Origin of the sequence: Pseudovibrio sp. WM33, from assembly GCF_001623165.1 — a bacterium.
Lineage (GTDB): Bacteria > Pseudomonadota > Alphaproteobacteria > Rhizobiales > Stappiaceae > Pseudovibrio.
This window is the reverse complement of sequence record NZ_LMCK01000006.1, coordinates 1-57,671: the sequence shown is the minus strand read 5'-3', so window position 1 is coordinate 57,671 and position 57,671 is coordinate 1. Positions and strand designations below refer to the sequence as shown.

The following is a 57,671-nucleotide window of genomic DNA, read 5'->3' as shown; positions in this document are numbered from 1 at the left end:
CCGGGCTTTGCAACGAAAAACTACCAGAACTCACTGCGGTCAGTGACGTGCAAAGCGTCCGCTGTCACGGGTTTGGGGCACAGGCAGATCTTGTCCCACTACATGCGTCGACCTCCCAAGTTGATGACTGCTTGCACGCCCCAAACCCGGTAGACCGAACAGCCGCACCAATTCTTGAACTGCAGAACGTGAGTAAACACTTCCCGATCCGCTCAGGTTTCTTCAATCGCCAGACCGGAACAGTGCGCTCGCTGAATGATGTGTCGCTCAATATCTGGCGTGGTGAAACCCTTGGTCTTGTTGGAGAATCTGGTTCCGGCAAGTCCACATTGGGTCAGACGATTATTGGGTTGCACAAGGCGACCACGGGCAAGGTATTGTTCCGCCCAAATGAGGAAGAGGTTGAGCTGACTGGTAAAACCGACAGTCAGCTGCGACCTTATTGGGCGGATATTCGGATGGTGTTTCAGGATCCGAACTCCTCACTCAATCCTCGCATGGCGGTTTATGATATCATCGCAGAAGTGCTGCGAGTTGGGCAGGATCTGAAGAGCCGGAAGGACATTGAGGGGCGTGTTCTTGAGGTGCTCGATAAAATCGGCTTCTCAAAAGAGTTTCTCAAACGCTACCCGCATGCTTTCAGTGGTGGTCAGCGTCAACGTATTGGAATTGCACGTGCTTTGGCTCCTTACCCGAAGGTGATTATTGCTGATGAAGCGGTTTCTGCACTGGATGTTTCCGTACAAGCGCAGATCCTCAACCTGCTGAAAGACCTTCAGGAAGAGCTGAACCTCACCTACCTGTTCATCAGTCATGATCTCAGCGTTGTCGCCCATATCAGTGACCGTGTTGCTGTGATGTATGCAGGGCGGATTGTGGAGCTGGCAGATACGGAGACGATCTTCAACGCGTCAAGGCATCCTTATACCGAAGCGTTGATGAGTGCGATTCTGGAACCCGTGCCGAATGCCCACGCGGATGACACGCACATCCGTCTGGAAGGCAATGTACCGGACCCGGCCAACTTGCCAAAGGGATGCCCGTTTGCGCCGAGATGTCGTTATGCCACAAGTATTTGCGAGAGTTCTGATCCATCACTTGGTGAGATCAGCACGGACCATCTGCTTGCTTGCCATCATCCCGATGTGGTGCAAAATACGCCAGTAGACCAGCTTGAAGCAATGGCGGGGTAGCACTGATGGCAAGTATCCGGGATGTAGCAGAAAAAGCTGGAGTTTCAACGGCAACCGTCTCTCGTGTGTTGAACAAGGATGAGCGGGTGAAGGATGAAACCCGCGCAAAGATTCAGGCTGTCATTGATGAGTTGGGGTATCGCCCCAACCGTCTGGCAACCTCTTTGCGCCGGCAGGATTCCAATCTGGTCGCGCTGTTTCTGGAGAACCAGAAATCCCCGTTCGCAACTATGCTTTATGCCTCCATTGAGAAGACGCTGCATGATGAAGGCTTCAAGGTCCTCTCCTGCTGCACACGGGGAGAAGCGGAGCGCGAGCGCAAGTACACCCAGACCATGATTGAGATGCAGGTGGCAGGTGCAATCGTTCGTCCGTCCAACTCGGCAGCGGAGACACTGAAGAACGTTAAGCGCTTGCAAGCCAATGATATTCCGACGGTCTACGTGGATATTCTGCCGGGGCGTCGCTCTGAATCCTTTGTGGTTTGCGACAACACTGAGGGTGGCCGGATTGGTATGCGCTATCTCGTTGCTCTGGGGCATAAACATATCGGCGTGCTCGCGACCAAAGCTGATCATGATCCACGCCGTGAGAGCGTTGGTAACTTACGTATGCGCGGCATACTGGAAGTTGCCTGCGAGTATCTGATTGAGAAATCTGTCTACCTGCCTGAGCCCAACGAGCGTAAGCGTTATGATCTGGGGTATGCAACCGCCAATGAATTGCTGGATCAAAATCCTGAGATTACAGCGCTTTTTGCGATTACGGATACTGCAGCCATTGGTGCAATGCATGCGTGCTTTGACCGTGGTTTGCGTGTGCCAGAGGACATTTCCATTCTCGGGTACGATGGCATCCCGATTAGCAGCATCACCTCACCGCAGCTTTCCACTATCCAGCAGCCGATTGCTGAAATGGGCGCGTCTGCTGCCCGTTATATCATTGAAAAGATACGCAATCCTTCCAGTAAGCGTCTGCATGAGACCAAACCGGTTGAGTTGAAACAGCGGCGTTCCGTTTCTCATCCCCGTAAGGGTTCTCTTCCTCTTTCTAAAGGTGCTGCGTAAGGCGCCAACTTTCTTGCTGGACAAGAAGAACTGGGAGTTTCAATTGAACATTTCCGCAGCCCCTCTGTCTTTTTCTGAGGCAACATCGGCAGATATTGCAGAGCTGGTGAAGCAGCATGCGCCTGTTATCCGGTTTGACGACAAAGAACCTTTCCTCCCGTCTGCACTGGGGTATACGCTCTATGATCAGGACGGCATATCCGTCTCAAGTGCACATAAATAAAGCTAAACGGTGCTGCGCTTGCAATCGAGTATGCCATCTGGTGGGACTGGGATATCCAACACCTGTATGAGCTGGAGCACATTTGGGTTTACCTTAGTGAAGCCGGTGAGGTGATGCGTGTTGAAGGCAGTGCGCATGGCTGTGCGGGAGAATTGAGCACCTGGGACCATCAGGTGCCGCTGCAAGAAGGGCGGGTAACTCTTTATTCTGAAACGGGAAAACACGCTTTTACCGCGAGTTCTGAAGCGCTGCGGGCGAACTTTGCGGTGACTTGCATCTGCTGTGGTGAGCGGGCGGGATCAAGTACCATTCTTGTGCAGGATATGTTTGCTGCAGAGCTGGCTGACCTGAAGCCTTATGATCATCATGTCGCTCGTAAGTATATGGAATCTAAGGCGTTCAAACCGTCTTATCATTTCGATCAAATCTTCGATCTGCGCTCTGTTGAGATGATGCCCTGGGAAGAGTTGAAGGCTTCTGTTCCGTCTCGGGTTTGCTCTGTTCTGGCTCAGCTGCGAAAAGAGGCGAAAGGTGTGAAGGCTGTGTTCCTCGACAGCGGGGATACTTTGATCGACGAGGGCTCCCAAATTTTCGTTGAGGGGGAATTAGTGCTCTCTGCGGAACCGATCCCGGGCGGGGATAAGCTGGTGGACTGGCTCAAGGAGCGCGGCTACATGGTTGCGCTGGTTGCAGACGGTCTGGTGGAGAGCTTTGAGAATGTCCATAAGGCTATGGATTTCTGGCATAAATTCGATGCGCGGTCGATCTCAGAAGCCGTTGGTTGCCACAAGCCGGATCCGCGGATGTTCCTTGAAGCAGTCAAGCTTTTGGGGCTGGAAGAAGCGGACCACGCTGGCTGCGTCATGGTAGGGAATAACCTTGAGCGTGATGTGGCCGGCGCCAACCGCCTGGGGATGACATCTGTCTGGATCAACTGGACGCTGCGCTATCCGACAGAACCAGCAAATGCGGATGAAGAGCCGGATTACACAATTGGCCTTCCGCATCAGCTTCTGGATGTGCTCGAAGAGATTAATTCCAAGGCATAAGCTATTGAGATAGCAGATGAAATTTTGAAAAGGATTAAGCCGTGGGATTACTCTCCTGCGGTTTTTTCATAACGATTGAGGGAAAAGAAAGCTAAAGCATTGTTTCCATTGCAACTTTTGCAGCTTTTTTGCCACTCAGATATGCACCGTGAACGGTACCATGATACTTAAAATCAGTATGTTCTCCGGCAAATGTCAGGCAGTGACCGATAGGTTCGGATAAAATATTGAAATCATACGGATCACTACCAACTTTTGCGTAAGAAAAAGAGCCCTTCGTGTAAGGGTCTTGCGACCATCGGGTTGCAATGTAGTGACGAGGATCAGGTGTATCCGAGCCAAACATTGTGCGCACGGCTTTCATAGCATCTTCAAGCATATAGTCGTGATCCATGGTCTCGATCATGCGGGAGTAATTGCCAAAGCTCAGCGCGGTGAGTACGTTTGCGTTGATAAAGGGCTTATGATTGAGGAAATAATTCCAGCGGCCCTGAGTTTGCGTCATTAAGCCAAAATACTGTGTTTTTTCAGGCCAGTGGAGTTCATCGAACTTCATCGCTATTTTTGTGACGTCGCCCATACCAACGCGTTCAATTGCGTTCCTATGTATTTTGGGCAAGGGGGGGATGAACTCGATGTCCTTCGCCTTGAGCACGCCGAGTGGTACTGTGACAATCACAAAATCACTTTCAAAGATCTCTTTGTCTGTCTGTACGAACACGCCAACTCGGTCATGATAAGCGATGCGTTGGACCGGTTTGCGGTTGAGGATTGGGATACCGTGGGTGAGAGGTTCCAGAAGCCGATCGTACCCGTCTACCAAAACCACATCTTCACCTTCGAACATGTCATTTTGGCTGAAATACATGGCGGAAAGTTCGGTCACCGGACTGCCTGTATCAAATTCAGTATAAGCGGATGTCATCCACCTGAATATTGGGTTTCGAGTCATTCTGGGCGCCATATGCTCCAGGACCTCCGAAAGAGCCATATCTTTGTTCATGCCAGAGCCGATCAGGCCCAGCATCTGTTCATGTTCTTGACCCATTTTAGAGATTTTCTGATTGGAAACTTGTTTGCCCATATGGTTGTAAACGGTGAAATTGGAATCTTTCGTGACGAAGGTTTTTTGGCCAGACTGTTCAGCCAGTTTCATGATGGGGTTGTTTTTGGGGCCATGTATCCAGCCCGCACCTTCTTCAATTGGGACATCCAGTGCGCGGTTGGTGCGAATGCGCCCGCCAATCTTGTTGCTTGCCTCTAGCACCAGCACACTATAGCCCGTGTCCATCAAATCGCGGGCGGCGGCGAGGCCTGCAATACCAGCTCCGATAATGATCACACGTTTGCCTCTGGCCGACACATTGGGCCGGCTCTGGTTCAGATCAAACAGACCGGCAAAGACGACGGAAGAGGCTGAAGTTTTAAGGAAATTCCTGCGGTTTAGGCTGCTGTTGCGGGGGCGAAAGACCATTGGAAACACTTTGGTTTGAAAGAGGTGCGCCTGCAACCTTGAGGTGTTTTATCGCAACCCACAAGGGAAACTCAGGGACAGCCCTAACAAACCGAGAAAGCGTTTTGGGACATTCAAGCAGCTAAAAACACACTGCGTTCATACGAATACGCGCAGCATGCATAATTATCCGATGCTGCACTTATTCCGCCCAAAAGACCATGAACGATCTTCGGATTTAGTCCCTAGTTATGCCCGGTTAAGTCGCAGCATTCCTGCCAGAGTTCTGCATTGTTCCGGACCTTCAAAATCCATGAAAGCGGGATGCCTTTGTCGGTATTCAAACCATGTATTGCGCCAAGAACTGCACCGATCAAAATGGAACGGCCAGCGCTGTCTCCACCTGCCAAAATGTTGGCTTCAATCGCTTCGCGATAAGAACCTGTGTTCTTGAGGATGTGGAAGCTCAGCGGCACGCCCATGCCAAGGTGACAAGCACGGCCCGTGCTCTCACCGTATGCAACGGGGTCAGTTTCTGATGCGGAAAGAGCAGCCAAAAGCTTTTCCTGAATATCAGGATGGGCGGCATCAGCTGCAGCAGACAGGGCGCTTTGCAAGTCATCACCGTTCACAACACGGTCCAGAAGATCGGCAAACATAAAGCCGTAAGCGACGGATTCTTCATTGTCATTTGTGGAGCGGATAATCGCTTCCACCTGATCCTGCATCTGTTCGCTCTGCTCATAGGCGAACAGTACTGCCGGAATTTTGGAGAGTGCAGGGAGCTGATCATCATCTACGCCAGAAGGGGTGAGCTTCTCATTAGCAATGTTTTCCAGCGTACCCCGTGTTGGGCGGTCAATATAACCGCTATAGGTGCCACCAGCGCCAAAGTGAGCCGTAAAAGCCTGCTGAAACTCTTCCATCTTCAGGTGTTTGTCGTGAGCCAGCAAGTGCTTCAATGCCAGATGAAGGTTTTCACCGTATTGGGTGAACTGGCCGTCCTGCCGATTGGCATGAGCGAAATAAGCTGGCACGCCCTCAAAGTAAGATGGGGTCAGCGGCACGAAAGCAGCAGAGTCATCATGTTCCTGCGTGACATGATGGATGCGATCAACATCATAGAGCCAGTGCAGCCCCAGCGAGGCGGCGTCCGCAACAAATGCACCAAGAAGGCTATGGGCCTTAAACGCTTGCTGACTCATACAATTCTCCATTCATAATCGAATACTTGCTGTTGGCCTTATCTAAAGCGAAGCCTCTCCGAATGTCATCCCAAAGATGTCTTTCTGGAGTCATCTTTTAGTGAACCTATGTGGTTTGCGATGCACACATACTGGACCATTCTCATCTAGCAAAAAACACGCAAGTCCTGCTCTGGGCCCTTCAGAGGTATGTGCTATGCAGCCTTACGAGACACTCACCTTTTGTCCGATAGCAATTGAACCAGATTGGACAACTTTGGCATAAACGCCAAACTTAACGTCGAAATCGCGTGCAATTGGTCGCAAGATGTCTGGCTCGAACTCGAGGTCATCTTGTGCGATGGTTACCATTCTGCAACGTTCTGTTTTATGTGTCACTTCCAGCTGCACACCACCTATTGTCAGTATCCTGCCAATTAAATCGTCATCGGTTACATCCTGCGGTACATCCAAGGTGATGTTCGGCCGGAAACGGCGCTCATCAATTTGTGAACTTGGAACAAGGCTTTGCAATTTTGCCACTTCTGATGAAAGCAACAGATGCACCGAACCATCGTCAAAATGTGGGATGTTTCTCTCTGGAACGACTGTCACTGGCTGTCCAAGAAACTCAGTGAGTCTGTGATTGATTTTTTCTGAGCTAATATCAATGGCACACCCATCCGGAAAACCAATTGACACAACGCCCTCCTTCGACACAGCACGTAATGACAACAGATTATCAATACGTCTGAACCGCCGCGTGTTCTTGCCACTACCGAATTTTCCTTGGTCATCAGAAATAGCGAATTGCCTATCACCAACCACACCTCTTTCATCAAGGTCGAGTTTACTAAGCGTTTCTCCAAGCAGAGATTTGATTGGGTAGTGCCATAGCGACTGAATTTTCAAATCTGGTCCTTTGTTCGGGTGTTTCGTGGCTAGTATAACGAGGTGGGCAGAGGCACCAGCTGTTGGCTAGGTGGCGGAGGCCAGTGCGCTTTGGCTGGAGAAGTGGAGGAAGGTCATCTCTGTTCCTTGATAGTCACCGGAACGAGTCTCATAGGCGGCGTTGGTCAGATCAGAGATTGTCTTTGTCCAGAATGCCAGTGCTCCAGTATTTTTGGGCAGCACGCGCACTTGCCAGTCTCCCGGATGCAGCTTCAGGCAGGCTTTCAGGGCCGCTTGTCCCAAGCCTTGCCGTGTGAACTTTCCAAGCACGAAGAACTGGCCCATGTCGATCAGCGCTGTGTCATAAGGATACTGCCGCACCAGCGCAAAACCTGCGATCTCACCAGCCTGCATTATGAAATAGGGATGGTGGTCAGCCTCGCGGAAGTAAGCAAGCACGATGTTCTCATCAAACTCAAACCCGCCCGATGCAGAAACCGGCCAGTGCATGTATTTGGACATGTCGTAGAGGTAGAGCTGAAACATATTTTTCAGCACAGGCACATCCGCCAATACCATCGGCTTCAACTCAACAGACATAACCACCCTCACATGTCGGAGCTACTCAGCAGAGCAATGCATTAGCACTGAATGAAGACTGGCGTCGAGCGGTTGTGATGTTGGAATGCCCGCCTAAGTGCGGAGTGGTGTGACTTTGCAGACGATGGGGCGGGTGGGTTCTAGGAAGAGGACACCTTCTGGCTCTACTTTGTCGGCGTTGAGAATGTCTATGTCGAACCGGGTAACGAGGTTTGCCAGAATAAGCGTGCCTTGAAGAATGGCGGAGCTTGCGCCGGTGCACATGCGCAGGCCGCGTCCAAAGGGCAGGAAGCTTTTCATGATGATGTGCTGATCTTTGCGCATATAGCGTTCAGGATCAAAACGGTCCGGATTGAACCAGTATTGCTGATGTCGATGCACAATCCATGGGGACACGGTAATCTGCGCACCTTCCTGCAAGTCCAGTTTTCCCAGTTTGATTGGTCTGCTGGCGCGACGGGTCAGGTGCGGAATAGGCGGGTAGAGCCGCAGGATTTCGCGGAAGACATTGCGGGTGTATCTGAGGCGTGAAAGCTGTTCGAACTGAATATCGTCCTGCCCACCAACTTTGCTGACCTCTTCACGGATCTTTTGCTTGGCCTCAGGGCATTGGGAGAGAACAAAGAACGCCCACATCAAAGCTGCGGCAGCCAGCTCCTGACTGTTCAGGATTGTGGTGACGTGGTCCACGATTTGCTTGCGAGTGAAGGGGATATTGGTTTCTGGAGAGCGGGCAATGAGAAACTTATGTAAGAAGCTGTGATGGGAAAAGCTGTTGTGCTGGATGTTGCCATCAATGAGCATACTGACCAGATATCGCAGTTGCTGGGCCGCATACATCGCTGTTTGGGGCAGCTTGGGCAGCTGCCAGGCAACACCTTGTTCTGCCGTCTCTCGGATCACCTGCGAGATGCGCTTCTCAAAGTCACGGGCATGGGAGTTGATCTCGTTGAACACATCTGTCGGCAGCTCGTTGGAAAACAGCATTCTGTAAGCGATGTCTGCATTCAGGCGTCTGAGCAGCAAAGACAGGTCAATCGCCCGGTTTTCATTTTGAATTTCTTCGCAATAATCCTCAAACCGGTTGATTGAGTTCTGGATGTGCTCAAAATTCACCTGCTGGGTGCGCATGGTGCCGATGGGCCGGATCATATCGCGCTGGTCTACACACCGGTTGTTGCTCGTCACAATCGGATGATCGCCCAGCAACGGGCGCAGCAACTCAATCATCCCCTCGGCTTTGACGAAGATCTCGGGTTTCTCTTCAAAAATAACGGAGATGAGGTCCGGGTCGTTGATCAGGTAATTGGGGTGCTCTGCCGTGGAAATGTCAACGATATCTGCTTTGTAAAGTTCTTCCGGAAGGTGCCTCAGGAGGTTTGTCTCAACGCCATCAAAGTCCCCCGTGCCTTCAGTGTATGGGTGAGGTGCCGGAGGGCGATATAAGCTGTTGTTTGTATCCATAGAGCCTGACTCGATTGCATCATGATGGTCACATCGAGGGTCCTCGCGGGAAATGACCCGATCCGCGAGTGTAGGCATTGCCGCTTTAATAATTCGCTGAATTTAATGTCGGATCATACTGAAAATACAATGCAATTACTGGTGGTTTTGGTGAGATGATGAAACCACGGCTCTGCATAACTGCCATGCGCTACGGTATCTTGACAGTTTGACTTGATTTCATATAGTTTGACCTCAAACAAAAAATAGAGATAAGTGCATGAATGTTTCCCCACGGACCTATGGCTACCTGCTGCGTATCAGCATTTCATTCTTCATGAGCATTATGATGTCATTTGCCATGCTGGTATTGAACCTCGGGTTTGTCGAAAACTTTATGGCGTTGTGGTTCAAGTCGTTTTCTGTTGCTTTCGCGCTTGCTGTTGTTATCAGTTCACTGGTCTTTCCCCTGGTGATCGCCCTGCTGTCGAAGCTTGTGAAAGTATGTGACGAGCCTGCCGACCTGCAGGAAGTGACGGAAGGCTGCTAAGCTCCGTTTTTCAAAAAACAAAGCACCTGACCTAACTGTGATGCAAAAAGGAGTGTCCCTTGCTTTTTGCATTTGCTTTGTGATGCATCACAGTATACGTGCAGTATTGATGTCGATTGGCATCCAAGAATTCTTTTCAGCACATTTCCTCCCACTGTATTCGCTTTCTGGTTCGCCTCGGTAAGCGGATTTGTGCTGCTAACAAGGACACAAAATGGCTCAGCTCCTCGGCAAGCGAAACATGGGTATCGCGCTTACAATCCTGTCTACGCTCATCTTCGCGATGCAGGATGCGATCACCAAGCAGCTCGTGTCAGACCACCCGGTCTGGTTCATCATGATGGTGCGCTTTTGGGTTTTGCTGGTGATTGCGGTTGGCTGGGCTATGATCAGCGAACAAGGGCTCTATAATGTGGTGCGCACCAAACGTCCGGTGCTTCAGATTATTCGTGGCCTTCTGCTGTTTGCAGAAATCTGCCTGATCACCTTCGCCTTCAGCATGCTGGGACTGGCCGATGTAACGGCAATTTTTCAGGCTCATCCGTTGATCGTGACGGGGCTTGCGGCTCTCTTCCTTGGTGAGACGGTTGGCTGGCGCCGCATTCTGGCAATGTTCTGCGGTATGGCAGGCTTGCTGGTGATGCTGCAGCCGGACGGTAATATAGGCGGTTGGGGCGCTGTGGTGGCGCTGGCTGCCTCGGTCAGCTTTGCGTTGTATCAGTTGTTTACCCGTGTTGCGAGCCAGGATGACAGCGCACTCACGTCTTTCCTTTATGTTGGCATCGTGGGCACAATTCTCTCCACCATCATGGGTTCTCAACACATGATGGCGTTTGATGAGGTGGAATGGGTGCTGCTGCTCGGCATTTGCGCAACGGGGACGTCTGCACACTTCCTGTTGATGAAGGCACTTTCGCTGGCACAGGCAAGCGACATTCAGCCGTTCAACTATCTTCAGCTGGTCTGGTCGATCCCGATCGGGTTCCTTGTGTTCTCTGACCTGCCAATCTGGAGCACCATCCTCGGCGCGATCATCGTGGTGGGTGCAGGCCTGTTCTCGCTATCCCGCCAACGTATCCGTGCGGCTGAGAAGGAAACCGGGCCTGAACCTGAGACTTCAGAGGAAGTAGCTGCGCGTGCGGACTAATGCCATGCTCGCACGGCTGGAGAGTTAAAGTCTGTTGCCGCGGGCCAGAAACCTCAGAACATCACCATTGCTGGGCCAGCTGCGATACCGCGGGGCCCGGTCATCCGGCGCCGGCGGGCAGTCGTTCTTTCCGAGAAAATGGGAGGCCACGAGCTTCCCTGTCTTTCGGAAAAGGTCCAGATTGGTGCGGAAAACGGTTCTCTTTTCCGGCACCACAGTCGTTTCTGCCAGCACCTTGCCAGCGTCAATCTTCTGAATGCTCTCGTGCAAACTGAGGGTGAAAGCCTGCTCATTTTCTAAGATCGCATGAAAGACCGGATCCGGCCCTTTGTAGATCGGCAGTTTACCCGGATGGATGTTGTAGGTCTTGCCGGCAAAACGCTCGTAAAATGCCGCGTTCAAAATTTGCCCCAGATGAACCGTGAGGATCAAATCCGGCTTGCAGCGCTCGATAAAGTCGAGGGTCTGAGGCGCGCTGGCGTCATTTGTCGGTAGAACAGGACATCGCAGGCTGTGAGCCCAGGTTCGCATGCTCTTCCATTTGGGAACATGTGGCATCCGGTAGGCTGGCTTTGTTACAGCGCCCAGATACCCCGCATAAAGCGGACCGGAGCGGAGAAAAAGGTCCTTATATGCGCGCCAGTCGTTGCGCTTGCCCGCCACCGCCGTGCACTTCACAAGACCGCAGATCTGGATTTCTGGATACGCCAGCAATGAATGTAAAGCAGCGTCAGTGTAAACGCTGGCGTTGGAAACAAGACAGATCTGCATGCATACTCCCCAATTGCATAAAGTGGTCGTCAACTACATAAAGTAGTCGTAGGTAACGCCCATTTTCCGTGCTTTTTCCATCCTTGGCGGTTCAACCCGTTTCAGGCGTTGTTCAGCGTAGGAGGTGGAGAGGATCTTTTCTGCTGTCCCCTTTGCTGCAGCTTCCAGACCAGCTGCATTGTAAAGCGATCCGCGTACCTGAATGGTGGTTTTTAGTGCATCAATAAACTTACGGTACACATCTGGCTCTGGCGGTGTTGCTGAGTGCCAAAATGTCTCCCAATCGCCCTGATGCGTCAGACCATCCATGTCGTAAATCGTTGGCAAAATGCAGCAGGTTGGCACACCATATTCAAGAGCCTCGATGCCTGCTGAACTGTTGACGGTCAGCATCCCGAGGGATGGTTCAGCAAGCGCTTTGATCGTCTGCCCGTGAATAAGCTGCGTGCGTTCCTCAACACCATGCTTACGGCTAGCGTCAACAATCGCTCGTGACAATTCCTTGAAACGATATTCCAGCGGATGGCTCTTGAACAGCAGCAGTGTCTTCTCAGGCGCATTTTTAGCAAAGGAGGCGATGACTTTTTCAATTGCCTCATAAATACTGGCAAAGGGAGAATGATCCCGGATCTGAAAATCCCCGTTTAGCTGCAAGGCAAAGAGATAATAACGTGTGCCGCTTTGCTGCAACTGATTCCAGATGACATCTGCTTCCTGCTTTCGACGTTTGGCCTGCAGGCGAGCCTTGAGCCAGCCGCCATAAACCTGCACACGTGATTCTGTGCGATGGTTGTGGTAATGAGGAAACTTGCGGGCATGAACTGCGTTATAAAGCGTGAAACCGAGCTCTTGCAGCACAATCTGCTTATAGCTGCCAGGATAAAGCACAGCAGAAGTATCTTCCGCCTGTTGTGTATCCAACGCCATCAGTTCCTGCTTGTTCTGCGGGAAATGCGAAAGCGCAGAACAGCCACCATACTCGACTGTCATCCAATCCGGACGCAAATAGCCAAGCTCGGTCGCAATGATGGTGACGTCCAACCGCTTTGCGACACCGATGGCGACTTTGTGGTAGTAGCGTCGATCTCCATGAAGCAGGATATCCGTGACCCCATGCGCAACAATCAGCGCTTCCAGAAAAAGTGCCCAATTCTCAGCGGGTTCGGAAAAAAGAATGGTGTCGGTTTGCTCCCAGTCATGAACATCGCTGCCACAAAAATGAACCTTAAGCGTCTTTGCGCCCAGCTCTTCCAAGTGGTGTGCGGTACGGGCATAGTATTTGGAAAGTGGCCCTTGCAGCAGCAATATGCAGCGCTTGTTTTCTGAAGTCATTTGTCACTCCAGTAACAATTTGCCGGGATGGGAACGCCAGCAGCTTTGGCTTGCGCCAGACGCGGCGGCGTTTCAACAAACGCGCCATGACCGTTGACGCCATCCTCCATCATGCGTTTCACAAACTCTTGCGCCGCGATCTTCCGACCTTCGGGATTAAAAAAGCTTCCATGCACTTGAATGGTATGCCCCATAAGCTTTTCTAGGTCGTGATAAAGGTCAGCATCCGGTAGAGCTGGTTCCCTCCAAAAGTCATCCAGAGACCGCTGGTCCGTCAATCCGGCAATATCATAGACAGCAATACCCATGGCTTTCACTGGTACGCCGCTTTTCAGTGCTTCCATACCAACCGTGCTGTTCACCAGCACGCACCCGCGCGAATGCCTGAGCAACTGATTTAGATTGCCACCATCAATAATGATTGTGCGCTCCAAACAACCGAACTCCGCAGCAATCTCGCGAATGATTTTCGGCCAGTTCTCAACGTTGTTGTCAAACGGATGAAGTTTGAATACCAGTTTGCTCGCAGCTGAGGCGCTTTGCGAAAACGTGCTGTAAAGCTCGCGAATGAAACCGGACAGATGCTTGTAGTGCGAATGATGCCTGATCTGATAATCGCCCTGCATTTGCATAGGGACGACAAAATACTCGGCCTGCTCTTTTATGAGCGTGTTGATTGCTTCTTCCGCTTCCTGTCCAAGCCGCTTCTGGCGCATCAGGCGCGGGATGTAGCTGAAATAGTCCCTGAACGGATGATAGTAGCGATCCCGCTGATAAAACGGGAATAGATACGGGAAGAAGATCGGAATCAGGTTGCAAATGACCTCATTGGTCGCCTCCTGCAAAAACGCATGCGGAAAACGGCTTGCAGCTGCCAGTTCCGGCAAGTCAGCGGCGCTTTGCCTTATCTGTGCCGGATCATTTGGAAAGTGTGAGTACACTCCCATGCCACCGCGCTCCAGTGTGATCCAATCCGGGCGCATATAACCAAACTCATAGGCAAATGTGTTGATGCCCCGTTGCATGGCAACATCATGCGCTACCCGGTGATACGGTCGCCGATCTGCATAATACAGAATGTCCGTGATGCCATTCTCATCAATCAACCGCTCCAGCTTGCTTTGCCAGTTCTTCAACCGCCCCCAATAAGCTTTCGCCCCCAACCCAACGCGAAAATACCAGTCACTGAGAGAAAAATTAACGATGGTGTACTTGATCTTGCGAGCTTCAAACTCTTCAACAAGCGCCCGACAAAAGGCAGAAGGGTGGGATTGTAAAATAAGAACTGATCGAACTGACATAGTGCCTATACTCAACTACTTAAGCTGATTTTTGCGATGCTGAGCAAGCGCTTCGTTAACAGAATCGTACATAGTCAATTCGCCGTCATGCAGCAGACAGGCGGTATCGCAGAGCTTTTTGATTGTGGCTTCTGAGTGCGAGATCATGATGATGTTGGCATGTTTGAGCTTTGTCTCAAAAACTTTATCACATTTTCTTTTGAACCGAGCATCGCCAACAGCAGTAATTTCATCAATTAGATAGCAATTGAAATTTATGGCCATGCTAACACCAAAAGCAAGGCGTGCTTTCATACCGCTCGAATATGTTTGAATTGGTAATGTCATAGACGGCCCAAGTTCAGAGAAATCTTCTACAAACTCGACCATACGCTCTGTGTCTTCGCCATACATTCGAGCAACGAAGCGAACGTTTTCGATGCCTGTCATCTTCCCTGCGAAGCCACCTCCAAAGCCAAGAGGCCAGGAAACCTTTACGTTTCGCTTGATGCGACCGCTATCAGGAAGTTCAGCACCTGCAATCAATCGCATTAATGTTGATTTACCTGCACCATTATGACCAAGTATGCCGATATTTTTGCCTTTAGGGAATCTTGTTGTAAGCCCATTCAAAATATTTTTTCTTACGCCCTTAAGTCGGTAAGTTTTTGATACATCAAGAAATTCGATCATCAGATAGATTTCTTTCGATAGAGGCGTTCACCGAATAAACCAACGAGGAGCAGGATTACTATGCAGGTTAGCAAGTATGATTTGTCCAAGACGATGCTATCGTAATTTCCATAGTAACCTTCACGAAACCACTCAATACCGTGTAGCACTGGGTTCCAGGCAAGCAATCTCACAATTTGGGTTGGAAAATCGCTTGGTACATAAAAAATTCCAGAAAGAAAAAAAAGCGGTCTACTGATTATTGACTCTAGTTGCTTCCATGTAGGCCATAATCTGAATAAAACGGCATTCGTGGTTCCTGCTCCGAAACCGAGCAACGTTAAAAAAATAAACGCGGCTGCGCATTGCTCTGGGCGGACTGGCAGCGGTGAGCCGTCACCCCAGATAATCATCGTGAAAAAAACTATAATTATCATGAGATAGGTTAAAGTGATTAAAATATATTTAGAAACAAGTATGTCAGTCTCTTTAACGAGCGGATAACTAAGCAGCCCTTTACTAGAGCTAACCGCTGTCATAAGTGAACTAGATAGTTTGGAATAAGTTTGGAACGGTAAGATACCACTCGCAAAAAAGAGCGCAAAACTGGTTCCAAAGGCCGGTGATCTTCCGATACTCGAGAAGATCAACACTAAGACCAGAGTACTTAGAGCTGGGTTAACAATCGCCCAGAGATACCCTAACTGAGTGTCCCCAAAGGCTGTTCGAGTTTCTCTAAGTACAAGTGCACCAATAACACGGGTTTGAGTTGTAATAACATTTTCCATAGCAAACGGTTTATTTGAGGTGGTCACGAATGGAGTACGTAATTACTGTAGCAAGCGCCCAGATGGAAAGTAGCCCAAGAAAAAGTATAAGAGAGTTGATGAGGCGACGAGGATAGATAGCCGCTTCTGGTTTTGACGGAGGATTAAAAACTGCAAGATATCTTTGTTGACGATCTGCCTCAGCGCGTGAACGCTCTAAACCAGCTAGTGCTGCAGTATAGGTTTGTTGAGCAAACTCTTGCTCGACCACCAACTCTTCATAATTCGCTAACAATGCAGAAATAGACGAAAGTCGATCACCGGTTTCAACTGATAGTTTCTCTTGGAATGGTTTCTTGCCACTTATTTCGTCACGTTTATTTAAAATTTGCTGAATTAGAACTTCTTCTTGCTTTCGTAGTTGACGAATTGTTGGTGAGCTTTCATCTATTGTTCCAACCAATGTTGCCAACCGAGATCGTGTGTCTAGTAGCTGCTTCTCGAGACCTGCAATAAGTTCAATTTGTACTTCAGCATTTTTTGTCGGATCGATTGAACTCTCTGTACTGCGAAATTCTTTCATTCGCATGCGGATAATCTTCAGTCTCAATTCTGCACGTCGGACTTCCTCTTCGGCAAACTTGACGGCATCTTTGCGTGCGTTTTGAGAAAGCGTGTTAACAAGTTCAGAACCGTACGACAGAACTTTGGAAGCAATTTTTTCAGCCATATCCGGAGTGAATGCTTGAACCTCGACTTCAATAATACTCGACGAGTTGTCGAAACTAGTTGAAATCATGCCCTGCCAGTATCCGACTAAGTCTTCAATAGAAAATTCCTGGTCTAACTGATAGATGAAGTCCACGTTGTCACCACCAAAATGTTCAACGATACCTAAATCAACAGAGAGACGTTCAACAACTTCTCGACCCTCTAGATAGTCCATAAGGATAAAAGAGTCTGTTGTAGTGGTTCCTACGCTAGCGAGACCCGTGAGGGCTCCTAAGAAGTCTCCTCCAGCCGAAGAGCCATCCATACCGCGTACGGAGAAGCCTATGGTCGACGAATATCGTTCTGAAGCAATAAACAAGAAATAGGTTGCACCTAGCAAGCCAGGAACAAGGACTAGCAAGGCAAATGAGATCGCTAAAAATTTCCTTCGAATTTCTTGAGGCCTTAATGACCGGAAATTGAGCAACGTATTAGATTGAGTAATTTTTGAGTCAGTTGTTTTGTCGAATGGTAAAGTGACAACTGAAGCAATTTTTTTCTGCAATGGTGCTTTTTTTGCTGGTGTCGTAGATGCCTTAGGATTTGATGCCTTGGAATCGTGTTTTGGAGTTACTTTACCTGGAGTTTTTGGCGGTGCAGGGCGAATTTCAGCGACTTTTGCGGTTGTCCCATTTTCCATACTGGGTCTTCACCTTCTTAAATGGCACTTGGTCATAGTTGTAGGCAAATGCCCATTTTCTTAAATTGAAGATTTCGTTGAATCATAACACGACTTCTCAAATTGAGAAGCAATTATTGGCAATACAACAACTGGCAAACTTAAGTTACAGCCAGAAAACCGCAATCTTAAAAGGTACTCACTGTTTTGCTGATTGCCAATGTTCCACTCAAAATCCTGATAAACTTGTTAAGCTCAGCACCATAAGCGCTAGAAACATAGACAACGTCTTTATCACGTAGCGAGAAAAGTTGGCCTTTGAAATAGGAACGCGCATCTCTCATATTTAAGCGGTAAATCACAGGAATTTTTCCCGATTTTGTCCCAAGATACTCAGGTTTTAGCTGGGAAAGAACTTGGGGATCTTCGTAGCGGAAAACAAAGAGACCCTGAGAATTGGCAGCATTCCTGTCCAAACCACCTATACGGCCTAATGCTTCAACGAGCGAAACATTCGAGGCTTGAATTGGAAACTCACCAACTTTAGGCACAGCACCAAAGGCGGTGAAGGTCTGTGGATCATGTGTGACGAAAATCCGATCTCCTGGTCGAACATAGACATTTTCGTGTGTTGTCTGGAAAACAGCGCTGAGCAACTGCTTTGCTTGACGTCCGTTGCGAGAAATCGACACATAGCTCTCAGTGGCAGGAGATGCGTTACCGCCCGCGTTTGCGACAACGTCAAGCAAACGCTTGCCGCTTAGATCCAAGGGATATTGACCTGGTTTCTTAACCGCACCATTCACTGTGACCAAACTGCTAGCATTTTGCTTTAATGTAACAATAACTTGTGGGTTAGTAGCTTTACGATCAAGCGCAACCTGGAGCGCTTCTTGAAGCCGCTCGACAGATTTTCCACGCGCATTTACCTTCCCCACATACGGAATGGTGATTGCACCGCTTTGGTTGACCATGAATGGGCCAAGCTCGACGCCGCCAGCTTGTCCATTCGGTGTGAACAAACGGTCGTTGCCCTGCTCCCAAACGACGACAGAAACAGTGTCGCCAACGCCAACGATATGCTTAGGTGCCCATTTCCCGCCTGTGAAGACTTTTGATAATCCATTCGGTTGATAGGCTGAAAGCACTGATACAACCGAGTCATCAAGATCAATCAGATGATAGTCAAAAGGTTCTGTGCGTCGATCTGAAGAGGCTGCCTGGATCTCTGAAGATACTGGACCAGCTGAAGGTAGCGCAGCGCAACCGGACAAAACGCCTAAGACAGGAACAATGATGGCAATGGATTTTACGAAACCTGAAGTTATTTGAGCTGACCGCACATCAGTCGAATTGGAAAATAAATTCATAAAACTTCTATCCACTTTACCGCCGGATCAAAAATACGCTTGTCAAAAACATCCAGCTTTAATGGAGAGATTAGTATCTCAATCTGAGATAGAATTCAAATTTAGTAATGAAAACGAGTTCAACTATCTGTTGTTTTCTTTGGAGAAAGTTGGACTTCTGATGAAGTCTGGAGAATCTAACTTGCACGTTAACTATCTGTTTGCCAAAACAAATGAAATGCGTGTTGTTTGGAGCTCAATTTAGATGTTTTCTCCGAGATCGATTCTCATCACAGGTGCCAGCTCTGGGTTGGGGAGGGCTTTAGCTGTTTCCTATGTAGGGGAAGGCGTAACTCTTTGCTTGACTGGGAGAAATGAGGAGCGGTTGCTTGAGACTGTGCGTGAGGTTGAGCGGGGTGGGAACCAGGTGTTCTGGAAAGCGCTTGATGTTTGCGATGCGGTGGCTCTTCAAAACTGGGTTGAGGAGTTAGAGCGGCATACGCCTCTCGACTTGGTCATCTCTAATGCAGGTATCACGGGGTCACATGAGGTTGATGGCGCTGTCGAGACGGCAGAGACAGCGCATGCTCAGATTGCGACTAACCTCGGGGGTGCTGTCAATGTTTTGACAGCGGTCGCACCATATATGCAGCGGCGTAAAAGCGGCCGAATTGCATTGATCAGCTCCTTGGCAGGAATGCAGCCTATATCTGATGGGCCTGCCTACGGAGCATCAAAAGCTGGGGTGATCGCTTATGGTGAAGCGATGCGGGACCACCTTTATAGGTGGGGGGTGTCAGTATCAGTGATCTGTCCGGGATATATTCTGACGCCGATGGCCGATCAGTTTAAGAGCTGGCGCCCTTATGAATACACAGCAGAGCAAGCTGCTGCTTCAATAAAAAAAGCGATTGCACGGAAAAAGGCATTTCATGCGTTCCCATGGCAGTTGGCTCTGAGTATTCGTGTTGGGAAACTGCTGCCGTGGAAATTGCGCCGGTTGGCAAATCAGCGCTTCAATTATCAGCGCTGATTTAATCGTTCTTCGTTAACTAGGCTGACATAACCTGTTGAATTGAAATAGGATTACTATCGTAATTCGCTATTTCATCATTCACCAGCTCGATCGCCTGATCCAGTTGTTCTTCTGTATGTTCTGAGGTGATGAAGAAGCGCAGACGAGCTGACTTTTCTGGAACCGCCGGATAGATAATTGGTAATACATTGAGCCCACGATCGAGCAGACGCGCAGCCAAAACAGTTGCCTTCAAAGAGTCGCCCATCATGATCGGGACTACCGCACAGCCTTGACTGACACCAGTATCAAGACCTGCTGTCTGAGCCTTCTCAAGGAAATATTGCCCGTTTGACTGTGCTGCCTGTACCCGGTGAGGCTCTGCTTCCATCAGACGGATGGCTTCACAAACCGCAGCTGCGATCGGTGGTGCAATGCCGACACTGAACACGAAACCGGAAGCTGTCAGCTTAAGGTAGTCAACCAAATCACTGCATCCAGCGATGTAGCCGCCGCATCCTGCCAATGTTTTGGAAAACGTGCCCATCCAGATATCGACATCTCTTGGGTCAACCTGAAAATGCTCGGCGAGGCCGCGGCCTTTCTCTCCGAGAATGCCGATGGAGTGCGCTTCATCGACCATGAGCCAGGCACCGTATTTCTTTTTAATCTCAATCAGACGCGGAAGATCAGGATAATCCCCGTCCATCGAGTAAACGCCTTCAACTACGATCAGTGTACGTGGATGTTTATGGGCGCGGAGCTCGAGAATGTTTTCCAGAGCCTCGAAATTGTTATGAGGGAAGGATTGGCGAACAGCACCGGAGAGCTTTGCTCCTGTGACGATGCTGTTGTGAATGTAGCTGTCATGAATGATCAGATCATCCGGCTGCATCAGCTGGCCAATGCTAGTGACGTTGGTTGCATGGCCACTGACAAACGCAACAGAACTTTCAACACCGTGCATCCGGGCAATGAGCTTTTCAAGCTCGGTATGGATTACACGCTCACCGGCAACAACCCGGCTGGCACTGGCTGAAATGCCATAGTGGTCGATGGCTGTTTTGGCTGCTTCCTGAACCTTCTCATGCCCATTCAATCCGAGATAGTCGTAGGAGGAGAAGTTAAGGTAGGTTTCTCCATCAATCAGCGTCGTTGCCCCTGCACGCGCGTCATGCGCACGGAAAAAAGGATTGTTGATCTGCAACAGATCAGCCGCTGCTTTCTGAAGGCGAATTTCCTTAAACCCCGGAAGGTCAGCAAACTTTGGTGCGATTGCTTTTTCAACTTGAGGTTTGGCAGCCGTCTGCTTTGGAAGTGCAGACTTTGAGCGCCTGACGGCGCTCAAAGCATTCAACCGGTCGTCTTTGCTTAGTTTTTTCTTGTCTGATTTGGCCATTAATTCAAAAGTCTTGCTGTTTTGTCCTGATGAGTATCTAGGATTTCGCGCACAGTTGATTTTTGAGCGTCATCCAGATCATCGGAAAGGTGTTGGCTGGCCAGAACGTTGTGAGAGCCATCCTCAGCAGAAGCCTCTCCACCTTCGCGTTTGCGAAGTTTTTGTAGGATCTGCGCAGCAAAGTCATCCAAACACGTTCCGCCTGAGATAGATACCAGCGGAATCTCCAGATTGAAGCGTTTCTGAATTCCCATTCTCAGTTCAAGCCCCATTAAGGAGTCCATTCCAAACTCCGCAAGTGGGCGTTGATGAGAAATGTCCTCTGCTGGTAGGCGCAGGATGCGGCCAATTTCACCGGCAAGAATATGAGCGACAATTTCTTTGGCCTCTGTATCCGACTTGCCCTCAATGAGAGACAGAATATCGGTCGCACCGTCGCTGTCTCCATCCGTATCGCTACGGCCAATGATTTCGCGGAAGAGCGGCTTGCTCAACAGTGATAAAGATTGATGTGCAGCTGCCCATGCAAAACGGCCAATATGAACCACGGCACCTGGCGCAGACCCGTCATCCTGTTCCATGGCAAGTTTGAGAATATCCAGACCTTCACGGGCCTTAATGGTTGCTTCACCCAGGTGCCTGGAAAGCTTGTCGGAAACCTCAGCATTTCTGGCAAGGAAGCCCACATCGCCGATCGCACCCCAGCCGACAGCAATTGCAGGTTTGCCAGCTTTGCGTCGGGCTCTTGCAAGTCCTTCGAGATATCCGTTGGCGGCGACGTAATGAGACTGGCCAGGGTTCCCGATCAGGGTGGTTGCAGAGGAGAACAGGATAAACTGGTCCAGCTCGTCCTGACGGGTCAGTTCATCCAGCAAGCTTGCACCTTGAATTTTTGGCTCCAGAACCTTGCGGAACCGTTTCTCGTCCAGCTGTTGAATAATGCCATCATCCAGAACCATTGCCGCATGGATAATGCTCTTGAGGGGCGCGGATTGGCGTAGTTCGCTGAGCAAGCCGTGAACTGCTTTTCTATCTGTGACATCGCAACTGACCGCAGAGACTGTTACGCCTTTTTCTGCCAGGGCTTCAAAAAGCTTTTCGTGTTGCTCGCTCACCTTTGCTGACCGGCTTGTTAGTGTAATGCGCCGTGCACCATTATCAGCCAACCAGCGGCAGATTTCCAAGCCAAAACCACCGAGACCACCAATCACCACATGATGACCGTCCTGAGCGAACTTGAGAGAGGTGCGTTCCTGCGGAACTTTAACTTCTTCAGGTTTTGGTGGGGTGATCAGGATCTTGCCAATGTGCCCAGACCGTTGCATAAGCCGGAAGGCATCCTGCACATTACGGCCTTCAAACACGCGGTGAGGCAATGGTGTGAATGTGCCGTCCTTGATCAGCTCAAAGACATCTTCAATGAGTTTACGTGCCAGATCACTATCATGCAGCAGGATCTGATCCAGATCGATACCGAAGTAAGAAACATTACGACGGAACGGACGCAAACCGATCTTGGTGTTTGCATAATAGTCTCGTTTGCCAAGCTCAAGGAAGCGGCCAAACGGGCGTACAATGTTGATGCTTGCTTCCATCGCTTCGCCAGCAAGGGAGTTCAAGACTGAATGTACGCCTTTTCCATCGGTGAGTTCCATGACTTTGTCTGGGAACTGCAAACTGCGGGAATCAAGAATGTGATCAGCGCCGAGCAGGCGGAGGATCTCTCGTTTTTCTTCAGACCCGGCGGTTGCAATGACTTTTGCGCCGATATGCTTTGCAATTTGCAGTGCAGCAAGGCCAACGCCACCTGCGCCCCCGTGGATAAGGACCCACTGATCTTCTTTGAGTTCACCAAGATGGATGAGCGAGTAATAAGCGGTCAGGAATGCAACTGGGTAAGTCGCAGCAGAGACAAGATCCTGACTTTGGTCAAGTTTCGCCACTGCAAACTTTGGACAGGTTACATAGGAAGAGTATCCACCAGACGTAAACGCAACCACTTTGTCACCAACTGCCAGATCACTGGCATTCTTGCCAACACGTGTAACAGTACCTGAAATTTCCAAGCCGAGATTTGGTCCACCATAGCCATCTTCAAGCGCTTCTTCTGGAAGCATGCCCAAAGTCCACATAACATCACGGAAGTTCAAACCAGTTGCGGCGACTTTAATCTCAACATGGTCCTCAGATGGCTCAATACGTTGCTGCCCACGCCAGTTTAAATGGTTGAGGGAACCCGCCTCTGAGAAGTTCAGCTCAACATTCTCTGCAGGTTTCCAGGTGGATTGGCCAAACCCGGATTTAACACGCGAAACCACTCGGCTCTTTTGCGGCTGATGGAGTTCATTCTCCATGTTCTGGTAGAAAACAGCCTCCAAAATGTCAGAGGCAACGCCTTGGGCGCCTTTGTCGATGCAAACATCAAGGGTAAGTGGTGTCAGTTCAGGAGCTTCATTGCCAAGAACACGTGCAAAAGTCCACGCGGCACTCTGGGCTGGTGCTTCTTGCTCAGCGTTATGACCGCTGCCGCCTGGAGCAACAAGTGCGAGTTGACCAGCTAAGCCCGGATAAGCCTTTACGAGGCCAACACAAGTTGCACAGCGCTTCATGACCTGGTCGACAGGTGCGTCACCTGCTTCCGTCAGACCATACAAGTGAATGATGGTCTTCAGCTCAGCATCAAGGAAGGCAGAACCTGCAAGAGCGGACTTCCAGCCATTGGCCTCATTCAGATCGAACTGCCCACTATCTGCATCCAGAAGTTTGATATTACAGGCTGCTAATCTCTCATCACTCTGTATAGCCTTCGCAATTTCCTGCTCCAGCTTTGAGTTACCTGCCAGAATGATCATGGCCTTGCTCTCAGGCAAATCGGCCGTTGGATCAAGCTGCTGACTTACGTCTACAGGTTTTGCAGTCGCATTCAGTAAAACAATTGATGCACCTTCTTTGAGTGCCTCAATTGCGATCGGAGCATTAAATGATGTTGAGGTAAACTGATCCAGCCAGTCATTGCTTGTTTTCAGCGGACCGACTGGATACTCGTCGGAGATTGAGCCGGCAAACCAGTCTTCAGACAGACCAAAAGCCACATCATGGAAAACATCTGAAAGTGGCTCGATCGCAAGGAACTGACCGCCTTCTGTCAGTGATTGTCCGAGCTTTTCGAAGAGGTTTGTCTCGCTCTGACATGCTTCGTGAAGAAGACCGGATGATACAATTACATCGAATGGCCCCTGTTCTAACGCGGCATCCCAAGTGTGGTTACTGTCCAGATTGCTCGTATCAAATACAGCGATGTTTGGCTCATCCAGAACACTGGCAGACAAACGCGCAGCGCTTTTGTGGTTACTGTCGGCGATCGAAACTTTTGTTACTTGGCTAGGGAGTATCTGCTGAATATCTTTTGCCAGATTCAGCCCTGAGCCGCTTAGATCCAGTACATGAAGCGGTGTGTCTGTGTCCCAGGTTGCAAGCGCGGTTCTGAGCCATTCAGAGATAGTCTGGCTGCGTGTTTGTGCTTCCGGGGAGGAGTACCAGTATTGCTCGAGCATCGCACTGGAATGCTCAAAATCATTGCCCTCAAAACTATCAAGGTCAAGGCTATCGAGAACGAATTTGCGTGTGGTTGCAAGAATGGTTGCAGCGGCGATGTCTTGCGGGCTTTCTTCCAGTACACTCTCAACCAGAAGATCGAAATCAGGAAGCTCAAAATCGCTATTCAATTCCAAGCGATTTACCCCGCATTCCGTGGCTGCCCCAGCTTCCTGAAGGATCGTCAAAAGAGTGACGAAATACCGGCGATGATTATTTGGTAAGTCCTCAACAGAAACAGTTTGTTCGCCATCCGCAAACTTTGAGATAATATCAAATGCTGTTCGTTGAGCTGCCGCATTGAGTAGCAAATACGCTTCACGCTCAGCTTCATCTTCAACAGTACGGAACTTTTCAGCAACGTAGTCTTCAATTGCCGGGAAGCTATGGTTGAGTTTAGCAACTGTGGTTGCGGGGTTCCGCTGCAGTTCTGCTTCGACGCGATAGATCAGGTCAGACGGGTTATCTTTACGACCCAGTTCGGTTGCACGGAAGCGGCCTCCGGAAATCGCAATAATGACGTTGTCATCTTCATCGAAAATCTGGAAGTCCGCCAAAATAGAGAGTTCAGAGGCACGCTTTACCTGAATTCGAACATAGGCTGGGGACGCGCCTGTTTGATATTGGCGAACCTTATCAAAGAAAATTGGAACATAGGCTTTTGGGCGACTGTTTTGGGATGTTGTCTCTCTGAATAGGGAGAGCAGGCCATGGAAACATCCATCAAGTTCAGCTGGATGAATGCCGAAGGATGAAACCTGCTCGTCATCTTCAAGTGCAGACAGGTGGACGATAAATGTACCCGCATCTACCTGAGAGACGTTTTGAGTGCGTTGGAAACGTGGCCCAAATTCAAGTCCGTATGTGAGCGCCGCTGCGTAAATATCCTCACCTGTATTGATGAGTTGGGCTGCTTCAAAGTTGAGTTGAATGTTTGGTGCAGGAGTTTCCAGTTTTGCAACTCTGCCTACGGCATGCAGCGTCCAATCATCCCCGCTCAGCCGCATACGGCTGGAAATTCTAACAGTCCCTGTTTCCTCAGAGATTTCGGTTTGAACTTCGGTCAGATATTCGTCGCTTAATACGAGTGCCTGCAAAATATCCATAGACCGCAGTTCTACTGCGTCACTTTCATAAAGAGCGGAACCGGCAGCAAGAGCCATTTCAACATAGCCTGCGCCGGGGAAAATCATTTGTCCGTTGATGACATGATCTTCTAGAAATGGAACCGTGAAGCGGTCCAGATGAGTGGTCCAGACGTTATAGGTGGCGTTTGGGCGCCAACCTAAAAGTGGATGATCTCCACCCCTGAAAATGCCCATATTAGCCTCACCGCTGTTTTCAAAGCGGAAGCTTTTATTTTGCCAGGGGAGTGGGAGCAGATTAACGGGTTCATCCGGGTTCTTGCCGAAGAGTTTATCCGTATCAACATTGATGCCTGCAACAAAAGCACGGGCGACGAGATTGATAATTGGGTCTGTTCCACCAAGTTGCTCGTTTGAAAGGCTGGAAAGTACAGATCCTTTACTGCCTTTTTCTGCAGCAACCTGGCGTAGATAACTTTGCAGAATCGGTTTTGGACCAATCTCGATAATCGTTTCAGTGCCAAGATCAAGAGCGGTCGCAACGGCCTTGGAGAACAATACTGGCTTGCGAAGGTTCCGCCACCAATAGTCCGTATTAAGGTCCTTGCCATCTGAGACTGCCCCAGAAACGGTTGAGATAAATGGCACCTGCGCCGACTTGGCAGTCACAGTCCCGACTGCATTACGGAAAGGGTGTTCAACGGGCTCAATAAGCTGGCTGTGGAATGGGTAATTCAGCGCGACTTTTCTGAAGGCGATATGGTTGGCGCGCGCAAACTTTGCAAACCCGTCCATGTCTTCTTTCGCGCCAGATAAACTGACAGATTTCGGACTGTTCTCCGCTGCAATTTCAAGGGAACCAAATCCGCTTTTGGAGATTAGTTGACGCGCCTCATCAGCAGGGAGGACGAGCGCTGCCATGGTTCCGTGGCCCGCGACGACTTCCTGTTCTGCAGACCGGTGATAGACCAGCGCTACAGCTGCGTCCAAAGTGAGGGCGCCTGCGACATGTGCTGCTGCAACTTCGCCGATACTGTGACCCAGAACCATGTCTGGTTTTAATGCATAGTCTTCAAGAGCCTGACAAAGAGCAACCTGAACCGCAAACAACAATGGTTGCGCGATGCTGGTCTTTTTCAGGTCATCTTCAAGTGTCTCACTGAACAGTTCGGTTTTTAGGGACCAGCCAGAAAGGTTTGTGAAGAACTCATCAACCTTCTCAAAAGCAATCTTGAAGGCCTGGTTGGCAGCATAGGCGTCGCGGCCCATGCCAGCCCACTGTGCTCCGTTACCAGAAAACGCAAAGGCGCACTTGCCTGGGTTTGTAGCTTTATTGGAGTAAATGACGTTTGCATTCTTCTGACCTGATGCAAAGTCAGACAAGGTAGTCTTAAGAGTCTCAACATCAGTACCAGAAAACACTGCTTTTTCCGGAAAAATCCGTTTGCGATGAAAGGCCGCCGCACAAACCTTCTGGTTGCTTTGCTCTGTCAGAAGCCCATCACGCGCATAACCACTTGCAAGCTCAACCAGTGCTTCCTTTGTCGGCGCTGATAAGAATAATGAGCTTACGGTTTTGGGCTGAGTGAGTTGCTCGACATTATCTGTCTTGATTTCCGGATCTTTGAGAATGACGTGCGCGTTCGTTCCGCCAAAGCCAAACGAGTTCACTCCGGCATATCTCGGGCTCTCACTACGTGGTAGCTCTACACCTTCGCTCGCGACATGTATGTTGAGCGCGTCGAAGTCGATGTCTGGGTTTGGTTCGTTAAAGTGGAGACTTGCCGGGAAATGATTGTTCTGAAGTGCCAGTACAGACTTTGCCAGTCCCACCAGCCCTGAAGCTGGTTCCAGGTGGCCTACATTGGTTTTAACTGAGCCGATCGGAAGCGGTGCGCGTCGCTTCTGCGCAATAGTGCGACCAATCGATCCCGCTTCTGCAGGATCTCCAACACGGGTCCCAGTGCCATGAGCTTCGACAAATGCAAGCTGATTAGGATCAATTCCATGTGCCTTGTAAACACGGTCGAGAAGATTTGCCTGCTCGACATCCGATGGAAGCGACATGCCCACGGTACGACCATCAGAGTTTACGTCAACTGCGACGATATCTGCGTGAGACCGTTGGCCTTTCCAGCGCGGTGCATCTTTTCTTTTGATGACAAGTGCAACGCCACCTTCTGAGCGTACATAGCCATTGCCACTCGCATCGAAAGCTTTGCATTGCCCATCAGGAGACAGCATAGTTGCCTGCGCGAAACCTACGAAAGGAAAAGGGCTGGCAAGCACGTTGACACCTGCGACAATGGCACAGTCAATTCTTCCAGAGTTCAACGCACGATAGGCTTCGTGGAGTGCAACTAGAGAAGACGAGCAAGCAGTATCGACAGTAAAACTTGGGCCTTTAAGGTCGAATATATAAGAGAGGCGGTTTGAAATAATAGAAAGCGTATTGCCAGTCATAAAGTGACCGGTTGCAACATTAGGATCGAACAGGCTTTCGTTAGCATAATCAAGCGCAGATGCCCCAACATAGACGCCTACATGATCACCAGCTATGGTATCTGGCGATATGCCTGCGTCCTCAATAGCTTCCCAAGTGAGCTGCAGCAAAATACGCTGCTGAGGATCCATTTGTTCTGCTTCTCGGGGCGAAATGCCAAAAGCTGTAGGATCAAAGTCCCACAAATTATCTAGGACACCTGCTTTAAAAGTATACGCTTTGCCGGGTTCTGAAATGCGCGGATGCAGATATCTAAAGTGTGACCAGCGATCAGCAGGGATTTCGGAGATGCTATTCCGCTTTGAACACAGCAGATTCCACAACTCTTCCTTGCTTGAAGCTCCAGGAACACGAACAGATAGGCCAACAATTTCCAACACGCAGCAAAACTCACTCAAATTAGGGAACAACATCCAGAAGTGTGATGTTTGTATCTAAACTTAAAGTTCCATATATAACTTAGAGAGGAATGTACTTTCAAAAAAAAATGCTTCAACAGATATTTTTGGAGGAGTTAATGTAAGAGTGAGAATTGTTACCTCTGTGTTGTCTTTTTGTAAATTGTCGTTGCTTGGATCTTTAGTGTCTTGGTTTCTTCGATGTAGTTTATTTGTACTTTATATTTACTATTCATTGAGCGTTTCAATGAAACGTCATAGGTTTAAGGTTGTGCCGTTTGTGTGTTATGTAGTTTGAGTTGTTAAAATTTTTGATTTTATTTAGATTTTTTGGAAGTATGTTCAAATTATTACACAAAAGATCTTTCATAAATATCTTCAATTTTCTTTGTTTCTTCATCTGTAAGCGCCGCGAATTCTTTTGCCTTGGCTCGGTGTGAGAGTTTTCCGTTATTTTGATTCAGGAATCGGAAGAGTAAGTCGGCAAGGCGAGTGGGCATGTCTACGACTTGGTTTAGTTCGCGTTGAAAGTGGTCATGGTTTTGTAAGAAGCGGGCTTCTTCCGGTAAGTCGTGTTCAACCGTACGTTTTACACAGGCGTAGAGGAATTCTGCGTGGGCGGTGGCGTCAAAGAATCGGTAGAAGTCGGCTGTTTCGTTTGTCACGGTCAGGTTGCCATGAGCCGTGGGTTGCCAGTCAATCTTGCCAAGAAGGCGGGAGGAATAGTCCTCCAGCACCTGTTTGTAAGTGTCGATTCGCTCCAGAATAACCGAAGATACCGGGAAGATGACGCCGGGTGGGTTAAAGCCGCGTTGTGCTAGTGCGTGGTGGATCAGGTAACGGTGCAACCTTCCGTTGCCATCCTCAAATGGGTGCACATAAACGAAACCAAAGGCGAGAACAGCAGCGGCGAGAACCGGGTCCAGATGCTTGGCGTAGTCCTGTGCAAAGTCGATCATGCCTTTCATCAGACTTCTCAAGTCTTCCGGTTTGGCACTGATATGGTCTGGCACTGGCATGCGGGTCTCGCGGTCATGCATACCAACGAAGCCACCTTCCTCTCGTAAGCCCATATGTACGAAGCGGTCATCACCGATCACAACGCGCTGCAGGCGGAGAAACTCTTCGATACTCAGGGGTGTTTTTCCGGCGTCAGCAATGGCACGGCCCCAACGCTGGATACGGTCATGGGCAGGGCGCTCGCCTTCAATGGCAAAGCTGGATTTGCTGTCCTTTAGAAGCAGGAAGGCTGCAGTGCGGGCGAGCAGATCTTTAGGGACGGATGCCGCCGCATCCATAGCTTTTTCTTGCAGTTTGGCCTGCTGAAAGCCCTCCAAATCTTTATTACGAAAGATGAGAGGGCAGAATTGAGGTGTGCCGGGCAGGTTGTTGCGTACGCGGTGACGTGGAGAAGGTACTGTGCTGCCGCCAAATTGCTTTGTTGTATCAAGTGCATCCACATATGCGCCAGTTTCGACATCTGGCAAGTCCAGCAGCTCACCCAAAAGCCATTCATAGAGAAACCAGATGCGTCTTGTATAACGGCCCGTCGGGCGAGATCTTACCAACTCCTCAACAGGTTCAGGCCCGCACGCAAGGAACAAGCGCTTTAATACCGCAAGGTCCAGCCCTTCGTTTTTCAAGGCAAAAGTGAGGTGACCTAGTAATGTTGGTTCTGGTGCATGACGAGGTGTGAAGATCCGCCAGCCGTCCTGCTCTATGATCTTGTGGCGATTGCCAATGGCGCATAGAGTGTGCGGGATCGGCACTCTCAAATCGTATGCATCAATAAGTGCTGAATAGCCCGCCGGAGTTGCGGGCACAGGAAGCCAGCTTTCGTGAAAAACTGTTACAGCCTGTGAAAAAGGTTTATTCATGCACTATCTCCGTGAAAAACTATCACGAAATATAGCGCAATAAGTAAGCTCTGTGAATACCTGTCATTTTTTAGCCTGAGCCCTGAAAAACCGACAGAGCTCATGAAAAAGCGTTATTTTAGGCCAGCTGTGCCATCAAACTTGCGCTCTAAACCAGACCAGCAATCCACATAATCGTCCTGTAGCGGAGCTTCTTTGCCTGCAAACTCAGTGAGTTGCTGCGGAAAGCGAGTTTCAAACATAAAACTCATGGTGTCTTTCAGCTTCACGGGGTCCCAGCTGTTGTGAGAGGCTTGCTCAAAAGCTTCGTGATCCGGGCCATGGGGTAGCATGCAATTGTGAAGGCTGATGCCTCCGGGCACAAAGCCATGTGGTTTAGCATCGTATTGCCCGTAAATATTGCCCATCAGCTCTGACATGATGTTCTTGTGGTACCAGGGCGGGCGAAAGGTGTCTTCCTGAGGCAGCCAGCGAGGTGGGAAAATCACGAAGTCGATGTTGGCCGTGCCTTCTTCTGCTGTGGGAGCTGTAAGGACGGTGAAGATTGATGGATCCGGGTGGTCAAAACTGATGGCACCTACAGGAGCGAAGTGGCGTAAGTCATATTTATAGGGGACGTAGTTGCCGTGCCATGCGACCACGTCCAGCGGTGAATGATCAATAGTCGTTCGGTGGAACTCGCCGCACCACTTTATAGTTACATGACATGGGCGTTCAATGTCTTCAAACTGCGCGACTGGTGTCTTGAAATCTCTTGGGTTTGCAAGGCAATTGGCGCCGATTGGCCCACGGTTGGGAAGGGTAAATTTGGCACCATAATTCTCGCAGATGAAACCTCTGGCTTGGCCGTCAGGCAAGCTCACTTTAAACACCACACCACGTGGTAAAATACAGATTTCAAGCGGTTCAAGATCAATCACACCAAACTCGGTTGCGATCTTTAATCGCCCGATCTGAGGCACAACCAGCAGTTCTCCATCGGCGCTGTAGAAGTACTCGTCCTCCATGTCCGAATTCGCGAGATAAACATGCGCGGCCATGCCCATTTGCAGGCCAACGTCTCCGGCTGTCGTCATGGTGCGGATGCCGTCAATGAAAGTGAGATTTTGGTCCTCAGGGAAAGGTGCTGGATCCCACCGGTACTGGCCGAGTGAAACAACATCCGGGACTTTGTTGGGCGCGGTCATCCAGTAAGGATGATTGATTTTCTGCAACCGGCCCAAGTGCTTAACCGATGGGCGAATGCGGTAGAGCCAGGATCGTTCGAGCGTTGTGTGAGGAGCTGTGAAGGGAGAGCCAGACAGCTGTTCAGCATACAATCCGTATTCAACGCGCTGGGGGGAGTTACGTCCTTGAGGTAGTGCGCCTTTTAGGGCCTCGGTCTCAAAATCATTTCCGAACCCAACCATATATCCTGGCTGAGTTCCGTAGCGACTGTCATGGGTGGATGCTGTGTTTTGATCTGTCGGATCTTCCATGTTTCACTCCAAAACGTCACCAACGAGTTTTAAAGAGGGCTGCGCCGCAGTATCTCTGGACCTGGGTTGGGTGGAGGCATCAGACCATAGAACCGGATCGGCGCAATCAACGCGATCTGAGGGAGGTAATTCATCTCCTGAAAACTACGTGACGATAATGGCAGGGCCATGAGCCTTTACTGATTTACCTGCTAACAATCCTGACCCATCAAACTGCGGCACCCATGATCCGTGGATTGGCTAAATCCTCAGTGGCAGTAGGGTGATAGCCAGCAACCGGGCAGCTTGTCTGATGGAGCTGACAGCAGGATGTCATTCACCTCGTAAGGGGCAGGTGCGCCTTTTATCGCCTGCTTGTATGCAAAGGGTGTGGCTCCTGCAACTGGATCGGCTTCGGCTTTTTGGAGATCAGGGTTTCCCGGTTGTTTCAGATAAAGGAGGCGATGCTTCCGTTTAGGTCCGTTTTCAGGTTGAGTTGGGCGCGTAAAAACGTTGGTGAGTGGGGGCTTGCCATCGTGGTTGTCAGCCTGAAGACGGGCCTTCCACCTCTCAAAGCTTTCAGGCAGTGGCAGTATACTTTGCCAAGGTAAATTGCCGTGGCTCATGTGAAAATAGCGATGTTTCAGGCCTGTCTATATTCAATCTCCTTTTCATCATTACTGAGCTGATCGTCAGCCCAAAAGGCTGCAATCAGAGCATCTTATTTTAGGTGCGGATGGTGTTTGTACAGCAAAATAAAAAGTTGAAACCTTTCTAATTATGTCTAGGTTAAGTTGCTAATATCATCAAGAATACGAGTCATATTCTGTGGCTGATTAGCCGAAAAGTACATTTATCCAACATTTATGCATGAGAAGTTTTGATCACAACAAATGGCAATAACACCTTATAAAATTTGTTAATTCGACGTAGCAAGTATTAATCCATCATCAAAAATACGTAAATTTTTCTAGACATCTCTCATGAAATCTAACTAAGTTGACAACGTTTCATATTTGGGAGCTTGTTATGAAAATATTGAATTCGGCATCCGCCCTTGCGATTGCCGCAATGACATTTGCGGGGGGGACCGCATTTGCAGCTGAAAAAGAGCTGGTGATCTTCAACTGGTTGGGTGGTTCAGAGCGTGATTTGATCATCGCACTCGAAGAGGGCTTCACAGCCAAATATCCGGATTATGAGATCAAAGACATCAACCCGGCAGCAGGTGGGGATGATCCGCGGTCTGGCATTCGTTCAGCGATGTTGTCTGGAGAAGAGTTTGATCTGCTGCTCAACACATGGCCTTCCTTTGAGAAGGAACTGGTTGCCGCCGACCTGATCAGCCCAATTGATGCTGCATGGGAGCAGTATGGCTGGTCTCAAGCGCTGAATGACAGCTGGCGTAATCTGGCGAAGCATGACGGCAAAACCTATGGTGCTTACTTTATCGCGGGCAACCGTTCTGGTGTCTGGTATCGTCCAGATACGCTGGCAAAAGCTGGTATCGCGGGTGAACCTATTCAGTGGAAAGACTTCCTCAGTTCCTTCAGTGCTTTGAAAGAAATCGGCATGCTGCCTGTTTCCATCGGTGCGAGAAGTTGGGCGCAAACGGAATGGTTTGAAAACGCGCTTTTGCGAACGGCTGGTACAGCATTTGCGAAGGAGCTGTCTGAGCACAAGGTGTCCTGGACAGATGCTGCGGATGCCGTGCTGAAAAACAAAAAGGCCGGCTTCATGCTGATTGGCTCCTGGGCAAACCAGCGCGCCAAGAATGAGTATGGGCTGACGCCGATCAAAGACTACTCATACATGCAGTTCCCGGTGATCAAGCCGGAATACGGCAATGCAATGAGTGTTGATGGCAAGAACTTCCTTGTGATGAAGCAAGCGAAGAACCCGGAAGGGGCAGAACTGTTTATCGACTTCGTTCTGAGCAAGGAAGGCTCTGCAATTATCGCGGCGCAGAACCTTGCAACCCCGAGTGCAAATGTGGATCCCTCGTCCTATGATCCGATTGTGCGCAAATACGCTCAGATTTTGCCGCTCGTCGATGTTTTCTTTGTTCTTGATGACCTTTTGCCAGCTGAGTTGAGCGGTGAATTCCGTATTAGCTTGCAAAAGTTCCTTCGCGACCCAAGCGATGCGAGCATTGACAGTGTCACAGCAACACTCGAAGCAAAAGCGAGTGAGCTTTATCAATGAGTGTACAACATGGGTCTATCTTAACCTCCCAGACCCAGGCGGGGCCCTTTGCGGGCCTCGCCACCCGGCTCTTCGGAGGTAACCTGCGCCGCGCTGACTGGATTGCATTTGCTCTGTTGGCGCCGACATTGATCTTCTTCAGCATCGGCGTGCTCTATCCGCTTTTCGAGACGATCCGTGTGAGTTTTCTGGACTGGACCGGATTGAGTCAGCCGAAACCTGCGGGTTTTTCTAACTACACCAAGCTGTTCAGTGATGCGAACTTTTGGAATGCCTTGCGTGTGACGCTCACCTGGACGTTGGCGTGTACGGGCATCTCCGTTGCTATCGGCTGGAGTGTCGCGTTGATTTCCGGTCTGGCTCCCAAGCAGACCGCGCCGTTCCGTGTGGCAATTTTCGCAGCCTATGGCATTTCAGAGACCGCTAGTGGTTTGATGTGGCTGGGTATTTTGCAGCCGGATTTTGGTCTCCTCAACGGCATTCTGCGCCTTGTTGGGCTGGAAGGCTGGGCCTCGCCATGGTTGGGTGAACCATCTACCGCAATCTGGGGCGTTGTTGCTGCCTATGTCTGGACGCAAGCTGGTCTGCCCTTGCTCACCTGCTACGCGGCTATTCAGGCGATCCCGAAAAGCCAGCTTGAAGCGGCTCATATGGATGGTGCCTCTCACTTCCAGATCCTGCGATACATCATGGCGCCTCTTAGCCTTCCCGGTGTGCGCATTGCGATTTTCATCAACCTGCTCAACAGCCTCAAGGCGTTTGATATGATCCATATTCTAACAGCTGGAGGTCCGATTAGAGCAACGGAAACAGTGGGTTACTTTATGTATCAGGAGTCCGTCATCTACTTCAAGCAGGGCTATGGCGCTGCAAGTACGGTGGTGCTTCTGCTCGCGGTTATCGTCTGTTCCATCCCACTAATTCTGGACAAGGCATCGGAGAGCAAATGATCACTCAAACTCCAAAATGGCCTGTGTATGTGCTGGGGTGGGTGGCGCTTGTCTGGATCATTCCGCTGGTTGGCATCATCGCCATGTCCATTCGCCCTGAAGGGGAAATCACCAGCGGATGGTGGACGATCGAGCCGTTTACGTTCACGCTGGATGCCTGGCGTGAGGTTTGGGTCAACTACCCGATTGGCCGTGCGTTTCTCAACTCTCTGGCTGTAGCCAGCTTTGCAACCGTCCTTCCAGTTCTGTTTGCACCAGCTGCGGCCTATGCATTTCACTACCTCAAGTTCCCGTTTCGCCGGATCTTGCTGCTCATCCTTGTGAATGCATTTGTTGTTCCAAATCAGGTGGTTATTATCCCACTCTTCAAGTTGTGGCGTGAGACTGGGCTCATTGATACCTACTGGTCTGTGGTCATTCCGTTCGTTGGGCTGTCGTTTGCCTGGGCTGTTTTGCTGGTCAAAAACTTCCTCTCCAACTTCCCGCGGTCACTGATTGATGCGGCGCAGGTGGATGGGTGTGGACATTTGCGGACCTACTTTTTTATCGTGCTACCAAACACGATTACGGCGATGGCAGCAGTTGGCATCCTGCAGTTTATGTGGACCTGGAATTCCCTTCTACTGCCGATGTTGTTCCTGCGAGAAAATGCAACGCTGCCGGTGATGCTCTCCACGATCTCTGGCGCCTATGAACCCAACTGGGATCAGCGCGCTGTTGCGACCATTATTACCTCCATCCTTCCACTCGTTATCTTCTTGTTCTTCCAGAAGTATTTCTCCGATGACGGCAAAAATAACAGCGGTTCCAAGGGCTAAATCATGTGCCATAAAAAAGAAGTAAAAGACTTCCGATACCGCCAGATTCATCTGGATTTTCATAGTTCTGAACATATTCCGGGGATTGGGTCCAAGTTTGATCCGGCGCAGTTTGTTGAAACACTGAAGCATGGCGAGGTGGACTCCGTCACGCTGTTCGCCCGTTGTCATCACGGCTGGAGTTATTACCCCACCAACGTGGGCAAGCCGCACCCGGAGTTGCAGAACCCGGACCTGCTGGGGGACATGATCACAGCTTGTCATGAGGCCAACATTGCGACCCCGATTTACCTGACAGTTCAATGGGATGAGCTGACAGCTCGTGAACATCCGGAATGGCGTGTGATGCAGTCGCAAAACACGGCAGCCAATTATCCGGGCACAGAGCCGTCCGCGATGAACCAACTTACGCCCACCTGGCACACCATCTGCCTGAACCACGAAGGCGCAATCCAGCGACAGATCGACATCGCTCTGGAAGTTTGCGCTCGTTATAATCCGCCTGCGTTGTTTATGGACATCCTCGCCTCCTGGGAGTGCACCTGCAACGCCTGCCTTTCCTCAATGAAATCAGAGGGTTTGGACCCGCTGAAGGCGGACGATCGTAAGAGCAACGATAAACGCGTTCTTTTGCGTTTTTTTGAAAGGTTTTCGCAAGCGGTCAACGGCGAGTTCCCGGATACACGAATTTTCTTCAACTCTGGCCACATCTACAAAGGGCAGGATGAGCGCTACCAGTATTACGGTCATCTGGAGCTGGAGAGCCTGCCGACCGGTGGCTGGGGTTATGACCATTTTCCCGTCTCAGCACGGTACGCTGATACATTGAACCTGCCGTTCCTTGGTATGACGGGACGCTTCCACACGCATTGGGGTGAGTTTGGCGGCTTCAAGCGCGCTGATGCATTGTCCTATGAGTGCTGCCTGATGGTGTCTTTGGGTGCGCGCTGTTCTATCGGCGACCAGTTGCACCCGAACGGGCATATGGACTTTGCCACCTACGATCTGATCCGACCGGCTTATTCCCGCGTCAAAGCACTGGAACCATATGCCAGCAACGCGACCTATCAGCGCGAAGTGGCGATCCTTTCTGTCGAGGCGCAGGTCTCCCAGCTTGGTAGCCACCTTGGGCACCGCAGCGAGCCGAGCGATTCCGCCTCTGCCCGTATGCTGCTGGAAATGCAGATCCCGTTTGATCTCATCTCCTCGTCCAGCAGCTTTGATGAGTACAAGCTGATAATTTTACCGGACAGCATTCGCCTGAGTGATGATCTTGCGGCTCGCCTGAAAGCGTTTGCGGACGCGGGTGGTGCCATTCTGGCGACTGGCGAGTCCGGCCTTGATGTTGAGGGCAAGCGATACCTCCTCGACATCGGAGCAGAACTGTCTGACACACCAATGGAGTACGACCCGAGCTATCTGTCCTGTCGGGGAAAGCTGGACGAGGATCTGGTCGATGCTTCTGTTGTTATGTACGAGAAGGGGGCACTCTTACGCGCAACAGATGGTGATGTGCTGGCTGATGTTCGTCCATCCTATTTCAACCGCACATGGGACAAGTTCTGCTCACACCTTCACACGCCAGAAGATCCGGACGCAGAGCCAATCGGTCCGGCGATCATGCAAAAGGGCAATGTGGCCTATGTGGCATACCCGCTGTTCCGCCTTTATGGCGCAACGGGCCAGACGCTTTACAAATATCTGGTGCGCGGGCTCATCAACCGCCTTATGCCAAGTCAACTGATTGGCACCGAGTTGCCATCGGCGACCCGCATGTCTTTGATGAAGCAGGCAGATGAGCAACGGCAGGTGCTGCACGTGCTTTATGCGCCAACCCAACTGCGTGGCAGTGGCGTGCCGTATAATGATGGTCAGACCCGTGCGGTTGAGATCATCGAGGATGCGCCGGAGTTGAAAGAGGCCAAGGCGTGGGTGCGAATGGACGAAGAGCCTGCCAACGTGACCTGCGCTTATTCGGGTAAAACACTGCCATGGCAGTATGACAGCCTCGACAAAAAGCTGCACATCGTCTTTCCTAGCCTCCATATCCATGGGGCCGCCGTCATCTCACAGGCAGATGACGCAGTGGCTGCGGAATAAAGGGCAGTGCAGTGAAAAAACCAACCATCCTCGATGTAGCAGATTCCGCAGGCGTCGCTGTCGGCACAGTCTCGCGTTATCTGAACGATCAACGCATCAGGAAGGACAACCGGACCCGGATCGAACAAGCGATTGCCGATCTGGGATATCGGGCCAATACACTTGCCCGCGCCATGAAAACAGAGCGCACGAACACAGTCGGGTATCTGGTTCCCAAGTTTGACGAGTTCAACTCGGGGATTTTGACCCAACTGGTGCGTTCTCTGCGTGCCCGTGGGTATTCCATTGTAACCTTTCACCATTCCGATGAAGCGGATGCCATCAACGAGGCGCTGGAATCAGCCTCCTCGCGGCGCATCGATGCCATCATCTTGTCTGGCACTCATGAAGTGACGGAGAAGGTGCAGGAGCTGTTGAGCGGAGAACAACCGGTCATCATCTTCAACAACGATGTGCCGGGCGTGGAAACGGATAAGGTGCTGGTGAATGATGAGGCAGCTGCGCAAGACGCTGTGAGCCGCATGATTGACTTTGGCCACACCCGCATTGGCGTGGTGACAGGGGACCTGAATGGAAGCACAGGGCAAAACCGGTTGCAGGGCTACAGAAAAGCCCATGAGCAAGCTGGCCTGAGTGTTGATGAGGAGTTGGTTTACGTTGGCAATTGGGGCCAGCTGGATGGATACACCGCCATGGACAGGTTCCTTGGCATGGAAAATCCGCCAAGCGCTGTGTTCTTCTCCAATTACCTGATGACCATTGGTGGTCTGGACTGTTTGTCCAGTAACGGCAAACAGGTGGGCAAAGATATTGATCTTGTCACCTTTGATGACCCGGACATGTTCCGGTTGATCCCTCCGGGCATCACTGCCATTGAACAGCCGATTGAGCAGATTGCCCGTCACCTAACGGAGATCGTGCTGAGCCGGCTGGATGGAACGGCGCCTGACCACCCCCGCAATATTCGCGTCAATTGTGCGCTCAAGCTGCGTGGCTCCTTAGGAGTTGCTCGGAAAGCCTCCGGAAAAACCCATGAAGATAGTTAGCTACAACATTCAATACGGAACCGGCATCGACGGCAAAGTCGATCTGGAAAGAATTGCAGGAGAACTTGAAGGGGCCGACATCATCGGCCTGCAGGAAGTTGACCGCTTCTGGAAACGAAATGGCAATGTAGATCAAGCCGCGGAACTGGCCGATCTGCTTGGCGGATATCGCTGGGTCTACGGTCCGGGTCTTGATATGGACGCCTCGTTTCACGATGAAAACGGCAAGCTGGTCAACCGCCGCCGTCAGCACGGGGAAATGATCCTTTCCAAATACCCGATCATTTCCACCCGCACTTATCCGTTGCCTAAGATGGGTTCCATCACCCGCCATGCCATTCAGGCTGCTTTGCTGGAGGCCGTCATTGACGCGCCGGGTGGACCGCTTCGTGTCTACAACACCCACCTGTTTTACTGGTCTCCAGACTTTGCGCTGGTGCAGGCACGGTTTGTGAGAGATCGCATCAAGACAGCTCCATCCGAGGGCGGGGCATGGTGCGGAGGACCGGGTATTGATGCCCACTGGCTCAATGATGAACCGCAGCCAACCATGCCAACAGACTGCATTTTGTTGGGGGACATGAACAATGGACCGGGCACGCCTGTCTATGAGGTGTTCACTGGCCCGCCATCAGAAGAAGGTGGCCGCGTGCAAACGCTGGATGGATTTGTGGACCCGTGGGTGTGGCTTGGCAATGAAGAGACAAGCGGTAAGACCGCTCACTTCGACACGCGCCGCATCGACCACCTGTTTGTGAGCGCCTCACTGCGGCACCGCATTGCAGGCATGCGGGTTGATGAAGATGCGAAGGGCTCTGACCATTTGCCGGTCTGGTTGGAACTGAAGGACGCCTGAGGGGGGGAAAGCATGGCACAAGTTACTCTGAAAAATCTCGAAAAGTCTTATGGTCCAAACAAGGTCATTCATGGCATTGATCTGGAGATCAAAGACAAGGAATTCGTTGTTTTCGTCGGCCCATCCGGCTGCGGAAAATCCACCACATTGCGTATGATTGCTGGCCTTGAAACGATTTCTGGCGGGGAGCTACTCATTGGTGATCGTGTGGTCAATGATATGCCACCACGCCAGCGCAACATCTCTATGGTGTTTCAGGACTACGCGCTCTACCCGCATATGACAGTGGCGAAGAACCTCGGGTTCTCGCTCAAAATTGCAGGTGTTTCTCAAAGTGAGATTGAGACGCGTGTGGCGGATGCCGCGGCTATTCTGGGGTTGGAGCCCTATCTGAAGCGCAAGCCGGGGCAGCTTTCCGGCGGTCAGCGCCAGCGTGTTGCCATGGGCCGTGCTATAGTGCGTCACCCGGATGTGTACCTGTTTGACGAGCCGCTCTCCAATCTGGATGCCAAGCTGCGTACCCAGATGCGCATTGAGATCAAAAAACTGCACCAACGCGTGGGGAACACCATCATTTATGTGACCCATGATCAGGTGGAAGCCATGACCTTGGCAGACCGGATCGTGATCATGCGTGATGGCATCATTGAGCAGGTGGGTAGTCCGCGCGAGGTTTTTGAAAAGCCCAACAACACGTTCGTGGCAACCTTCATTGGGTCTCCGCCCATGAACTTGATTGATGCCCATGTGGCCAGCAGCAATGGCGACCCTGTGTTGAAGTTGGGGGACGGCAGTGAGCTGAGCGCTCCAGCGCGTCTGCGCAATACTCTCGAAGCGGGCAAAGCGGTGAAGCTAGGCGTGCGGCCAGAGGACATTTCGCCAGAAGGCAATGCGTTGCCAACAGCGGGCGAAATCGCGCAATTGCAGCTGCCTGTGTTGCTCTCTGAAGATCTGGGTTCAGAGGCAACTTTGTTTACGGAGCTGGCAGGCTCTCCGGTTCAGTCCATCATGTATAATCCGCGCACAGTGCATGCTGGGGAAACACTGAGCTTCAACATGGCGCTTGATAAATGCCATGTGTTTGACGGCGAAAGCCTGCGCAATCTGGCAGCTTAAGCACTTTTGGGGTGTTTTGCCGAAGACCTGATACCTCTTTGGCAGAACGCAATTTAAGCGGTTGGATTGACGTAAACAAAGAAAAGCCCTGAGCGGATGTGCTCAGGGCTTTTGCTTCTTTAGCCTGTGGGAGGCTGACTTACGCCATTTCTTCCATTTCAAAACCCGGAACCAGCTCCAGCGGCATATCCTGATAACAAACCGGACGCAGGAAGCGGCGGATTGCCATGGTGCCGACTGAGGTTGCACCGAAATTGGTGGAGGCCGGGTACGGACCACCGTGAACCATGGCATCACACACTTCCACACCAGTCGGGAAGCCGTTTGCCAGCACGCGTCCTGCCTTGCGCTCCAGCAATGGCATCAGCTTGCGGGCCTCTGCATGGTCTGCAGCATCAATGTGGATGGTGCAGGTCAGTTGGCCTTCAATAGTGCGCGCCACATCCTGCATCTGCTCGATGTTCTTCAGCTTGACGATGATGCCAAGCGGGCCGAACACCTCTTCCTGCAGCTCTTTGTTCGCAAGCCAGTTTTCGGCGTCCGTCACAAACATATATGGCTTGGCACCACGGGTTGCGCAGGCCGTGCCCACCAGCTCTTCAACGCCTGCTTCACCAGCGATTTTCTCAGCGCCAGAGCGGTAAGCCGCTGCAATGCCATCAGTCAGCATTGGCTGCTCATCAGCAGCGCCCAGTGCTTCTTGAGCCTTGGCGATAAAGGCATCCGCCTCAGCGCCTTCCACCAGCAGAACCACGCCCGGATTGGTGCAGAACTGGCCTGCGCCCATGCACAGGGAACCAGCCCAACCCGCCGCAATGGCCTCACCACGATTGGTGAGTGCGTTCGGGAAGATGAAGTTTGGATTGATGGAGCCCAGCTCGCCGAAAAACGGGATCGGCTCAGGGCGGGAGGCGCACAGATCAAACAGTGCACGGCCACCACCAAGGGAACCGGTGAAGCCAACGGCTTTGATGAGTGGATGCTGAACCAGCGCGGTGCCAACCTCACGACTGCCGCCTTGTACCAGTGAGAACACGCCCGGATGCATGCCGCAGGATTTGATCGCCACATCAATGGCTTGTGCCACGATTTCAGCAGTGCCTGGATGAGCCTCATGGCCCTTCACAACCACCGGACAACCAGCTGCCAGCGCAGAGGCGGTGTCGCCACCTGCGGTGGAGAAGGCAAGCGGGAAGTTGGAAGCGCCAAACACGGCAATCGGACCAACCGGACGCTGGCTCAAACGCAGGTCTGAACGCGGCAGAGGAGCACGGTCTGGCAGTGCCTCATCGTGGGTGAGGTCCAGATACTCGCCTTTCTCAATATGGTCGGCAAACAGACGCAACTGACCAACAGTCCGGCCACGCTCACCGTTGAGGCGCATTTCCGGCAGGCCGGTTTCTGCACAGCCCACTTCTGTGATTTCTGCTCCGCGTGCATCGATCTCGTCCGCGACCGAGCGCAGGAATTTGGCGCGTTCTGCGCGGGTGGTCCAACCGAAGGTCATGAAGGCGTCTTCGGCGGCCTTTACGGCGCGATCAACCAGTTCGCTAGTGCCGCATGCATAGCTTTTGGCAGGGCCCGAGAACGGGGATGACTGGAATTTCTGGGCGTTATCGACCCATTCTCCGGCAATGAGATGGCAACCTGTTAGCATCGTTTCCTCGGCACATGAAGTTATCTGGCAGGCGCAACAATCTTGTTGTGCAGCCCACAGCTTAAATTTGACAGTGATATATCACTATCCACTATCAGGTTCAAGCCAATAACTTCATATTGTGCAAAGGTCTTTTCTATCGCAATTCCGTAAGGGCTTCATCTTCCACGCGAATTCGCAGGGCAAGAAGAGCGCCGTTAAAGCCTGAGAACAGGAAGGCGATTGGAAACAGGCCGAGGACCATAGGGGCGGTGAAAATCTCCAGAGCCACCAGCAAGTAGTTGGGATGGCGCACAAACGCAAACGGTCCCTTCGTCACCAGTGGGGTTTTGGCCACAATAATGCGGGTGGTCCAGCGGCGCCCCATGCTCAGCAATATCCAGAGGCGGAACACCTGCAGCACCACAAAGACGAGTAACCACGGCATGGAGACTGGTTTGTCGTAGCCCAGCACAACGAGTGCGATGATCCACGCCACATGCACGCTGACGATCAGTGGATAATGCGAGGCGCCAACCTCATAGGCTCCAGCAGCCAGCAAGCGTCTTGTGTTGCTGCGGGCAATAACGAGCTCAGACAGACGCTGAATGACGATGAATGCCAGAAAGATTACGGCAGGCAGGGACGCCTCAGGCATTGATCACCCCCTCTGGTCTTTGGAAACCGGTGGTCTCCCAGCGCCCACTTGCCTCATTGGCAACAACGGACACTGGCTGGAAAGAAGCTGTGAAGCCAGGGCCAAGCGCGCACAGGACCATGTTGCCTTGTGGGGAGCGCTCCAGAACCCGCTCCAGCACAAACAAAGCGGTTGGAGCGGACATGTTGCCGAATTCCTGTAGGATTTCACGCTCTACATCCAGTGTATTGGCAGGCAGATCCAGCGCACCTTCCAGCGCCTGAACCACTTTCGCGCCGCCCGGATGGCAGACGAAACGATCAACACCATCCATGTCCATGGTGAGTGCATTCAAACTGCGCTCGGTGACATCACGGAAATGCTCGGTTGCAAAATCGGGAATAGAACGGTCAAACACCACGCCAAGGCCGTGTTCTTCCACATTCCAACCCATAATGTTGAGTGTGTCCGGCCACATCTCCTGATGACCCGTGCCCAGTACAAACAACTGTTTTGAACTCTCGGGCTTGCTGGTGGACAGGCAGGCAGCAGCTGCACCGTCGCCAAACAGAACCGTGGCGATGATATCCGCCTTCGTGAGCCGGTCACTGCGGAAAGAAAGCGTGCAGCCCTCCAACGCGACAACGAGCACGTTGCTGCCCGGTTTTGCCTGCGCCAGTTGCTGCGCGATGGAAAGGCCGGAGACGCCGCCTGCACAACCAAGGCCAAACACGGGCACACGCAGGATGTCAGTGCGAAAGCCCATCTGTTTCCAGGCCTGAGCTTCCAGTGTTGGTGTTGCAATGCCGGTTGAGGACACCGTCACCACGCAGTCGATTTCATCTGCGCGCAGACCTGCTTTAATCAGCGCTTTGCGGGCGGCAACAATAAACAGATCCGTTGCACCGCGCAGATAGGTTTCATTTCGGGTTTTCCAGTCTTGCGGCTCTAAAAACCACTCCAACGGGGCGAAGGAATAACGGCTCTTCACGCCAGCAGACAGGAAGGTGCCAGCCATACGCTCAAACTGTGAGAACTTTGGCCCGAGGATCCGGCGGGCGTAGTCCAACACCAGCGTCTGGGGCAATTCATAGGGCGGCACCGCTGTCGCAAGGCCGGTCAGGTAAACGGGCATCGGCTCTCCAACCCTGCTTTCATTGTTGCCAGATAATGCATCATCAACTTTATAGGCCTTGACCAAGCCGCTGAAAATCCGGCGTTTTTTGGGGTTGTTTTGGTGGGGTGAGATTGAGTGCTATGGAATGTCAGAGGGAAGCGGTTTGGGCCTCCCGTTCATTTGCGGTTTTCATACGGTAAATCGTGAAAGCAAGCAGGGTGGCGTTGGTGATATCGTTCAGAGATCCGCCCCAGGAGCCAACGATCAGGGCGTTGACCATCCATGTAAGAGCACAGATGAGCATGGCGAAGCGCATTTGGATTCCACTCAGGCAAAACAGCGCAAAACCGCTCATGAGAGAGGCGGACCACGGTAACAGGTCGATGAGCCCTTCATACACCATCACACTCATTATGGTTTGGATGACGGCAAAGATGCCAAACCATGTGTAGCCCTTAAAACGCAGAGAAACGAAGGATCGAACACCATTGATGCCGAGGTTTGCGCCTGCAACATAAGCGCCCATCAGCACATAATGGATGCAGAACAGGGAGCAGCTGACAAAAAGCAGGCTGCGAAACAGTTGATCATGTCTGGTGGAAAAGCCAACTATGTTGACGGCATAGGCCGCCAGCCCAAAACTCTGTATGACGAGTGGATCCATCTTCCGTTTTCTTTCTTATTGGAAGAGGAGTGTAGGCGTAGTTGGCGCTCAGATCGTCTGTAATTGCGCGGGTCAGAGATACTACGGGCTGGATAAGTCCAATCTCAGAGCGCCAGAGCAAAGCGGTGCAATGTCAATGGGTTGCCGTTCAACTGCACAGTCTTGGTGCCGTTTTATCCCAGCGGAAGCCACAGGCCAATAGTACGTTGGAAGAGGCAGGGTTGTTGTCTGCTGCAAAGGCCTCCAGATGCTTCATCGCGCCATCAGCCCGCATTTGCTCCACAACGGCAAGAACCGCGGCTTTGGCGTAGCCTTTGCCCAGATGCTTTTCGCCAACTCTGTAGCCCAGCTCAACAGTGTCCAGAGGCTCTTTGTCCAACTTGCGCAGGTTGATGCGGCCCACCAGCTCGCCATTGCCAGAGCGGACCAGATAAAACCTGTCAGGATCAGCCATCAGGTCTTTGATAACCTGTCGGAGCGATATCTCCTTAAAGTGCTCGGGCCCGCGGGCGGGTACCCACTTTTCAAAGAAAGTGCTGTTGCTGCTCTCAAACTCCAGGACTTCGAGCGCATCGGCCTCACAGATTTCATGAAGGGAAACGGACGGTATGGCAAGCTGTGTGGGTGTATTCATAAAACATGCACTTTTGAAAATGACCCCTGAACATTAACGGGTAATCTCAAAAGAGAAAACCCCTCGCGCGGGCAGGTGCAAGGGGTTCTCAATTGTAAGCTTCAGCAGGGTCTACAGATCTTCGCGAGAAAGTGCGTGGTCCGGAATGCTGGCGCAATCCATTTTCACCATGCCCTGACCATCCAGATACACCCAGTTGCGGTTGACACTGGTTGCCAGATACTTCTCATCATCTGCATGCACCAGTTCATCCTGCTTGAACTTCGGCAGGATCCAGAGTTTCATCAGCACCCAGTAGAGCGCAAAGGCGGAGAAGAAACCAACGAAGTAGGAGAGGTCGATCACGTAGATCGCCAGCGCACCGCCCACAGCCCATGCAATCAGACCTGCCGGGTTGCAGCCTGCAATGTACTTGAACTGACCGTCTTCCTCATAAAGCTCAGGTACATTGAGGCGGCGTTTGCGGATCACGAAGTAATCGCAGATCATGATGCCACCCAGCGCTGCCAGCATGGCGCCGTAAAGGCCAAGGTATGTGAAGAGGTGATCAAGGATCAGCCAAGGCATCGCCAGCGTACCCACGATGGCCGCGAGAACCAGACCCATGGCGTAAGTGATCCATGGAGCGCCTGCATTCACAAAGGTCAGTGCTGCCGGGATGAGGTTGGCGCTTGTGTTGGTGGACCACTGCGCCAGCACCACCATAACCAGCAGAACCACCAGCGTGATGCCAGTGCCCTGACCCTGAATAACGGTGATCGGGTTCCAGTCACCAGCTGCGATGAAGGACACTGCGCCGATCAGTGCGATCCAGCTTTGTACTACTGGCAGGGCGACGAACTGCGCCAGAAACACGTTCTTGTTGCGCTTGAAGAAACTCTTAGTGCCAGCTTCCACATGCAGGAAGCGGGTGATGTTTGGAATGTCCACCGCCAGTGAGGACCAAAAGGCCATGTTGGCAACGAAGAGGGCAACGATGGAGATTTCCGCATCGCCAGCAAAGGACCAGATGTCTTTTCCGCTTGCTGTGGCAAGGTTATCAAGCGTGAAGTACATCCAAACAGAGATTGCCATGATGGCTGGAGCGGCGATTTTCGCAAGACGCTCAACAGCGCGAATGCCCATGGCGGTGTTGGCCACCTGCAGTACGGCAAACCCGATGTACCAGACCACCCAGTTATCGAACCCGGTGAGGTAAGAGAAGATGCCGTTTAGCGCCAGCGCGCCAAGGTAGGTTTGAATGCCGAACCAGATGGCCGCGACTACACCGCGAGTGATGGAGGGAATGTGCGTGCCCACAGTGCCAAACGGGGCGCGGAGGTAAACTGCAAAGGAAATGCCGTGCTCGGTGCCGATGTCGGCGGTCATCGCCATGACGATGCCAAGCAACAGGTTGGCGAAGAAGATTGTTGCAATAACGATTGGGAGAGGGAGACCTGCTACACCGCCAGCACCCAGCTGGAAGGTTGCGATGATCACCGCCATCGAGATCCAAAGTCCAATGTAACCACGGTTGGAGATGGCACGTTGATTAAGCCAGACGGGAAGGATGGCTGGCTCCATGAGGCGGGATTGGCCGCGTGAAGTCTCATCCATAACTTGGGTTTGTGCCATGTTCTAGATCCTGATGTATATTAACTTTTTTGAGACAGTAAATCTTAGCAGGGCATAAGTATGCGCGTGCAAAAGCAGCGCTCACAGCAAGAAGTAGAAATAACATTACCGTTTGCCGGTAGTTGCACTACATGCACTGCGAGGCTGAATAAAGCCTGATGAGATTGTTCTGCTAAAGTCGGCTAACTAACCTGAAAATATGTATTGCGCAAGTAGGTCAGAGCAAATTTTACTAGATTTTCGCAAAAGTATTAGAGTGAAAATATTTATCAGGTGCGAATAAAACTTCAAAACTAAGTTTTTTGATCAACTGGTAAAAGTATTGATTGATGTAATTCTTGTGGGACGTGCCCTTAAACCTCAGCAGGAATAGAGACACGCTGTCAGATGGATAACTTACTTTGGTTTTACGCAACTGGCCTGATACGGACCATCCAGTTTAGTTTGAAAAGAGTAGGCATGGCAGGTTTTGACATACTCATTATTTTTGTAGACTTGGACCGTGACGTGCTCAAACGTACTGTCGAATGGCAAGTTGCCGCCTTTGTGCCAGCCCTTGGTGATCTCCAGGTCTGTGTTGCCGATGGAGTTGTAGCCGTTCGTGATAGACTCTTGAACGGAATTGGAAAGCGTTTCTGCGATCGTGGTTTTATCGCTGTCGGAGGATTTAGAAGCCAGTTGCTCCGCTGTCGCTAGTTTGTCTCCAATGTAGACCGCCGCTTGCGCGCCAGAAACTACCATTGTTGAGGCGAGAAACGCGCTCAGAATCATTCGTGAAAGCTTCATTTGGTTCTCCTGTTCTTATTGGCCCAACCTTGGGCATTCAGGAGACGCAGACAGAATGGTTTTGTGAAGGGGACGAGATGGCGGGGTAAACCTTAACTCTCCGCTGAAGGGCAGGCTCCACAAGAACCGTCAATCATGGACTTCTGCTTCAGCACGTCGAAGATCTTCTCAAAATCTTCCTGCTCAAGACCGGATTGCTCTTCAATGACCTTTGAAATGTGTTTGATGGTCTGAGTGCGGAGCGCCTGGCCTTTGCTCGTCAGTGCGACCTCGATTGCGCGACGGTCTTCTGCGGAACGTTGACGCTGCAGCAAACCGAGTTTCTCAAATTTATCAACCAGCACAGTCACGTTGGAGGGCAGGCAGAACAGCAGGTCTGCAAGTTTGCCCATGCGCACCGGTTCGCCCAGATGCAGCAGCATATTGGTCTCTGTCGGTGTGAGCTTATCAGCGTATTCCGAGTAGGATTTATGGATACGTCCCAAAATTTCCTGAAACTGGAAGAGCACAAGCATGCTTGCCGGTAAGTCTTTCATTTCATTCACGTCCTCAAATCTGCAGGTGGCGTCATATCAGGTTTGCTTTAAAAAAGTAATATTTATAATATTGAACTATTAAATCATTGTAGTATATAAGACGCAACAGAACGGAGTAAAGACATGTCCAAGTCAGTTGTGATTTATGGCGGTGGAATCGCCGGAGCGACCCTTGCAACCCAGCTTTCAAAGCATGCCAATGTGAAGCTCGTCAGCTCGCTTGATTATTTTGAGGTGCCAATGGCCATGCCCCGTGTAGCGGTGCAGCCAGACTATGTGCACCAGGCGGTTATGCCATTTCATTCGTTTTTGAAGGGCGTGGACTTCATTCACGGCAAGCTGGAGCGGTTTACCGGAGAAGTCGGGCACGTCATTGGTGTTGATGGCGCTGAGCATACGTTGGAGGCTGATATCTCCATTCTGGCAACAGGTAGTCGGTTTCCCTCAGAACTGATCCGCCCAATCTCTGGTTCTACAGAGGATCGACACGCTGCGTTTAAGTCGACCCATAGTGCGATTGAGTCTGCGCAGAAAATCTTGCTCGTTGGCAGTGGCCCGGTTGGCGTTGAGATGGCAGGTGAGATTACCGAGCGGTTCCCGCAAAAATCTGTTGTCTTGGTGGAATCCAGCGGTGAAGTCCTCAAAGGCACCTCCCGCAAGACGGCAAACCATGCCGTGAAAGTGCTGCAGCAGCGAGGTGTGACGTTCATGCTAGGCGAACGCGTGCTTTCACCTGCGCCATCCAGCTCACTGAAGGCTGAAGCCGGGCAAGCCAAGCTCTCTAGCGGCGAGGTCGTAGATTACGACCTGATCATCTGGTGTGTAGGCGGCAAGCCGAATACGGATTACATGCAGCAGGATCTTGCTCATCTGCTTGATACACGCGGCTATATTGCGGTTGAAGACACGTTCCAGATGAAGGGCCAGAGTAACGTCTTTGTGCTTGGCGACATCGCCGGGATTGATGAAGTGAAGAAGGCACTGTATGTGCGCGGTCATGTGAAAACTGTGGCCCATAACGTGTTGCAAATTTTGAAGAATCCGCAGGCCAAGCTAAAGAGCTACAAGCCGAAAACCAACGATAACATGATGGTCGTCACCCTTGGCAGTCAAACCGGTGTTTCTGATGTGCCGCCAATTGGTACAGTGAAAGCCAGCTGGTTCACACGCATGGCAAAGGCAAAGACGATGCTGGTGCCCATGTACCGCAAAGCGCTCGGTGCTGCTGCCAAGGCGTAGACGCTCAGCTTGTGGTGTGCTGCTTGAGCAGAGCTGCTTCCTGATCAGCTGTCAAACCGCATTTGAGAGCTGTATCGCGCCGGGTACGGTCCCACGCCAGCAACGGGCCAAGCGTTTCGTTCAGCGGGCGACAGGTTAAACCGGCTGCCTCTGCACGGGTGGTGTCCACGTTCATGAAGTGCGCGTAGTCTGGAAGGGAGGGCATCATGACGGGTAGATCGGTCCACGGCTGAATGCCTGCATCAATGATATGCTCTTCCTCCACCCAATGCAGGCGAGCAGGGGAGTTCGCTTCTGATATGATGGCCTGCAGGAGATCACCGAGTTGAAGCGGAGGGCTGGTGACATTCCAGATGCCTCCGCGTTTGGTCTGCGCACAGACCAGCGCGAAGTCAGCCACATCCCGCACATCAATCATCTGCACCTGTCTTGAAGCCGGAGCCGGAGCTGGGACCGTAGGGTCTTGCCGTGTGGCCTGGTCGATGCGGCGGACCCACCAGGTCAGCCGATCTGTATAGTCGCCAGCGCCAACCAGCAGACCCACGCGCAAGGAGGTTGCTCGCTCGCCAAGAACATCTTCCGCGGCAAGCTCACATGCTCGTTTGAGGGCACCATAAGACGCGCCGTAAGAAGCCGCTGAACTGCGCTCGGCAGGTGATAGGCCCTGAGCAATAGCCAGATCATCCTCAGTCGCAGTGGGCACAGGGTCTTGTTCATTCAGGTGCGGTTTTGCAAATGTGCAATAGGCTGAAATTGAGGAGATGAACACATAGTGCTGCAGTTGGCCTCCAAGCGCACCAAGCAAGCTGCGCACGGCATCAGGTGAGAAGGCGCAGGTGTCAAAGACCCAGTCAAACGTATGTTGTTTCAAAACGCTAAGATCACCGTACCGATCAGCTGTGATTGCTTCAACGCCCTCTGGTAACGATCATTTGGTACTACCGCGCACCAGCACAGCAACCTGATGGCCTGCACTGACAAGCGCATCCGTTATCGCGCCGCCTAGAAAACCGGTGCCTCCAACAACCAAAACCCGCATGACAGTCCCCCTTGTTTGTAAAGTACCCTAGACGTCCTGATGTGGTTGTCCAGCCACGGTGCTCGGATTGACGAGGATAGCCACATTGACGTTGCGGCTTCCCTCTGCTATTCCCCCAGCCCTCAGCTGCAGCAATTGGTGCGCAGCACAGTTTGGAGCGAACCATGTCTTTCCGCGTTTCGCCCTTAAAAGGGCACTGATCCTTCTTAGAGCCAGCGTTAGCGGCCTTTAGGATCTTCTTTCGAGCCATTGCTCGGAAATACTTTCAAGAACTATAGGCCATTCTTATGGGCAATTTACGCTTGGATTGCGCGACCCGCGCTGCCAGTGCGCCTGCGCCAATCCATAAATTCTATGGGACTTCCGCTTGGATCCTAGGTGTCACGACCTGCAATCATAATCACTTCGGCCAGCAATCATCGTTGTTTTGAGCCCGAATTATCTGCATCTATCTAAGGGGTTAAACCCACATTATTTGCGAATGAACCCAGATTATTTGCGACCAGCCTGCAATCATAAGTCCCGACCCACATTAAATGCGAACAGGTCAATGAAGCACTTGCTTTGTGGCACAGCATTTTTTGAACTTCTTGCCGGAACCGCAAGGGCATGGGTCGTTCCGGCCAACTTTTGGGCCGAGACGGACATAGGTACCGCTTGGCTCAACATATTGATCTTGCTGGGCCGAAAAGTACCGAAACATACGCATGACACCTGCCGCGGAGGCAATGATCAGCTCATCTCGTTGCTCAGGTGTGACGGGTTCCTTGAATGGCTGCATCTTCGGATCAGGATCTTTCTCGTAAGCCAGAGCCCAAATGGGAACCATTGAGCCAGCATGCTCTTCATCCTCAAATAACTCTGTCCAGATTGAGCGACGCAGATCGATCCCAACCAGAAATCCCTTGGCCCAGTCATTGGCTTGAACCAAGCCTTCTTCATCTTCCAGAAGTACAGGACAATAGCCAACTTCAGAGTAGAGCTGCTCGCTCACATGATTGAAGTGCCGCGCAACAAGTTTCCCGACTTGGATGATCTCTTCTGCGGTTCCGAAAACAAAATCATCACCTTCAGTTTCTTCGCCGAGCAGCGCGTCCATATACTCACTGGGCGCGACAAAATCAGGGCAACAGGCAAGGGCTGCAAAGAAACCGTCAAGCGCCTCAGTGTTGGGGATTGCTCCGCCTTTGACACTGGCAAGAAACTTATCCAGCTGTTCAAAATCGGAGTCCCTCAGTTCGTCGGTCGATGTCATAGCGGCAGCCCAGCTCTTCGCATTATTGTTGAAATTTCGTCGGTTCTGTCCGCATCCAATTGCCCTTTGAGAAAACGGCGGATCTCGGGAACACGGCTATCTGTCATCTCGGCCAGAGCTTTTGGGCCGTACCCGATCCGTGCCAGCTTGGCGTCCAGATCATCAAACCCAATAGAAATGGTTTCCTCCACAATCTCACGGGAGACCTGTTCAGCGCCCATCCGGTAGGCATCGGTAAATGCCCGGTCCAGATGTTCGGCAAACTGCAAAGGGGTGGACAGGCGTTCGGCCAAGAAATCCTGAGCAGCCTCCTCGATAACCTTTGAAGGCTTCACGCCCTCTGCAAGGCACTGGCTGAGGAGCCAGGTAAGAAACTCACGGCATTCATCGCTGATACTGTTGAATTCAAGCTTCACGGTGCGGTGCCCGACTTCTTCCATGGTGGCCCGTCGAAGGTCGTTGCGAAGGCGCGGATGGCCGACAAGAACGATAGATAGGGTTCCCCCACCAGCACTGATGACTTCCTTCAGCCGTTTCAAGCCGTTGAGCGTATGGCCATGCAAGTCATGGGCTTCATCAATAAACATGGCGATCGGTTTGCGCGCCTTGCGCACAGCTTCCTGCAGCATTCGTTCGCGTTGCTCCGGCTGTTTGGGAACTTTGAGATCCGGCTTGCCAGAGATATCGAGAAACAGGGCGGTGATCAGCGCGGGCAGAACAACGCGTGGCTTGTCGACGGACAGGCTGCGGGAGACAATAATCTTCTTTGATTTGATGATCTGCTCCTGAAGGCGGTTGATCATCATCGTCTTGCCGGTACCAACGGGGCCGGAAATGGCAATCAGGTGCCCCGCCATAATGGCCGCCATCACATCGTCGCTGAACTGGACTTGCCGTTCCGTCTCAAAATAGCCCGCCTGGTTCCAGGATCGTTCGATACGAAAATGATTCATGACCTGTGTGCTGAGCATGTGCCTCCCCCTTATATCTTGTCGTTTAATTACTTGCGTCGGAACCGGTCCTTGATCGCTGCTTCAATCTCTGCCTTGTTAAGGGTCCGGGTAACGAGATCACAGATAAAGCTCAGGTCGTCGCCAGGTAGCTCCCCTAGTGGGCGTTCGAGAATGTCGGAGATTGCACGGCGGGCGCTGAGTGTATTCTCATAGGTGAACTGGCCCCATGGGTCAGGGTCCGCAAACCGGACCTTGGACAAGGGCACAATATCAGCAGAAACTCTTTCTATTTCCGGCCCGCCAGCAAGTGCTGAGCGCGGCAGGCTTATCTGCTCGGCAAGCTGTGCCACAGTCTGAGCGCGGATTTCGCGGCGAGATGTCTTCCGTTTACGATACCGGTGTAACGGGATCGGACCGCCCTCCGCGCGGTAAGGACCAAAGCGCCTATCATTCCATTCCACAAACAGCTCATGGTCAAACAGACCCCACCAGAGCAGAACCTCTTCGCCAGCCAACTCGCCATCAACTTCGTAATACGCCCCGCCAACTGAAACTCTCGCATCGGCGGCCACTTTGCGCCGTTCCGGTTCCCTAGCAAAGGCGCAAAAGCGTTCCCACGAGCACATCTCGCGCAAGCCCTTTTCCGGCAGGTTGGTACCCCAGTCTTCCATCCGGCTATGAGGTTCACGCCGGTGGTTTTTTTCATTATATTTGCCAATGAAATTCTTAAGCCAAAGATTAGCTTCCGCTTCGGTTTCCGGCTCATGGAAATGATAAAGCGTCTCGTGGGCCTCTTTGACGGTTCTGAAAGGGCGTTCGACCTTGCCTTTGGAGCGGGCGGTGACACGATTGCCATCAGACCCGGCTGGCATATGCGTTTGCCAGGCAACACCGAGCTTTTCCATGACAGACTGGAACACCAGACTCTTCGCGACGGGTCCATTGTCCAGATACAGCATGTCGGGAATGCCCTGAAACGCATTGTCCTCCTTAGGAGCCATGGCGTTGAACAGGAACCGCAGCGCGCTTTCCGCATCCTCACCATAAACACAGCGGTATTCCTGATAGGAAACGCCGGAGCGGTCAGCAACGACGCTGTAGAGCATCAGCGTTGGCGCACCGCGTTTGGGATCAATCCAGGCAGGCTGCCGAATATGTTTGAGGTCCGACGGGCTCATATCGAACTGCCAGCACATATTGGAATGACGGGCTTCAAAGCGAACTGCTGGTGTTGCACGTGTCATGCGGGGATAATCCAGCCCCCAATCATTCAGCCAACGGTTCACCGTGGAGCGTTTCAAAAGGCCTTTTTGAGGCTGGAAGTGGCCTTCTGGCGTATGAACACCATGCTCTTCGAGAAGCTCTATCGCTCTGTTCGTTGAAAGATGCCGTCCCTTCTTATTGGTGGTGCGGATCTTCAAGGCTGCAATGAGTTCGCAATAGCGGTCCATATTACGCTCTGGGACCTTACGCGGCTTACCGCGGTCAGAGCGTCGCATGCCTTTGGGTTTATGGAGCGCATTAAGCGCCCGGTAGACTGTTGACGGGCTGACGCCGAAAAGATCGGCAATCTGGTTAATTTCCTCGCGCCGTGCTGCTGAGCGCGGTGGTAGGCCGCTCAATCTTGTTCTCAGTGATAGCAGCGTCTCAGGCGGAATGCGGATGCCTCTATTTGCCATTGGCAAACTCGTCGATATAGGCATAAAGCGTCGCGCGGGAGATCTCCATCAGGTTGCAGATTTCGTGCACCGTATGTTGACGTGAACGGTAAAGTTCAACCGCATGCGCTCTTTTCTCAAAACTGAGCGCCTTCTTACGCCCGCCTTTACGGCCCCGAGCGCGGGCTGCGCTGAGACCCGCCTGTGTGCGTTCACGGATGAGGTTGCGTTCAAACTCAGCCAAAGCACTGAACATGTGAAATATGAGCTGGCCACCGCTTGAGGACGTATCGATGGATTCTTGAAGGCTTTTGAGGCCAACGCCTCTTTCCTTCAGCTCCTCGGCTCGGGCAATCAGATCTTTTAAGGAGCGCCCCAAACGATCCAATCGCCAGACGACCAGCGTATCTCCGTCCCGGAGTTGATCAAAAGCCATGGTCAGGCCAGGACGCTCTGCCTTCGCCCCGCTGATCTTGTCGTCATAAATGCGCTCGCAGCCTGCCGCCAGTAACGCGTCGTGTTGCAAGTCAAGGCTCTGATCTTCTGTTGAAACCCGCGCATAACCAACCAGCATAGCAAATCATCCGGAAACCCAAGTCACGTAACGGAAAGCATACGGTGATTTCCAGACAGGGTAAACAGACAATATTATTCAACAATATCAGTGCGGATTTTTGAGTTTCCTGACCATCTGCCAAACGACCGTTTGCTATACGGTCCAAAGACAGCCGGGAGCCCATTGCAGTCATACGCGAAGCCATCGGTCTTTGCGGGTGCAGCAAAACGCTCGTGACCATTTGCGGACACTCAACTTAATTCTAGGCACGCCTAGCCAATGCGGGTTTTCAGCCACTGGTTGATTTTAGTCAGCTTATTGCTGAGTATCCTTAACTGATGGGGTGGATGGCTCCTGCTCCCACCAACGCCGTGATGCGTCATACTGCAGTTGGGCTGTGTCGCAAACTTTTTCAGTCTTGCGTAACGTGAGGCTGATTGTCTAAAACACAAGGGCTCTGTAATCCTGCGATGAGGATTGCTGTTGTGGTCAGTTTCAAAGGAAGCCACTACCCCAAAGACGCAATCCTATATGCGGTTTTCTTTTACGTGCGCTACTCGGTTTCTTACCGTGACCTTGAGGAGATCATGCAAGAACGCGGGGTTGAGGTTGATCACGCCATGCTCAATCGCTGGGTTGAAAAATACGCGCCTCTCATTGCAGCCAAGGCTAAGAAGCAGAAACGTCAGATTGGCACCACCTGGCGGATGGACGATACTTACATCAAGGTTAAAGGCAAATGAGAATATCAGTATCGAGCCGTTGATAAACAAGGAGAAATCGTTAATTTCATGCTCTCTGAGACCCGAGATGAAGAGGCTGCAACCCGTTTTTTTGAAGAAGCCATCGGCAACAATATTCTGCCAAAAAAAGTGGTGATGGATAAAAGCGGAGCAAACAAAGCCGGGTTAGCCAACATCAAAAGTTGCCTCTTCCTGGCGGGCCGCTGGCATTCCTTCATTGACATTCTTCAAGTCAAATACCTCAACAATATCGTTGAGCAGGATCACTGCTTTATCAAGCGCATCACCAAACCCATGATGGGCTTTAAGGCCTTCCGTTCAGCTGTGGCGACATTGGATGGAATTGAGGTGGCTCACATGATCCGAAAAGGATAACTGGGACAGGAAAGTGTTCCAGCCTTTCGTCAGTTTATGGCGCTCGCAGGATAACTGCGTCCAGACCATAGCTGGATTCTGTCCGCATCTAGAGCATGTTGCGTTTAATCGGCTTCATATCCTGCCGCTTTGAAGAAGTTGTAGCATTCCTCTTCTGTAAAGAGATCGCAGACATGACCAACCGCCTGCCACAGCTGGTCGTATGTGCGCAGCGGCTCGGCGGATCAGTGCCTTGAGTTTCGCAAATGCCATCTCGATGGGGTTCAAATCAGGGCTGTAGGGCGGAAGGAACAGAAACCAGGCACCGGTAGCCTTCATAGCTGCTGCTGCGGTTGGGCTTTTGTGCGATGACAGGTTGTCGAGAATGATCACGTCGCCGCCTTTCAGGGTCGGTGCCAACTGGGTTTCGACGTAGAGGTCGAACAGCTTCCCGTTCATCGCCCCCTCGATGACCCAGGGAGCATCCAGTCGGTTATGGCGCAGGGCGGCGATGAATGTCTGGGTTTTCCAGTGGCCAAAGGGCGTATGGTCGATCAGGCGCGTGCCTTTGGCAGACCAGCCGGTGGTCTTGGCCATATTGGTTTTCAGCGAGGTCTCGTCGATAAAACCTATGCGTGATAACAGGTTGCGCATGAAAGGTTGGCGTTGTGTGATCCAGATATGGCGCGCCTGCCAGACCTCAGGCCGCTTTTGTTCTGCTGCCTGAAGTTCTTTTTTTGTGTGTCAGGCCAAAGCTACGCAGAACGCGCCAGACCGAAACCCGGTGAACCGTAATGTTGTGCTGCTCCGCCAACTCTGACACCAAATCATTCAGGGTTAAATCCGGTTTTGCGATCATCCGCGCTTCGATCCAGCCCCGAACACCGGCAAGCTTGTCATGCCCACCACCATTGCCCTGCGCACGGGGCTCCAGACCGCCCGTTTCGCGCTTTAAGATCACCAGATCATTCACAAATCTAACCGAACCCCTGAACCGCGCCGCTGCCGCCCGGTGTGAATGCCCTTCTTCCACGAACGCTACGACACGTTCACGAAGTGCCATAGGATGTACTCTGCCCATCTCATGCTCCCAAATCTGCAATACAGACAAGGAATCACAGATTAAACAGCGAGGGAACCCTGAATCGGATAGTCTGCAACCCGCTCTAAAATTTGCGACGGAACCGATCTCATAATAATATGTCGACTACACGCACATGGATAGAGTGAGTTCTTTTGAACTGTCGGTGAGGACGGAAATCTTACACTAAATAAATTAGCAATGCCCCTACTGGCTTAGAGCCGGTAGGGGCAAAAGGGATGTCTTCATAAAATGACGATTTCAGAGAAGTTACATTTCAAAGTCAATCAAGGAGCAGCTAGCGCCGCAGCCTCTGCCACGTCTTCAGCTACTTCAAGAAATTCCCCTACAGCCACACCTTCCCCTTCAGCCACACCTTCCCCTTCAGC

Annotated in this window: 47 protein-coding genes and 2 pseudogenes (1 of these 49 running past the window's edge); 17 read left to right on the top strand and 32 right to left on the bottom strand. The window is 51.4% G+C overall.

What is annotated here, in order from left to right; all coding sequences use genetic code 11:
• From PsWM33_RS27845 to PsWM33_RS01435, 5 genes and pseudogenes are all read left to right on the top strand, one after another.
• Nucleotides 1–8: pseudogene (locus PsWM33_RS27845) on the top strand (ABC transporter ATP-binding protein); its annotated part reaches 118 nt to the left of the window's first position; the annotation flags it as partial.
• A gap of 123 nt (nt 9–131) precedes the next feature.
• Complete coding sequence (locus tag PsWM33_RS27840) at nt 132–1,193, top strand: ABC transporter ATP-binding protein (RefSeq protein ID WP_063298976.1); 1,062 nt, start codon at nt 132–134, stop codon at nt 1,191–1,193.
• Nucleotides 1,194–1,198: 5 nt separating this feature from the next.
• Complete coding sequence (locus PsWM33_RS01440) at nt 1,199–2,260, top strand: LacI family DNA-binding transcriptional regulator (RefSeq protein WP_063298973.1); 1,062 nt, start codon at nt 1,199–1,201, stop codon at nt 2,258–2,260.
• Between the two features lie 43 nt (nt 2,261–2,303).
• Nucleotides 2,304–2,483, top strand: coding sequence for a hypothetical protein (locus PsWM33_RS27835; protein WP_208994341.1), 180 nt, complete (start codon nt 2,304–2,306; stop codon nt 2,481–2,483).
• A gap of 113 nt (nt 2,484–2,596) precedes the next feature.
• A complete protein-coding gene (locus tag PsWM33_RS01435; RefSeq protein WP_208994340.1) occupies nt 2,597–3,532 on the top strand; it encodes an HAD family hydrolase in 936 nt (311 codons plus the stop codon).
• 91 nt (nt 3,533–3,623) lie between these two features.
• Here PsWM33_RS01435 and PsWM33_RS01430 read toward each other — a convergent pair whose 3' ends face one another.
• From PsWM33_RS01430 to PsWM33_RS01410, 5 genes are all read right to left on the bottom strand, one after another.
• A complete protein-coding gene (locus tag PsWM33_RS01430; RefSeq protein ID WP_063298975.1) occupies nt 3,624–5,006 on the bottom strand; it encodes a flavin monoamine oxidase family protein in 1,383 nt (460 codons plus the stop codon).
• A 224-nt stretch (nt 5,007–5,230) separates the two neighbouring features.
• Nucleotides 5,231–6,190, bottom strand: coding sequence for an ADP-ribosylglycohydrolase family protein (locus PsWM33_RS01425; protein WP_063298972.1), 960 nt, complete (start codon nt 6,188–6,190; stop codon nt 5,231–5,233).
• 204 nt (nt 6,191–6,394) lie between these two features.
• A complete protein-coding gene (locus PsWM33_RS01420; RefSeq protein ID WP_063298971.1) occupies nt 6,395–7,081 on the bottom strand; it encodes an MOSC domain-containing protein in 687 nt (228 codons plus the stop codon).
• A gap of 66 nt (nt 7,082–7,147) precedes the next feature.
• Nucleotides 7,148–7,660 (bottom strand): GNAT family N-acetyltransferase, encoded by a 513-nt coding sequence (locus PsWM33_RS01415; RefSeq protein WP_063298970.1) that lies wholly within the window; start codon nt 7,658–7,660, stop codon nt 7,148–7,150.
• Nucleotides 7,661–7,753: 93 nt separating this feature from the next.
• Nucleotides 7,754–9,124 carry a cytochrome P450 gene (locus PsWM33_RS01410; RefSeq protein ID WP_063298969.1) on the bottom strand — a complete coding sequence of 457 codons (1,371 nt, stop codon included), beginning with the start codon at nt 9,122–9,124 and terminating at the stop codon, nt 7,754–7,756.
• 259 nt (nt 9,125–9,383) lie between these two features.
• Here PsWM33_RS01410 and PsWM33_RS01405 point away from each other — a divergent pair, with 259 nt between their 5' ends.
• Nucleotides 9,384–9,653, top strand: coding sequence for a DUF2798 domain-containing protein (locus PsWM33_RS01405; protein ID WP_057461061.1), 270 nt, complete (start codon nt 9,384–9,386; stop codon nt 9,651–9,653).
• 214 nt (nt 9,654–9,867) lie between these two features.
• A complete protein-coding gene (locus PsWM33_RS01400; protein ID WP_063298968.1) occupies nt 9,868–10,800 on the top strand; it encodes a DMT family transporter in 933 nt (310 codons plus the stop codon).
• 24 nt (nt 10,801–10,824) lie between these two features.
• On the opposite strand, the gene PsWM33_RS01395 is transcribed toward PsWM33_RS01400, so the two are convergent.
• The 7 genes from PsWM33_RS01395 to PsWM33_RS01365 all read right to left on the bottom strand — a co-directional run bounded on the left by PsWM33_RS01395 (nt 10,825) and on the right by PsWM33_RS01365 (nt 18,382).
• Nucleotides 10,825–11,571, bottom strand: coding sequence for a formyltransferase family protein (locus PsWM33_RS01395; RefSeq protein WP_063298967.1), 747 nt, complete (start codon nt 11,569–11,571; stop codon nt 10,825–10,827).
• 33 nt (nt 11,572–11,604) lie between these two features.
• Nucleotides 11,605–12,903 carry a capsular biosynthesis protein gene (locus PsWM33_RS01390; RefSeq protein WP_063298966.1) on the bottom strand — a complete coding sequence of 433 codons (1,299 nt, stop codon included), beginning with the start codon at nt 12,901–12,903 and terminating at the stop codon, nt 11,605–11,607.
• Entirely contained in the window at nt 12,900–14,204 is a 1,305-nt protein-coding gene (locus PsWM33_RS01385; RefSeq protein WP_063298965.1) for a capsule biosynthesis protein, read from the bottom strand. Before PsWM33_RS01385 ends, PsWM33_RS01390 begins: the two co-directional genes overlap by 4 nt.
• 15 nt (nt 14,205–14,219) lie before the next feature.
• Nucleotides 14,220–14,876, bottom strand: a complete 657-nt coding sequence (locus PsWM33_RS01380) for an ABC transporter ATP-binding protein (RefSeq protein WP_057461065.1) — start codon at nt 14,874–14,876, stop codon at nt 14,220–14,222.
• Nucleotides 14,876–15,670, bottom strand: coding sequence for an ABC transporter permease (locus tag PsWM33_RS01375; RefSeq protein WP_244276639.1), 795 nt, complete (start codon nt 15,668–15,670; stop codon nt 14,876–14,878). Before PsWM33_RS01375 ends, PsWM33_RS01380 begins: the two co-directional genes overlap by 1 nt.
• Entirely contained in the window at nt 15,654–17,033 is a 1,380-nt protein-coding gene (locus PsWM33_RS01370; RefSeq protein ID WP_057461067.1) for a hypothetical protein, read from the bottom strand. The genes PsWM33_RS01375 and PsWM33_RS01370 overlap by 17 nt, the downstream gene beginning before the upstream one ends.
• A gap of 167 nt (nt 17,034–17,200) precedes the next feature.
• The gene (locus PsWM33_RS01365; RefSeq protein WP_063298964.1) at nt 17,201–18,382 is read right to left on the bottom strand and encodes a polysaccharide biosynthesis/export family protein; all 1,182 of its coding nucleotides are present in this window, start codon (nt 18,380–18,382) and stop codon (nt 17,201–17,203) included.
• A 244-nt stretch (nt 18,383–18,626) separates the two neighbouring features.
• Between PsWM33_RS01365 and PsWM33_RS01355 the strand changes: the two genes are divergently transcribed.
• Nucleotides 18,627–19,394 (top strand): SDR family NAD(P)-dependent oxidoreductase, encoded by a 768-nt coding sequence (locus tag PsWM33_RS01355; protein ID WP_063296738.1) that lies wholly within the window; start codon nt 18,627–18,629, stop codon nt 19,392–19,394.
• Nucleotides 19,395–19,413: 19 nt separating this feature from the next.
• On the opposite strand, the gene PsWM33_RS01350 is transcribed toward PsWM33_RS01355, so the two are convergent.
• The 4 genes from PsWM33_RS01350 to hmgA all read right to left on the bottom strand — a co-directional run bounded on the left by PsWM33_RS01350 (nt 19,414) and on the right by hmgA (nt 31,710).
• The gene (locus tag PsWM33_RS01350) at nt 19,414–20,775 is read right to left on the bottom strand and encodes an aminotransferase class I/II-fold pyridoxal phosphate-dependent enzyme (RefSeq protein WP_063298962.1); all 1,362 of its coding nucleotides are present in this window, start codon (nt 20,773–20,775) and stop codon (nt 19,414–19,416) included.
• Nucleotides 20,775–28,370 carry a type I polyketide synthase gene (locus tag PsWM33_RS01345; RefSeq protein WP_244276638.1) on the bottom strand — a complete coding sequence of 2,532 codons (7,596 nt, stop codon included), beginning with the start codon at nt 28,368–28,370 and terminating at the stop codon, nt 20,775–20,777. The genes PsWM33_RS01350 and PsWM33_RS01345 overlap by 1 nt, the downstream gene beginning before the upstream one ends.
• A 335-nt stretch (nt 28,371–28,705) precedes the next feature.
• The gene (locus PsWM33_RS01340) at nt 28,706–30,232 is read right to left on the bottom strand and encodes a Fic family protein (RefSeq protein WP_063298961.1); all 1,527 of its coding nucleotides are present in this window, start codon (nt 30,230–30,232) and stop codon (nt 28,706–28,708) included.
• 113 nt (nt 30,233–30,345) lie between these two features.
• Nucleotides 30,346–31,710, bottom strand: coding sequence for a homogentisate 1,2-dioxygenase (gene hmgA, locus PsWM33_RS01335; protein WP_063298960.1), 1,365 nt, complete (start codon nt 31,708–31,710; stop codon nt 30,346–30,348).
• A 1,008-nt stretch (nt 31,711–32,718) separates the two neighbouring features.
• Here hmgA and PsWM33_RS01325 point away from each other — a divergent pair.
• The 7 genes from PsWM33_RS01325 to PsWM33_RS01295 are packed head-to-tail and all read left to right on the top strand — an operon-like array spanning nt 32,719 to nt 40,780.
• The gene (locus PsWM33_RS01325) at nt 32,719–33,894 is read left to right on the top strand and encodes an ABC transporter substrate-binding protein (RefSeq protein ID WP_063298958.1); all 1,176 of its coding nucleotides are present in this window, start codon (nt 32,719–32,721) and stop codon (nt 33,892–33,894) included.
• Nucleotides 33,891–34,844 (top strand): carbohydrate ABC transporter permease, encoded by a 954-nt coding sequence (locus PsWM33_RS01320; RefSeq protein WP_063293524.1) that lies wholly within the window; start codon nt 33,891–33,893, stop codon nt 34,842–34,844. The genes PsWM33_RS01325 and PsWM33_RS01320 overlap by 4 nt, the downstream gene beginning before the upstream one ends.
• Entirely contained in the window at nt 34,841–35,662 is an 822-nt protein-coding gene (locus PsWM33_RS01315) for a carbohydrate ABC transporter permease (protein WP_063298957.1), read from the top strand. Before PsWM33_RS01320 ends, PsWM33_RS01315 begins: the two co-directional genes overlap by 4 nt.
• Nucleotides 35,663–35,665: 3 nt before the next feature.
• Entirely contained in the window at nt 35,666–37,762 is a 2,097-nt protein-coding gene (locus tag PsWM33_RS01310) for an alpha-amylase family protein (RefSeq protein ID WP_063298956.1), read from the top strand.
• Nucleotides 37,763–37,773: 11 nt separating this feature from the next.
• On the top strand, nt 37,774–38,808 hold the full coding sequence (locus PsWM33_RS01305; RefSeq protein WP_063293527.1) for a LacI family DNA-binding transcriptional regulator: 1,035 nt from the start codon (nt 37,774–37,776) through the stop codon (nt 38,806–38,808).
• The gene (locus PsWM33_RS01300; protein WP_063298955.1) at nt 38,795–39,664 is read left to right on the top strand and encodes an endonuclease/exonuclease/phosphatase family protein; all 870 of its coding nucleotides are present in this window, start codon (nt 38,795–38,797) and stop codon (nt 39,662–39,664) included. Before PsWM33_RS01305 ends, PsWM33_RS01300 begins: the two co-directional genes overlap by 14 nt.
• Before the next feature lie 12 nt (nt 39,665–39,676).
• Nucleotides 39,677–40,780, top strand: coding sequence for an ABC transporter ATP-binding protein (locus PsWM33_RS01295; RefSeq protein WP_063298954.1), 1,104 nt, complete (start codon nt 39,677–39,679; stop codon nt 40,778–40,780).
• Nucleotides 40,781–40,919: 139 nt separating this feature from the next.
• Here PsWM33_RS01295 and PsWM33_RS01290 read toward each other — a convergent pair whose 3' ends face one another.
• The 8 genes from PsWM33_RS01290 to PsWM33_RS01255 all read right to left on the bottom strand — a co-directional run bounded on the left by PsWM33_RS01290 (nt 40,920) and on the right by PsWM33_RS01255 (nt 48,404).
• Entirely contained in the window at nt 40,920–42,437 is a 1,518-nt protein-coding gene (locus PsWM33_RS01290) for an aldehyde dehydrogenase (NADP(+)) (protein WP_063298953.1), read from the bottom strand.
• Between the two features lie 136 nt (nt 42,438–42,573).
• Nucleotides 42,574–43,074 carry an isoprenylcysteine carboxyl methyltransferase family protein gene (locus PsWM33_RS01285; protein WP_063298952.1) on the bottom strand — a complete coding sequence of 167 codons (501 nt, stop codon included), beginning with the start codon at nt 43,072–43,074 and terminating at the stop codon, nt 42,574–42,576.
• The gene (locus PsWM33_RS01280; protein ID WP_082826828.1) at nt 43,067–44,188 is read right to left on the bottom strand and encodes a type III polyketide synthase; all 1,122 of its coding nucleotides are present in this window, start codon (nt 44,186–44,188) and stop codon (nt 43,067–43,069) included. The genes PsWM33_RS01285 and PsWM33_RS01280 overlap by 8 nt, the downstream gene beginning before the upstream one ends.
• A 130-nt stretch (nt 44,189–44,318) precedes the next feature.
• Complete coding sequence (locus PsWM33_RS01275; protein WP_063298950.1) at nt 44,319–44,834, bottom strand: YgjV family protein; 516 nt, start codon at nt 44,832–44,834, stop codon at nt 44,319–44,321.
• 148 nt (nt 44,835–44,982) lie between these two features.
• Complete coding sequence (locus PsWM33_RS01270; RefSeq protein WP_063298949.1) at nt 44,983–45,468, bottom strand: GNAT family N-acetyltransferase; 486 nt, start codon at nt 45,466–45,468, stop codon at nt 44,983–44,985.
• A gap of 111 nt (nt 45,469–45,579) precedes the next feature.
• The gene (locus PsWM33_RS01265) at nt 45,580–47,082 is read right to left on the bottom strand and encodes an NCS1 family transporter (RefSeq protein ID WP_082596461.1); all 1,503 of its coding nucleotides are present in this window, start codon (nt 47,080–47,082) and stop codon (nt 45,580–45,582) included.
• Nucleotides 47,083–47,478: 396 nt separating this feature from the next.
• Nucleotides 47,479–47,868, bottom strand: a complete 390-nt coding sequence (locus tag PsWM33_RS01260; RefSeq protein ID WP_153039884.1) for a hypothetical protein — start codon at nt 47,866–47,868, stop codon at nt 47,479–47,481.
• 92 nt (nt 47,869–47,960) lie between these two features.
• Nucleotides 47,961–48,404, bottom strand: a complete 444-nt coding sequence (locus PsWM33_RS01255; RefSeq protein ID WP_063287703.1) for a MarR family winged helix-turn-helix transcriptional regulator — start codon at nt 48,402–48,404, stop codon at nt 47,961–47,963.
• Nucleotides 48,405–48,527: 123 nt separating this feature from the next.
• Here PsWM33_RS01255 and PsWM33_RS01250 point away from each other — a divergent pair, with 123 nt between their 5' ends.
• The gene (locus tag PsWM33_RS01250) at nt 48,528–49,643 is read left to right on the top strand and encodes an NAD(P)/FAD-dependent oxidoreductase (RefSeq protein WP_063298948.1); all 1,116 of its coding nucleotides are present in this window, start codon (nt 48,528–48,530) and stop codon (nt 49,641–49,643) included.
• Nucleotides 49,644–49,647: 4 nt separating this feature from the next.
• Here the strand turns inward: PsWM33_RS01250 and PsWM33_RS01245 are convergent, their stop codons facing one another.
• The 6 genes from PsWM33_RS01245 to PsWM33_RS01225 all read right to left on the bottom strand — a co-directional run bounded on the left by PsWM33_RS01245 (nt 49,648) and on the right by PsWM33_RS01225 (nt 55,122).
• Nucleotides 49,648–50,514, bottom strand: coding sequence for an epimerase (locus PsWM33_RS01245; protein ID WP_153039883.1), 867 nt, complete (start codon nt 50,512–50,514; stop codon nt 49,648–49,650).
• A 57-nt stretch (nt 50,515–50,571) separates the two neighbouring features.
• Nucleotides 50,572–50,682, bottom strand: a complete 111-nt coding sequence (locus PsWM33_RS27830; RefSeq protein ID WP_153039882.1) for an NmrA family NAD(P)-binding protein — start codon at nt 50,680–50,682, stop codon at nt 50,572–50,574.
• 547 nt (nt 50,683–51,229) lie between these two features.
• Nucleotides 51,230–51,937 carry a UPF0149 family protein gene (locus PsWM33_RS01240; protein ID WP_063298947.1) on the bottom strand — a complete coding sequence of 236 codons (708 nt, stop codon included), beginning with the start codon at nt 51,935–51,937 and terminating at the stop codon, nt 51,230–51,232.
• Entirely contained in the window at nt 51,934–52,890 is a 957-nt protein-coding gene (locus PsWM33_RS01235; protein ID WP_193778348.1) for an ExeA family protein, read from the bottom strand. Before PsWM33_RS01235 ends, PsWM33_RS01240 begins: the two co-directional genes overlap by 4 nt.
• Nucleotides 52,891–52,937: 47 nt before the next feature.
• Complete coding sequence (locus PsWM33_RS01230) at nt 52,938–54,548, bottom strand: helix-turn-helix domain-containing protein (protein ID WP_082826827.1); 1,611 nt, start codon at nt 54,546–54,548, stop codon at nt 52,938–52,940.
• A 10-nt stretch (nt 54,549–54,558) separates the two neighbouring features.
• On the bottom strand, nt 54,559–55,122 hold the full coding sequence (locus PsWM33_RS01225; RefSeq protein ID WP_063296752.1) for a recombinase family protein: 564 nt from the start codon (nt 55,120–55,122) through the stop codon (nt 54,559–54,561).
• Nucleotides 55,123–55,574: 452 nt separating this feature from the next.
• Here PsWM33_RS01225 and PsWM33_RS01220 point away from each other — a divergent pair.
• A pseudogene (locus PsWM33_RS01220) lies at nt 55,575–56,222 on the top strand (IS6 family transposase).
• Nucleotides 56,223–56,336: 114 nt separating this feature from the next.
• On the opposite strand, the gene PsWM33_RS28290 reads toward PsWM33_RS01220, so the two are convergent.
• Entirely contained in the window at nt 56,337–56,876 is a 540-nt protein-coding gene (locus tag PsWM33_RS28290) for an IS630 family transposase (protein WP_342585890.1), read from the bottom strand.
• A 25-nt stretch (nt 56,877–56,901) separates the two neighbouring features.
• A complete protein-coding gene (locus PsWM33_RS28285; RefSeq protein WP_063298944.1) occupies nt 56,902–57,282 on the bottom strand; it encodes a helix-turn-helix domain-containing protein in 381 nt (126 codons plus the stop codon).
• Between the last annotated feature and the right edge of the window lie 389 nt (nt 57,283–57,671).

Excerpts from the sequence above, each read along its gene's own strand:
- PsWM33_RS01440 (WP_063298973.1), top strand. The coding sequence starts at position 1,199 with ATGGCAAGTATCCGGGATGTAGCAGAAAAAGCTGGAGTTTCAACGGCA.
- PsWM33_RS01435 (WP_208994340.1), top strand. The coding sequence starts at position 2,597 with ATGCGTGTTGAAGGCAGTGCGCATGGCTGTGCGGGAGAATTGAGCACC.
- PsWM33_RS01430 (WP_063298975.1), bottom strand. The coding sequence starts at position 5,006 with ATGGTCTTTCGCCCCCGCAACAGCAGCCTAAACCGCAGGAATTTCCTT.
- PsWM33_RS01425 (WP_063298972.1), bottom strand. The coding sequence starts at position 6,190 with ATGAGTCAGCAAGCGTTTAAGGCCCATAGCCTTCTTGGTGCATTTGTT.
- PsWM33_RS01415 (WP_063298970.1), bottom strand. The coding sequence starts at position 7,660 with ATGTCTGTTGAGTTGAAGCCGATGGTATTGGCGGATGTGCCTGTGCTG.
- PsWM33_RS01410 (WP_063298969.1), bottom strand. The coding sequence starts at position 9,124 with ATGGATACAAACAACAGCTTATATCGCCCTCCGGCACCTCACCCATAC.
- PsWM33_RS01405 (WP_057461061.1), top strand. The coding sequence starts at position 9,384 with ATGAATGTTTCCCCACGGACCTATGGCTACCTGCTGCGTATCAGCATT.
- PsWM33_RS01400 (WP_063298968.1), top strand. The coding sequence starts at position 9,868 with ATGGCTCAGCTCCTCGGCAAGCGAAACATGGGTATCGCGCTTACAATC.
- PsWM33_RS01395 (WP_063298967.1), bottom strand. The coding sequence starts at position 11,571 with ATGCAGATCTGTCTTGTTTCCAACGCCAGCGTTTACACTGACGCTGCT.
- PsWM33_RS01390 (WP_063298966.1), bottom strand. The coding sequence starts at position 12,903 with ATGACTTCAGAAAACAAGCGCTGCATATTGCTGCTGCAAGGGCCACTT.
- PsWM33_RS01385 (WP_063298965.1), bottom strand. The coding sequence starts at position 14,204 with ATGTCAGTTCGATCAGTTCTTATTTTACAATCCCACCCTTCTGCCTTT.
- PsWM33_RS01380 (WP_057461065.1), bottom strand. The coding sequence starts at position 14,876 with ATGATCGAATTTCTTGATGTATCAAAAACTTACCGACTTAAGGGCGTA.
- PsWM33_RS01370 (WP_057461067.1), bottom strand. The coding sequence starts at position 17,033 with ATGGAAAATGGGACAACCGCAAAAGTCGCTGAAATTCGCCCTGCACCG.
- PsWM33_RS01365 (WP_063298964.1), bottom strand. The coding sequence starts at position 18,382 with ATGAATTTATTTTCCAATTCGACTGATGTGCGGTCAGCTCAAATAACT.
- PsWM33_RS01355 (WP_063296738.1), top strand. The coding sequence starts at position 18,627 with ATGTTTTCTCCGAGATCGATTCTCATCACAGGTGCCAGCTCTGGGTTG.
- PsWM33_RS01350 (WP_063298962.1), bottom strand. The coding sequence starts at position 20,775 with ATGGCCAAATCAGACAAGAAAAAACTAAGCAAAGACGACCGGTTGAAT.
- PsWM33_RS01345 (WP_244276638.1), bottom strand. The coding sequence starts at position 28,370 with ATGTTGTTCCCTAATTTGAGTGAGTTTTGCTGCGTGTTGGAAATTGTT.
- PsWM33_RS01340 (WP_063298961.1), bottom strand. The coding sequence starts at position 30,232 with ATGAATAAACCTTTTTCACAGGCTGTAACAGTTTTTCACGAAAGCTGG.
- hmgA (WP_063298960.1), bottom strand. The coding sequence starts at position 31,710 with ATGGAAGATCCGACAGATCAAAACACAGCATCCACCCATGACAGTCGC.
- PsWM33_RS01325 (WP_063298958.1), top strand. The coding sequence starts at position 32,719 with ATGAAAATATTGAATTCGGCATCCGCCCTTGCGATTGCCGCAATGACA.
- PsWM33_RS01320 (WP_063293524.1), top strand. The coding sequence starts at position 33,891 with ATGAGTGTACAACATGGGTCTATCTTAACCTCCCAGACCCAGGCGGGG.
- PsWM33_RS01315 (WP_063298957.1), top strand. The coding sequence starts at position 34,841 with ATGATCACTCAAACTCCAAAATGGCCTGTGTATGTGCTGGGGTGGGTG.
- PsWM33_RS01310 (WP_063298956.1), top strand. The coding sequence starts at position 35,666 with ATGTGCCATAAAAAAGAAGTAAAAGACTTCCGATACCGCCAGATTCAT.
- PsWM33_RS01300 (WP_063298955.1), top strand. The coding sequence starts at position 38,795 with ATGAAGATAGTTAGCTACAACATTCAATACGGAACCGGCATCGACGGC.
- PsWM33_RS01295 (WP_063298954.1), top strand. The coding sequence starts at position 39,677 with ATGGCACAAGTTACTCTGAAAAATCTCGAAAAGTCTTATGGTCCAAAC.
- PsWM33_RS01290 (WP_063298953.1), bottom strand. The coding sequence starts at position 42,437 with ATGCTAACAGGTTGCCATCTCATTGCCGGAGAATGGGTCGATAACGCC.
- PsWM33_RS01285 (WP_063298952.1), bottom strand. The coding sequence starts at position 43,074 with ATGCCTGAGGCGTCCCTGCCTGCCGTAATCTTTCTGGCATTCATCGTC.
- PsWM33_RS01280 (WP_082826828.1), bottom strand. The coding sequence starts at position 44,188 with ATGCCCGTTTACCTGACCGGCCTTGCGACAGCGGTGCCGCCCTATGAA.
- PsWM33_RS01275 (WP_063298950.1), bottom strand. The coding sequence starts at position 44,834 with ATGGATCCACTCGTCATACAGAGTTTTGGGCTGGCGGCCTATGCCGTC.
- PsWM33_RS01270 (WP_063298949.1), bottom strand. The coding sequence starts at position 45,468 with ATGAATACACCCACACAGCTTGCCATACCGTCCGTTTCCCTTCATGAA.
- PsWM33_RS01265 (WP_082596461.1), bottom strand. The coding sequence starts at position 47,082 with ATGGCACAAACCCAAGTTATGGATGAGACTTCACGCGGCCAATCCCGC.
- PsWM33_RS01260 (WP_153039884.1), bottom strand. The coding sequence starts at position 47,868 with ATGAAGCTTTCACGAATGATTCTGAGCGCGTTTCTCGCCTCAACAATG.
- PsWM33_RS01255 (WP_063287703.1), bottom strand. The coding sequence starts at position 48,404 with ATGAAAGACTTACCGGCAAGCATGCTTGTGCTCTTCCAGTTTCAGGAA.
- PsWM33_RS01250 (WP_063298948.1), top strand. The coding sequence starts at position 48,528 with ATGTCCAAGTCAGTTGTGATTTATGGCGGTGGAATCGCCGGAGCGACC.
- PsWM33_RS27830 (WP_153039882.1), bottom strand. The coding sequence starts at position 50,682 with ATGCGGGTTTTGGTTGTTGGAGGCACCGGTTTTCTAGGCGGCGCGATA.
- PsWM33_RS01240 (WP_063298947.1), bottom strand. The coding sequence starts at position 51,937 with ATGACATCGACCGACGAACTGAGGGACTCCGATTTTGAACAGCTGGAT.
- PsWM33_RS01235 (WP_193778348.1), bottom strand. The coding sequence starts at position 52,890 with ATGAATCATTTTCGTATCGAACGATCCTGGAACCAGGCGGGCTATTTT.
- PsWM33_RS01225 (WP_063296752.1), bottom strand. The coding sequence starts at position 55,122 with ATGCTGGTTGGTTATGCGCGGGTTTCAACAGAAGATCAGAGCCTTGAC.
- PsWM33_RS28285 (WP_063298944.1), bottom strand. The coding sequence starts at position 57,282 with ATGGGCAGAGTACATCCTATGGCACTTCGTGAACGTGTCGTAGCGTTC.